Origin of the sequence: Belnapia mucosa (genome assembly GCF_016775475.1) — a bacterium.
In the GTDB taxonomy this organism is placed as follows: Bacteria; Pseudomonadota; Alphaproteobacteria; order Acetobacterales; family Acetobacteraceae; genus Belnapia; species Belnapia mucosa.
Map to the genome: position 1 here is coordinate 1 of NZ_JAEUXJ010000003.1, position 53,512 is coordinate 53,512.

Genomic DNA, 53,512 nt, shown 5'->3' on the forward strand with positions numbered 1-53,512 from the left:
TTGTTCAGGAACACCACCAGGGCGGGCACGCCCACCTGGCGGGCCAGCAGGATGTGCTCGCGCGTCTGCGGCATCGGGCCATCGGCCGCCGAGACCACCAGGATCGCGCCGTCCATCTGCGCCGCGCCGGTGATCATGTTCTTCACGTAGTCGGCGTGGCCAGGGCAGTCCACATGCGCGTAGTGGCGGTTCGCCGTCTCATACTCGACATGCGCGGTCGAGATCGTGATGCCACGAGCCCGCTCCTCCGGCGCCTTGTCGATCTGGTCGTAGGCCGTGAACGTCGCCCCGCCCGTCTCCGCCAGAACCTTGGTGATCGCCGCCGTCAGCGACGTCTTGCCATGGTCGACGTGCCCGATCGTCCCAATGTTGCAGTGCGGCTTGTTCCGCTCAAACTTCGCCTTCGCCATTGCCCGGCTCCGCTATCCCGTACGATCCATTTCGCCTGCCCGAGGCCCGTTCCGGTAGAAGGATGGCGGCGCCTGGCCTTCCCCTGGGGCATACCCGCGAACCGTGCGGGATATAGGCACAAATTGTAGCATTGCCAGCCAGCACCCTTGCCGGCCGGCGCGGCTGGCCCTATCAGGAAGCGTCATCGGGGTCAACGCCGGGAAACCGCCCTGGCAGCGCCCCCTGGGCGGACGTAGCTCAGCTGGTAGAGCGTCAGATTTCCAATCTGAATGTCGCGAGTTCGAACCTCGTCGTCCGCTCCAGCCGCTACCCTCCTCGTCCCAGCCAATACCCGATGGCCACCGCCCCCAGGCAGAGCAGGACCGAGAGCCCGATATTGGCCAGCGCCAGCTCCACCCGCCCCTTCTGGATCAACTCCAGCGTCTGCAGGCTGAAGGAGGAGAAGGTGGTGAAGCCGCCGCAGAGCCCGACCATGACGAAAGCCCGCATCTCCGCCGGGACCGCGATCCGTCCTTCCATCGTCAGCGCCCCGAACCAGCCGATGACGAAGGAGCCAAGGATGTTGATGAGGACGGTCGCCCAGGGGAAGACCGGGCCGAAGAACGGGAAGGTCGCCAGCACCAGCCAGTAGCGGGCCATCCCGCCCAGGGCGCTGCCCAGGGCCACCCAGGCATAGGTCATCGCAAAGCCTCCCGCCGCCGGGGGATTGGCCAGCCCGGGCGGCCGTAATATGGAAGCCCCTTCCCGGAGGAAAGCCTAGATGCCCCAGTATCGGTCCCGCACCACCACCCATGGCCGCAACATGGCCGGCGCCCGGGGCCTCTGGCGCGCGACGGGCATGAAGGACGGCGATTTCGGCAAGCCCATCATCGCGGTCGTCAACAGCTTCACCCAATTCGTCCCCGGCCATGTCCATCTGAAGGATCTCGGCCAGCTCGTCGCGCGGGAGATCGAGGCGGCGGGCGGCGTCGCCAAGGAATTCAACACCATCGCGGTAGATGACGGCATCGCCATGGGGCATGACGGCATGCTCTACAGCCTGCCCTCCCGCGACCTGATCGCCGACAGCGTCGAATACATGGTCAATGCCCACTGCGCCGATGCCATGGTCTGCATCTCGAACTGCGACAAGATCACGCCGGGCATGCTGATGGCGACCATGCGCCTCAACATCCCGACCATCTTCGTCTCCGGCGGGCCGATGGAGGCGGGCAAGGTGGTCCATCGGGGCCAGAAGCGCTCGGTCGACCTGATCGACGCCATGATTGTCGCCGCCGACCCCAATGTGACGGATGAGGAAGTGGCCGTCATCGAGCGCTCGGCCTGCCCGACCTGCGGCTCCTGCTCCGGCATGTTCACCGCCAATTCGATGAACTGCCTGACCGAGGCGCTGGGCCTGGCCCTACCCGGCAACGGCACGATCGTCGCCACCCATGCCGACCGCAAGCGGCTCTTCCTCGAGGCCGGGCGGAAAATCGTCGAGATCACCCGGGCGCATTACGAGACGGAGGATTTCTCCCTCCTGCCGCGCAACATTGCCACCCGCACCGCCTTCGAGAATGCGATGACGCTCGACATCGCCATGGGCGGCTCCACCAACACGGTGCTGCACCTGCTGGCAGCGGCGCATGAAGGCGGCGTCGATTTCACCATGCGGGACATCGACCGGCTGTCGCGCCGGGTGCCGGTGCTCTGCAAGGTCGCGCCCTCGGTCGCCAATGTCCATGTCGAGGATGTCCACCGGGCTGGCGGCATCATGGGCATCCTGGGCGAACTCGACCGGGCCGGGCTGATCGATACCTCCGTCAGCCGGGTCGATGCGCCGAGCCTCGGCGAGGCGCTGGCCCGCTGGGATGTGCAGCGCACGGTGGACGACAAGGTGCGACACTTCTTCCAGGCGGCACCGGGCGGCATCCCGACCACGGTGGCCTTCAGCCAGGACCAGCGCTGGGAGAGCCTCGATACCGACCGTGCGGGCGGCGTGATCCGCGACAAGGCGCATGCCTTCTCGCAGGATGGCGGCCTTGCGGTGCTGCACGGCAACCTCGCCGAGGAGGGCTGCATCGTGAAGACGGCCGGCGTCGATGCCAGCATCCTCGCCTTCGCCGGCCCGGCCCGGGTCTTCGAGAGCCAGGACGCGGCGGTGGAGGGCATCCTCGGCGGCGTGGTGCAGCCGGGCGATGTGGTGCTGGTCCGCCACGAAGGGCCGCGCGGCGGGCCCGGGATGCAGGAGATGCTGTATCCGACCAGCTATCTGAAGTCGAAGGGGCTCGGGAAGGTCTGCGCCCTGGTGACCGATGGGCGCTTCTCGGGAGGCTCCTCCGGCCTCTCCATCGGCCATCTCTCGCCCGAGGCGGCGGAGGGCGGCTTGGTCGGCCTGGTCGAGGATGGCGACCGGATCGAGATCGACATCCCGAACCGCCACATCAACCTCGCCGTGCCGGATGCGGTGCTGGCCGAGCGCCGCGCCGCCATGGAGGCGAAGGGGGCGGCGGCCTGGCAGCCGGCGCAGCCGCGCAAGCGCCAGGTTTCGACCGCCTTGCAGGCCTATGCGGCCATGGTCACCAGCGCCGCCCGCGGCGCGGTGCGCGACCTGAAGGGCATGCGGCGGGGCTAGAGCGGTTTCCGTTCGCCTTGGCTCACGGAAGCCGCTCTAGCTTGTTGTCTGAGCGAGCAAATTACTCCGACTAGGTGATTCCACCTGATCGGAGTTTGCTCTAGGCCCCGCCCCTACTCCGCCGCCCGGGCCTGGCTGCGGGCGGCGGTATAGCGGTTCACATGCGGCTTCAGGCCGAGATTCTCCCGCAGCGTCTTGCCTTCATAGGCGGTGCGGAACAGGCCGCGGCGCTGCAATTCCGGCGTCACATGCTCGACGAAATCCTCGCAGGCGACCGGCAGGTGCGTCGGCAGGATGTTGAAGCCGTCGCAGGCGCCATATTCGAACCATTCCTGCATGCCGTCCGCGATATCCGACGCCGTGCCGATGATGATGAAGCCGCCGGCGACGATGGCGTTGTAGAGCTGGCGGATCGTCATGTTCTCCTGGCGGGCGCGGGCCATGTAGCGGTCCGTGATGCTCTTGACCCGCGGCGTGATCAGCGGCTCCGGCACCGGCCCGTCCACGTCATAGCCGGTCAGGTCGCCGATCATGTTGTAGACGCGCGCCAGCCCGACCAGCGGATCCAGCAGCTCCTGCAACTCGTCCCATTTCGCCTGCGCCTCGGCCCGGCTGCGGCCGACGACGGTGCGCAGGCCGGGCATGATCTTCATGTCCTCCGGCTCGCGGCCGTATTTCGCCATGCGCGACTTGAGGTCGTCGTAATAGGCCTTGGCCGTCTCCTTGCTGTCCTGCGCGGCATAGACGACCTCGGCCGAGGCGGCGGCAATCTCCCGCCCCTGGTCCGAGGCGCCGGCCTGCACCAGGATCGGCCGCCCCTGCGGCATGCTGGCAACATTCAGCGGGCCGAGCACCTTGAAATGCTTGCCCTTGTGATCGAGCACATGCAGGCGGCTCTCGTCGTAGAAGAGGCCGCCCGCCTTGTCGTAGGGAAAGGCATCCCCTTCCCAACTGTCCCAGAGGCCGGTCACCACCTCGACGAATTCGGCGGCGCGCTCGTAGCGCGTGTCATAGTCGAGATGCTCGTCGCGGTTGAAGTTGCGCGCCTCGGCCTCGGACCAGGAGGTCACGATGTTCCAGCCGGCGCGGCCGCCACTGATCAGGTCGAGCGTCGCGAATTTCCGGGCGACGTGATACGGCTCGTTATAGGTGGTGGAGGCGGTGGTGACGAGGCCGATATGCCTGGTCACCGCCGCCAGCGCCGGCAGCAGCGTCATCGGCTCCATCTCGACGATCTCGTAGCCGGAGCGGGCGAGCGAGCCGCGCGGCTCGTCCCGTTCGCGGATGCCGATGCCGTCGGCGAAGAAGATCATGTCGAACAGCCCGCGCTCCGCCGCCTGGGCGTTGCGGACATAATGCTCGAAGCGGAGCGTCCCATCGGCCGGCACGCTCGGATGCCGCCAGGCCGCCGGGTGGTAGCCAAGCCCGCGCATGGACATGCCGAGCTTAATCTGCCGTATCATCGCACGCCTCCCCTCAGTATTTGTACCCGGCCTTTTCCATATACTGCCGTGCGAGATCGAGGTCATAGGCGATCGGCTTCAGCATCTCATGGTCGTATTCGGGTGCGGTGTAGGGCATCGGCACCGTACCCGGCACGCCGTAGCCGCCGGCGATCTCCTTGACGATCTGCTCGCGCGGGATGGCGTGGCTGATCGCCTTGCGGATAAAGGCCGCGGCCTCCGCCGCGCGGGACGGGTCCTGCTTGCCGAGCGGCGTCTCGACGCCGGTGCCGAAGACGGGGTGCTTCAGGTTGTAGCAGATATGCTGCCACTTGAAGCTGTCGAAGGTCTGCACCTTGCCCCAGGAGGGGTCGATGGTGTTGGCGAGCGGGCCGATATCATACATCGGGTCATGCGCATCGATCTCGCCGGCCTTCAGCGCGCTGAGCACGCTGTCGGTGCCCTGGATATTGACGAGGTAATAGGTGGTGACGTTGCCGGTATGCGGCTTCCAGTAATTCGGGTTGCGCGCGTATTTGTAGGCCTTGCGCGAGGGGTCGTAGCCCTGCGGGATCCAGGGACCGGTGCCGACGCCGCCGCGCGCGGTGAAGCTCTTCCCGTCCGAGGTCTTCACCGTGTAGCTGCCGAGCCAGGTGCTGGCGATATGGCCGCGCAGCGCCTCCGGCCGGATATCCTTGTAGGCATGCTCCGGCATGATCGCCATGGCGCCGAGCAGCCAGTCGAGGAAGAGCATGCTCGGCTGCGGCAGGGTCACGCTGATCTCGTATTTGCCGCTGGCCCGGTAGCTCTCCGTCCCGCCCAACACCTGCATCACCCCGGCGCGCAGTTGCGAGCCATAGGCGGCGTTCAGGATGGTGTCCCAGGTGAACTTGACGTCGGCCGCGGTGAATTCCTCGCCGCTATGCCACTTCACGCCCTGGCGCAGGGTGATGACCCAGTTCTTGCCGTCCGAGGAGACGCTGTGGTCGGTGGCGAGGCCGGGGACGAGCTTCTTGGTCTCCCAGCTCTCATACTCATAGAGCCGGTTATAGACCGGGCCGAAGACATTCGATTCGGTATAGCCCGTGCTGTACATCGGGATCAGGGTCGCCGGCTGTGCCCAGGAGGCGAAGGCGGCCGTCGCGTTGCGGCCCGCACCCTCGATCGTCCATTTCTCCGGCTGCGGGAAGAAGACCGGGTTGAAGGTGGTGGCATCGAAGCCCTTCAGCTTCGGGTTCACCGCGATGACATCCTGCGGGTAGAACAGGATCGTCATCGGCTGGATGTCGTACCAGCGCCTCTCGAAGTCGCGGTAGGCAGCCTGACGGGCGGATTCATCGAGCGTGTTGCTGATGACGTCGAGCGCCTTGTCGATCTCCGGGTCATTGACATAATAGTAATTCTCGCCACCCGGCGGCATCAGCCGGCTGTGGTACAGCGTGTTCGGCGTTGGCTTGATGGCGTTGTAGTAGTAGCGCTCGAGGTAGCAGTCCCAGCCGCCATCGACATGCGTCTTGCCCTCGCCACGGGACCGCCGCGGGGCGATGACGGTGAAGGGGACGAGGGAGGAGACGACATCGATCCCGATGCGCTGCATCTGCTGCGCCGCCAGGTTGCCCCAGATCATCCGTGCCGGCTGGTTGTTCGGGATCATTAAATAGAGCTTGAAGAAGGGCGGGGCGGCCCGGGCCGGACCCACTGCGGCGGTGACCGCGGCCGCGGCGGCGGCCCCCATCAGCGCGCGGCGCTTCGTCTCCATCGGCATGTCTCCATCTCCTCAGTTGAAGAAGCGGGCAGGCCGGAATTCGGCCAGTTCCGCGCGATCCTCGCCACGCACCACCTCGGCCGCGACCAGCCGTGCCAGGATGGGCGAGAGCGTCACGCCGCTATGCGTCACCGCGACATAATAGCCTTCGGTGCGCGGGACAGGTCCGATGGCGGAGAGCCCATCCCGCGGCAATGGGCGGACGCCGATGCGCACCGCCTCCGCCTCCAGCCCAGCCAGTGAGGGGATCAGCCGGGAAACCGACTGCATCATCTCCTGCACTTCCGGCAGGCGCGGATCGGGCGGCGTCTCCGCCGAGAAGCCGGCGGCGAAATCGTTCCAGACCAGCATGAGCCGGCCGGCCCCGTCCGGGCGGAGATTGGCCTCCGGCGCATGCAGCACATGGGAGATGCCGGCCGCGACCGGCGGGGTGAAGACGAGGAAGCCGACGGTCGGCGCCAGCGGCACATGCGGCACCGGCCTTAGGCCATCCGACCAGCGGCCGGCGCAATTCACCACGCAATCGGCGGCGAGCCGGGTGCCATCGGCCAGACGGACGCCGGTGACCCGCCCGCCTGCCATCTCCATCCCCGCCACCCTTGCGCCGGTCCGCAGCACGGCGCCGAGGGATTGCGCCGCACGGACCATGGCGCCGGCATAGGGCACGGGGTCGAGCCAACCCTCCTCCGGGAACCAGGCGATCGGCCCATCGCCGATGGCGACGGGGTCGAGGTCCGGCTCCATCGCCAGCAGCCGGGCGCGGTCGATCCATTCCGCCGCATAGCCGCGCGCCTGGAGCGCCGCGACATTGGCCTCCAGCGCCGGCAGCTCCGCCGGCCATGCCCATTTCAACCCGCCGGTCGGGTGGTACCAGGAGGCCCCGCCGAATTCCGCCGCCACCTCGGCATGGGCCTGCATGCTGGCGATGCGCAGCGCATGATAGGCCGGGGGCACGCCGCCGGTGGCGGAGTTGATCCAGGCAAAGCTGGTGCCGCTGGTGCCACCGCCAACGCGCCCGGCTTCCAGCACCGTCACCTGCGCGCCGGCCTGCGCCAGGCGGAAAGCGATGGCGGCCCCGAGCACACCGGCGCCGATGACAATGGTCTGCATGCGGGCCTCCTCTTCTCAGGCAGGATTGTGGCAGGCCAGGCGGTGGCCCGGACCGATGTCGATAAGAGCTGGCTCCTCGCTGCGGCAGACCGGCAGGGCGGCGGCGCAGCGGGGATGGAAGGGGCAGCCGGTGGGGCGGCGCAGCGCGCTCGGCACCTCGCCCTGGAGGTGGATGCGGCTTTGCGCCGCGCCGGGATCGGGCACCGGGATCGCGCTCAGCAGCGCCCGCGTGTAATGGTGCCCTGCCGCGGCGAACAGCGCATCGACCGGGGCCATCTCCACCAGCTTGCCGAGATACATCACCGCCACATGCGTGCTGATGAAGCGCACCGAACTCAGGTCGTGCGAGATGTAGAGATAGGCGAGGCCGAGCCCGTCCTGCAGCTCCGCCAGCAGGTTCAGGATCTGGGCGCGGACGGAGATATCGAGGGAGGAAACCGGCTCATCCAGGATCAGCAGCCGCGGCTCCACCGCCAGGGCCCGGGCAATGCCGACGCGCTGGCGCTGGCCGCCGCTGAACTCATGCGGGTAGCGCCAGGCATGCTGCGGCTCGAGCCCCACCATGCGGAGCAAGGCGTCGATGCGGGTGGGCCACTCAGCCTCGCGCTCCGGCCAATGAATGCGCAGCGGCTCCCGCAGGGTCTCGCCGATGGTCCAGCGCGGGTTGAGCGAGAGATAGGGGTCCTGGAAGACATATTGCAGGCCACGGCGGATGCCGAGCACTTCGCTGCGCTCGCCCTTCCGGAAGACGGGCAGGATGTCCCGTCCCTCGAACCGCACCGCGCCACTGCTGGGCGTGACGAGATTGAGGATGGCGCGCGCCGTCGTCGTCTTGCCGCAGCCGCTCTCGCCGACCAGGCCCAGGGTCTCCCCGGCCTGGAGGCGGAAGGAAACATCGTCCACCGCCCGGATCGCCGCGGTCTGGCGTTGCAGCAGGATACCCCGTCGCAGCACGGGGTAATGCTTGGAGAGGTTCTCCACCTCCAGCAATGCCGCGCTCATGCCGCGATCCCCTGGCTGCCATGGCGGATGCAGCTGACGCTATGGCCGGGCGCCACCACTGTCTCGACCGGCAGGGTGGTGCGGCATTCGGCCATCGCCTCCGGGCAGCGGGCGGCGAAGCGGCAGCCGGCGGGCGGGTTCAGCAGGCCGGGCGGCCGGCCGGCAATGGTCGGCAGGAGTTGGCGCGGGCCGGTATAGCGATGGTCGATGCGCGGCATGCTCTCGAGCAGCGCGCGGGTATAGGGATGCCGCGGGGCGCTGAAGAGGGTGGCGGCGCTCGCCGTCTCGCAGACCCGGCCGGCATACATGACCGTGATGCGGTCGGCCATGCGGGCGACGACGCCCATGTCATGGGTCACCAGCACCATCGCCATGCCGAGTCGCTGCCGCAGATCGGCCAGCAGGTCGAGAATCTGCGCCTGGATGGTGACGTCGAGCGCCGTGGTCGGCTCATCCGCCAGCAGCAGCGCCGGGTTGCAGAGCAGGGCGCGGGCGATGCCGATGCGCTGCTTCATCCCCCCGCTCAGCTCATGCGGATATTGCCGGAGCCGGGTCGCCGGATCGGTGATCCCGACGAGGTCGAGCAGCGACAGGATGCGCGCCTCGGCCGCGGCGCGGTCGAGCTTCTCATGCCAGCGGAGGATTTCGCCGAGCTGGCTGCCGATGGAATAGATCGGGTTCAGCGAGGTTGCCGGGTTCTGGAACACCATGGCGATGCGCCGGCCACGGATGGCGCCGAGCTCGCGCTCCGGCTTCGCCAGCAGGTCCTCGCCCTCGAACATCACCCGCCCGGCGGCGATGCGGGCCGGCGGCGGCACCAGGCGCAGCAGGGCGAGGCTGGAGACGGTCTTGCCGCTGCCGCTCTCGCCGACGATGCCGAGGGTTTCGCCGCGACCGACGCTGTAATCGACCCCGTCCACCGCCCGCACGATGCCGTCGCGGGTATGGAACTGCACTTGCAGCCCCTCGACCGAGAGCAGAGGCGGCGCCATGGCGCTACTGCCGGAGGCGGGGATTGAAGGCATCGGTCAGCCCATCGGCCAGGAGGTTGAAGCCGAGAACGGTGACGAAGATGGCGACGCCCGGCGCGACGGAGCCCCAGGGCGCGACCTTCAGCGACTCGTAGTTGAAATAGAGAAGCTGGCCCCAGGAGACCGCCTTGGGGTCGCCGAAGCCGAGGAAGCTCACCATCGTCTCGGCCAGGATGGCGCCGCCGATGCCGAGCGCGACGAGCACGATGAGCGAAGGCAGCGCATTCGGCAGGATATGGCGTAGCAGAATGTCCCGCCGCGTGGCGCCGATGCAGATGGCGGCCTCGACGAAATCGGCCTGCTTCAGACGGAGGAATTCCGCGCGCGCCATGCGGGCGATGGGCGGCCAACCGAACAGGCCGAGAAGCGCGATGATCGTCATCAGGTTGAGATGCGGCACCCGCTCCAGCGCCGTGCCCACCACCATGATGCCAAACAGGCGCACCACCGCCAGGATCACGATGAAGACCGGGATCACCAGGAAGAACTCGGCGCAGCGCATCAGCACCTCATCGACCATCCCGCCGACATAGCCGGCGATGCCGCCGATGATGGTGCCGAGGATGGAGGCGATGAGCATGGCGCCGAGCCCGACCGCCAGCGCCGTCGGCGCGCCGTACAACACGCGGCTCAGCACGTCATAGCCGTTGCGATCGGTGCCGAGGAGATGCGCCCAGCTCGGCCCCTGGCGGGAGGCACCGCGCAACATCGCCGACTGGTCGTTCGGGTCATAGGGCGCGACGAGGAAGCAGGTGAGCGCCACCAGCACCACCAGCCCGACCAGCACCAGCCCCAGCATGCCGCCGCGGTTGCGCCGGAAGCGGAACCAGCCCTGGCGCCAGATTCCGGGCGGCCGCGGCGGTGCGGCCAGGGCGATGCTGCCTTCCATCAGCCGAGCCTGATCCGCGGGTCGATGGCGACATAGGCGATGTCGGTCAGCAGCGTCGCGCCGACCAGCATGACGGTGATGATCATCGTCTCCCCCATGATGAGCGGATAGTCGAGCTGCTGGATCGCCATAATGTAAAGCGCGCCGAGGCCGGGCCAGGTGAAGACCGTCTCCGTCACCGGCGCGGTGCCGAGCATCAGCCCGAACAGAATGCCGAGATAGGTCAGTACCGGGATCACGGCGTTGCGCAGCGCATGGCCCATCACCACCCGCCGCTCCGGCAGGCCGGAGGCGCGGGCGGCGGTGATGTAGTCCTGCCGCAGCACATCGACGAGGGAGGAGCGCAGCAGCAGGGTCAGCGTCGCCGTGTTGAAGAAGGCGAGCATCCCGACCGGCAGGACCATGTGCCAGAGCCCATCGGCCAGCTCGCTGTCCCAGAGCAGGTTGCGGGTGGAGTAGGCGCCGTAGGAGGGCAGCCAGCCGAGCCAGTAGGAGAAGATCAGGATCAGGATGATGCCGAAGAAGAAGCCCGGCAGCGAATGGCCGAGCATGGCGCCCGAGATGACGCCGAAATCGATCCGGCTGTATTGCCGCGTCGCCGCCAGGACCGAAGCCCCGACCGCCAGCGCCAGGGCGAGGAGGATGCCGGGGATCTGGATCTTCAGCGTCTCCAGCCCGAAGGTCCAGAGCATGTCGCCGACCGGCTGGTTGTAGATGATGCTGGTCCCAAAATCGAGCCGCAGCAGATTGCCCAGCCAGGTGAAGTAGCGATCCGTCACGCTGCCATCGAGGCCGTAATACTGGCTGACGGACTGGATGATCTCCTCGGTCACGCCCGGCCGCTCGGCCAGCAGGATCTCGATCGGATTGCCGATGGCGTTGATGAGGGCGAAGAGGATGACGCTGACGCCGAGCAGCAGGGCCAGCGAGAAGAGCAGGCGGCGTGCGATGTAGTTGAGCATCCCCATCGGCTAACTCTCCCCCCAGGCCAGGACGCGGAGCCGTTCGGCGCTCAACCCCTCGAAGCCGATGGCGGGCAGCAGGTCATTGGCGGCGGCGAGGTCGCGGCCATAGAGCGCCGAGAGCAGCGCGATCCCCGCCTCATGCAGCACTGCCGGCCGGCCGGCGAGGCGGCCGAGCCGGGCGGTCGGCACCAGGCCGAAAGGCACGTCCTCCAGGACATAGCGCGTCTCGAGCGTCGCCGGGGCCATGGTGCGGTCGCCGCGGGCAACCATGGCACGGGCCATCTCGCCGAGCGGCGCTTCCTCGACATGGAAGGAGAGGTGGAAATGCTGCCGCACCGTCCGCACCGTGGCGCCGAAGGCCTCGGCGATGGCCAGGCGCTCGGCATCCAGCGCTTCGATCAGCCGGCCCACTGCATCGGTGATGTTCTCGTTCTGCGACCAGGCCTCGCCGCGCTCCATGCGGGTCAGGTTGCAGAGGGCGATCGCCATGTGGTTCTGCGGGTTGACGTTGCTCAGCGCGATGGCGATCAGGTCCTCGCGCGGCACGAAGCGCTCGCCGAACAGCGCCTCGCACAGGGTCAGCCCACTGCCGATCCCGCCTGCGGGCAGCGTCGCCACATCGACCTTGGCGCGGATGGTGGCGATGCGCAGGCTCTCCGGCGAGAGGCGCCGGCCGGTCGTGACGGTGGTGCCCCAGAGGATGATCGGCAGTCGCAGCCCGCGCTCCGCCAGGCGCTGCGCGAGGTAGAGCCCGGCGAAGGAGAGATGGCCGCTGAGGATGACCGTCTGCCCCTCCGCCAGATGCGGCAGGGCGGCGTCCAGCACTGCCTTATGGCCATAGGCCGGCAGGGCGAGCATCACCACCTCGGCGCCAGCGAGCGCCGCGGCGATCTCCGGCTCGAGCCTCAAGGCATAGCGGCCGGTCAGTGCGCCGCTCGCCTCCTGCACCGGCAGGGGCGTGGCGGAACGCGTCCAGAGCACGGGCTCATGCCCCCGCTCCGTCAGCAGGGCGGCAGCGCCGAGACCGATGGCGCCGGTGCCGAGGATGGCGACGCGCATCATCAACCTGCCGGCTGCAGCAAGGCAGCCCCGTCCGAAGCCACGCCGGCGCCGAAGCGGTCGGGCGCGAAGGGTGCGATGGGCATATTGGTGGCGCCGTCGAGAGCCAGCTGCGCGACGATGCCGCCCATGACCGGCCCCAGCTCGAAGCCATGGCCGCAGAAGCCGAAGGCATGCACCAGCCCCGGCACGGCGCGCGAGAGGCCGATGACTGGAATTTCGTCCGGCAGCATGCCCTCGATCCCGGCCCAGGCATGGACCAGCCGCGCCTCCTTCAGGATAGGGAAGACATCCAGCGCGGTCCTGGCCGAGAAGGCCAGCCGCTCGACATCCAGCGCCACCTCACCGGTATCGAGGTCGCCGATGCCCTTATGGCCGCCGCCGATCATCACATGCCCGCTCGCCGCCTGCTTGAAGGAGAGCGGCCGGCCGGTCAGCCCGACCACCGGCGTGACGAAGGGCGGCAGGGCCGAGGTGTAGATCATCATCAAGGCACTGAAGCCGAGCGGGATCTCCTCCCCCACCGAGCGGGCCAGCCGCGCGCCCCAGGCCCCGGCCGTATTGACCAGCACCGGCGCCGCATGGGCGGAGCCATCGGTGCAGCGCAGCTCCCACTGGCCGCCGCGCCGCTCCAGCCCGACCACGCCGGCACCTTCGCGGATCACCGCGCCGGCTGCCTCGGCGGCGCGGCGGAAGGCCATGGTGGTGCGGTAGGGGCGGGCGAAGCCATTGCGCCGGGCAATCAGCCCGCCCACCGCATGCGGCGCGATGGCGGGGAGGATGCGGCGCAGCTCGGCCTGGTCCACCACCTCCTCATGGTCCCAGCCGGCGGCGCGGAGGGTGGCGGCGCGGGCTTCCAGCTCGGCCAGCTCCCCCGGCGTCTCGGCTACCTTGATATGGCCGGTCTCGTGGAAGTCGCAGTCATCGCCGACCAGATCGGCGATGCGATGCCACAGGGCGAGGGATTCGACCGCGAGCGGCACCTCCGCCAGATGCCGCCCCAGGGTGCGGACGCCGCCCGCGGAATAGGAGGAGGCATGGGCGGCGACCCGGTCCTTCTCCAGCACCAGCACGCGGCGGCCGCGCCGGGCGATATGCAGCGCGGCGGACATGCCATGCAGCCCGCCGCCGATGACGATCACATCCGGGCTCATCCGAGCACCCCTTCATCCGCCTGCGTCCCGCACGGGGCGAGGCTCGCGGGCGCCATGGCGGCCAGGGCAGCGAAGCCGACCGGACGGGCTGGCGCCACCAGGCTGGTGAGGCGGGCGCCGCGAAGCTCGGCCTGGGCCAGGGCGCGGGCGCTGCGATCGGGGCCGGGCTCCTCCTCGAGCAGTTGCGCGACGGCGAGCGGATCGAGCCGCTCCGCCGCCGGCAGCGGGCGCGGCGAGGCGGCGATCCGGCCGTCCGGCGGCAAGCCCGCGAGCGCACGGGCAGCGATGGCGCCCTGGCGGGCCGCCTCCTCGGCATCGGCGGCGCCGAGGATGGCACCGGCGGCGAAGATGCCGGGGCGCGTGGTCTGCCCGGCCTCGTCCACCACCGGCCGCCCGGCCTCGAAGCGGCAGCCGAGCGCCATCAGCAGCAGCGGCTCATCGGCCGCGAGCAGCAGCCGGCTGAATTCCACGGCGGCGACGCCGGCCGCGCCCTCGATCCAGATCCGCCCCGGTTCGGCATGCCAGGCTGTCTCCGCTGGCCGCGTCACCACCCGCGCCTCCGGCAGCAGCGCAGCCGCCGCGCGTCCCGCCGGACCGGCGCCGATGATGACCGCGCGCATCAGCGCGTCGCCGTGTAGCGGTTGACGGGCATCGGCACGCCGAGATTCTCCCGCAGCGTCGTGCCCTCATATTCGGTGCGGAACATGCCGCGCCGGCGCAGCTCCGGCAGCACCAGCTCGACGAAATCATCGAGGCCGACAGGCAGCACCGGCGGGCAGATGTTGAAGCCATCCGCGGCGCCGGCCGAGACCCATTCCTCCATGTCGTCGACGATGCTTTCCGGCGTGCCGACCACGACGCGGCCGCCGAAGCCGGCAGCGATGCGGCTGTAGAGCTGGCGGATCGAGAGGCTCTCCCGCCGCGCCAGCTCCAGCCCCATGCGCGCCATGCTCCGCACCCGCGGGTCCTTCGGCTCCGGGACGGGCCCATCGACCGGATAGCCCGAAAGGTCGCCCATCTGGCTGTAGAGGTAGGAGAGGCCGAGTTCCGGCGCGACGAGGTCGTTGAGCTGGTCGAGCTTGGCCTGCGCCTCGGCCTGGGTGCGGCCGACGAAATAGGTCATGCCGGGCATCACCTTCAGGTCGTCCCAGCCGCGCCCGTATTTGGCCAGCCTTCCCTTGAGGTTGGCGTAGTAGTCCCGCGCCGCCTCAACCGTATGGGAGGCCGAATAGACGACATCGGCGCTGCGCGCGGCGATCTCCAGCCCCTGTTCCGAGGCGCCGGCCTGCACCAGGATCGGCCGTCCCTGCGGGGTGCGGGTGATGGTCAGCGGGCCGCGCACCTTGAAATGCTTGCCCTTGTGGTCGAGCACATGGAGCTTCGACTGGTCGAAGAAGATGCCGCTGTCCTTGTCATGCACCAGCGCATCGCCTTCCCAGCTGTCCCACAACCCCTTCACCACCTCCACGAATTCGGCGGCGCGCTCGTAGCGCAGGTCGTACTCCATGTGCTGGTCGCGGTTGAAATTCCACGCCTCGGCCTCCGACCAGGAGGTGACGACGTTCCAGCCGGCGCGGCCGCCGCTGAGATGATCCAGCGAGGCCCATTTGCGGGCGATGTGGAAGGGCTCGTTATAGGTCGTGGAGGCTGTGGCCACGAGGCCGATGCGGCTGGTCATCCCCGAGAGCGCCGAAAGCAGCGTCAGCGGCTCCAGCTCCGCGGTCTGGTGCGAGCGGCAGAGCGCGCCTGGCGGGTCGTCGCGGGTGCGGAGCCCGATGCCGTCGGCGAGGAACAGCATGTCGAGCTTCGCCGCTTCTGCAGTCTGCGCGATGCGCAGGAAATGGCTGAGCTTGGAGGCGGCGCCCGGATCGGCCTCCGGATGGCGCCAAGCCGCGGCGTGGTAGCCCAGATAGCGCATCGAGAGGCCGAGCTTGATGGGCTTGCGGGTAGTCATACGGATCCTCACACCTCCGGACGGCTCCGGCATACTGCGCCGCGACGCGGCGGGCGCAAGCACCCCGGGCACCGCATTCCAGCATGCCCGGACCGATCCTGCCCGCAATTTCGGCAGGCATTGCAGCCGGACCGCGGTGGGAGGACACTTCCCGGCAAGCGCCCGCCAAGGGCCATCCACAGGAGGAAGCCGAGGATGCGACGCCGCCAATTGCTGGCCGCCCTGCCCACCGGCCTTGCAGGATCCGCCCTCGCGCTGCCGGCGCTCGGCGCCGAACCGCGCGTGCTGATCCATGTGCCCCAGGCCAACCTGACAAGCCTCGATCCGGTCTGGACCACCGCCGTCGTCACCCGCAATTCGGCGCATCTCCTGTTCGAGACGCTCTATGGCCGGGACGAGGCGCTGAACCCGCAGCCGCAGATGGTCGAGGGGCATCGGGCCGAGGACGGCGCCCGCCGCTGGACCATGCGTCTGCGCGATGGCCTACGCTTCCATACCGGGGAGCCGGTGCTGGCGCGGGACTGCGTCGCCTCCTTGCAGCGCTGGATGGTGCGGGACCCGATCGGACAGACCATCGCCGCCCGGCTCGATGCGTTGGAGGCGCCGGACGACCGGACCCTGGTCTGGCGGCTGAAGAAGCCCTTCGCCTCCCTGCCCTATGCCCTGGCCAAGACCCAGCCGAGCCCGGTCATCATGCCGGAACGGGTCGCGCGGACCGATCCCTACAAGCAGATCACCGAGATCGTCGGCAGCGGCCCCTTCCGCTGGGTGGCCGACGAGTATGTCCCCGGCAGCCGCGCCGTCTTTGCCAAATTCGACCGCTATCAGCCGCGGGACGAACCCGCCAGCTACGCCGCCGGCGGCTACCGGGTGATGGTCGATCGGGTCGAGTGGCGGATCATCCCGGATGCCGGGACGGCGGCGAATGCGCTGATGAATGGCGAGGTGGATTGGGTGGACCAGCCCCTGCCCGACCTGCTGCCGCGGCTGAAGCGGGCGCGCGGCGTGACGGTCGGGGCGCTCGACCAGTATGGCACCTTCGGGGCCTTCCGCCCCAACCACCTCCATGGCGCCACCGCCAATCCGGGGGTCCGCCGCGCCATGATGGCGGCGATCGACCAGGTGGAGGTGATGACGGCGGTGATGGGCGAGGACCGCTCGCTCTACCACGCCCCGGTCGGCTATTTCCTGCCCGGCACGCCCTCGGCCAATGAGGTAGGGATGGAGGCGGTGCGGGTGCGCCGCAGCCCGGACCAGATCAAGCGCATGCTGGCCGAGGCGGGCTATGCCGGCGAGCGCATCCTGCTGATGCATCCGACCGACCAGACCTTCTACGACGCCATGTCGAGCGTCGCCGCCGCGGCCTGGCGGGCGGTCGGGCTGAATATCGACGACCAGGCGATGGATTGGGGCACCGTGGTCCAGCGCCGGACCAGCATGGAGCCGCTGGAGCGTGGCGGCTGGTCGGTCTTCCCGGCCGGCTATCCGGCGGCGGAATACCGCGACCCGGTCTTCGCCTCGAATATACGGGGCAATGGCCGCGGCGCCTGGTTCGGCTGGCCCGAGGATGCCGAGATCGAGGCGATGCGCGACCGCTGGATGGAGGGCACGGATGAGGCGGAGCTGCGCCGGCTGGACCAGGCGATCCAGGCCCGCGCCTTCGAGACGGTGCCCTTCATCCCGCTCGGCCAGTATTTGCCACCGGCGGCCTGGCGGAGCAGCCTGAAGGGGCTGCTCAAGGGGCCCGTCCCTGTCTTCTGGAATGTGGAGAAGGCTTAGCCGATGCCGATGAAGCGCATGGTGCTGGAGATCGGCATGGGGACCGATATCCGCGGCACCGACTACACCAAGGCCGCGGTCCGGGCGCTGCGCGACGCGCTCTGGCACCATTCCCTCACCATCACCCATGCCCTCGGGATGGAGGCCGATGCGATGCGGGTGGAGGTGCGGATCGGCGTGCCGAAGCCCGATCAGGTGGACCATGCGGCGGTGCTTGCCGTGCTGCCGCATGGCACCGGCACGGTGACTGTGGTGGAAGGCGGGCTCGAGATTCCGAACGAGGCCGGCACCGGCAGCACCGTCATGGCCCATGCCGCCGCCATCGTCCGGCTGGAGCTGCCGGCATGACGCTCCGCCGCGTGATCCTGGAGATGGGCGCCGGCAACGACCTGCATGGCGGCGACTACACCAAGGCGGCGCTGCGGGCCGTGCAGGACGCGCTGCACCATGCCTCGCTGACCATGCTGCGCTCGCTCGGGGTCGATCCGAAGACCATGCGGGTCGATGTCACCATCGGCGTGCAGCGGCCGGAGGCGGTGGATGCGGAACGGGTCCGCGCCTCCCTGCCCCATGGCATCGTGACGGTGCGGGTGGTGAAGGGTGGGCTCGACGTGCCGGACGAGGATGGGCGGGACGCGGCGGTGATCGCCAGCGCCGCCCTCGCCGTCAGCCTCGAACTGCCCTAGATTGTCTGGAAGCATTTTCCGAGTCGTCCGGCGTATCCGCCGGACCTGAAAATGCTTGAAGCGCCCGCTCCACCCGATCCGCCCAGGCGGCGATCCCGGCTTCATCCGCCAGCAGGTCCTGCCGGACCTCGATCAGGGCCGCCGGCAGGCCGCGGGCGTCGCCATGCACCGGGACGGTGTAGTCGTGCTCGGGCTCGATCCGGTAGGGTTCGTTGTCGCCGATCACCAGGGCCGGGTCGGCGGCCAGCGCCGCGATCAGCCCCTGCCCGAGCGCCACGGCATCGGCATAGAGCAGCCCGGCATGCCAGGGGCGCCGCACCCCCTGGAAGACGGGGGTGAAGCTGTGAATGCCGAGCACGATGGTCGGCCGCCCCCGCCTTGCATCGAGGCAGGCGGCGACCGCGGCGTGGAAGGGCCGGAAGAAGCGGTCCTGCCGCGCCGCCACCTCAGCCTCCGAGAGATCCCGGTTGCCCGGAATCTCGGTATCCTCGCTGCGAAGCGGGATGGAGGTCGGCGCCCCGAGCGGCCGGTTGCAGTCGATCAGCAGCCGCGAATAGCCCGAGAGGAAGAGCGGCGCATCGAGCCGCGCCGAGAGCCGCCGCGCCAGCGCCGCCGCGCCGATATCCCAGGCGATGTGCCGCCCAAGCTCCGCCGGCGGCAGGCCGAGCCCGCCATACGAGGCGGGTATATGGTTCGAGGCATGCTCGCAGAGCAGCACGAAGGGCGAGCCGCCCTCCGGGTTCAGCGTGGTGACGGCCGGCCTCACCCCGGAATCTCGTCCGTCACCACCTGGAAATCGGCCAGCATGCAGGGGCCGAAGGTGGTGGTGATCGCCACATCGGTCGCGTCGCGGCCGCGCGCCATCAGGATGCGGCCGATGCGCGGTTCGTTGTTGCGCGCATCGAAGGTGTGCCACTCGCCGCCGAGATAGACCTCGAACCAGGCGGCGAAATCCATCGGTCCGCCCGGCGGCACGCCGATATCGCCGAGCCAGCCGGTGCAGTAGCGCGCCGGGATGTTCAGGCAGCGGCAGAAGGTGACGGCCAGATGCGCATAGTCGCGGCAGACGCCGCGGCGTTCCATATAGGCATCCCAGGCCGTCCGCTGGGAGCTGGCATGCTCGTAGCCGAAGGTGATGTGGTTGTGGACCCAGTCGCAGATCGCCTGCACCCGGGCCCAGCCCGGCGTCGTATGGGCGAAGAGCGACCAGGCGGTTTCCGACAGCCGGTCCGTCTCGCAATAGCGGCTGCCGAGCAGGAAGACGACAGCCTCATCCGGCAGCTCCTCCAGCGGATGCTGCATCGCCTCCGGCACCTGCCGGTCCCAGCTGCCGGGATCGCGCACCACGAGGTCGGTCGAGATGGTCAGCCGCCCCGCCGGCGCGGTGATGCGGGTGCAGAGATTGCCGAAGCCGTCATTATACTGCCGCACCGGCACCGGCGGATCGAGAGCGACGAAGGGCGATGCCTCGAGATCCGGCATGCGCGAGGGATGCGGGCTGACCATCAGCAGCATCGGGGTCGGCTGGGGGCAGTCATAGACGATCTGGTAGCCGGCGCGGATGCGCATGGGAGTGGTCCTTCGTGGCGGCGGGATCAGGGGCGGGGCGACGCATCCGGCGCCGCCTCCGTGACATTCACTTCGACGGTCATGCCTAGGCTGTCGGCGGGGAAGCCGGTCCAGGTGCCATGTAGCGGCACGGCCTGGCGATGGTCGCGGGCGACGGCGACGCGAATCAGGTCGCGATTGCCGATGATGCCGTTGGTGGGGTCGAGTTCCACCCAGCCGGCGCCGGGGACATAGACGCGCAGCCAGGCATGGGTCGCGCCGCCGCCGATCCGCCCGCCTTCGCGCGGCACATAGAGGTAGCCGGTGACGAAGCGGGCGGCGAAGCCGAGGGCACGCACCGCCTCGATCATCAAGACGGCGAAGTCGCGGCAGCTGCCGCTGCCGAGCCGAAGGGTGCGCAGCGGCTCCTGCACCCCCTTCTCCTCACGCGCGACATAGGTGAAGCGAGCGCGGATCGCATGGGTGATGCCGGCCAGCAGGTCCCGCGTCCGGGTCAGGCCGTCCTTGCGGAGGAATTGGCGCGCCCAGCGGTCCAGCTCGCCATCCGGGTCCGGATATTGGCGCTCCATGGACCGGACGAGATCCGGCATCTCCTCGACGGCATAGGCGAAGGGATAGGTCTCCGCCCCCTCCCCCGCCGGCAGGTCCAGCGCATTGCCCGGGGAATGTTCCAGTCGCACCAAGCTGTCGAAGCGCAACTCCCGCGCCCGTTCGGCGAAGCGGGCAACGGCGACGCTGTTGCCGAAGACATCGTGCAGCCAGCGCAGTTCCACCGGCTCCGGCGTGATGGCCAGCCGCGTTTCCAGCAACCGTTGGTCATGCCCCTCCAGCGGCCGCAGCATCATCCGGTGTTCGCCGAGGGCGACCGGTTGGCGGTAGCGGTAGGTGGTGACGTGCTGGACGGTGAGGACCGGCATCCGGTCAGCCGAGCCGTGGGCGGGGTACGAGGCTGAGTAGGCGCATGAGTCGAATCTCCGATGCCGCCGGAGGGCCGGTCGGTGCGCGGGTACTGCTTTGTTGGGGTTGGTCCGACATAGGGCTCGGCCTCGGGCGATGTCGAGCGCGTACGGTCGGAAACATGGCCTGCGCCGGCGTTTCGCCGATTCGTGATGGATCGGTGCCATGCCGAACCGTCATGCCTCGGCTGCCGGTACGGCCTATACATCCCGGGCCGGTTTGAGTAGAAGGCGCCCATGCCGGCCTATAAACCCGATAATTTCAGCGACCGACTGAGTGCCGCCGCGAAGGCACGCCAAGCTCTGATGGACAAGTTCCGCAATCTGCCAAAGCCGGATGATCCGGCTGTGCAGGAGCGGATCGCCGCGCAGAAGGCGATCGCCGAGGCCCGCGAGGCCCGCATCGCCGAGCGCAAGGCTGCCAAGGAAGCCGAGGCCGTCCGGATCGCCGCCGAGGCCGCGGCCCGCAAGGCCGAGGAAGAGCGCCTCGCCGCCGAGGCCCGCCAGCGCGAGATCGAGGAGGCCGCCCGTCGCGCCGAGGAGGCCCGTGCCCTGGCCCTCGAGAATGCCGACCGCGAGACCCGCGCCAAGATCCTCGACGACGAGAAGCGCCAGCGCGCCCTGGCCCTGGCCGCCGAGCAGAAGGCGGCGCGGGATGCCCGCTACGCCGCCCGCAAGGCCCGCAAGAAGTAGCGGCTATTCCGCCGCCGCGGCCGGCATCGCCCCGGCCGAAAGGCGGAAGCCCTCATAGCCCTTGGCGGCAATTTCGGCACACTTCTCCCGATAGGTGCCGACGCCGCCGATATAGGGCATGAAGACCCGCGGCTTGCCCGGGACATTCGCGCCCATGTACCAGGACGCCGCCTGCGGGTAGAGCGTCCGGTCCGCCACCTCATTCACATGGGCGACCCAGGCCTCCTGCGCCTCCGGCGTCGGCTCGATGGTGGCGAAGCCCCGCGCCCGCATATGGGCGAGGCAGTCGCTCAGCCAATCCACATGCTGCTCGATCGAGACGATCATGTTGGACAGCACTGAAGGGCTGCCCGGGCCGGTGATCATGAAGAGGTTGGGGAAGCCGGCCGCCATCAACCCGAGATAGGTGCGCGGCCCCTCGGCCCAGCTCTCGGCCAGGCCGGCATCGCCACGGCCGCGGATATCGATGCGGGTCAGCGCGCCCGTCATCGCATCGAAGCCGGTGGCGAAGACGATGGCATCCACCTCCACCTCGCCCGCCGCGGTGCGGACGCCGCGCGGGGTGATGGCCTCGATCGGCGCCTCCCGCACATCCACCAGCGTGACATTGGGGCGGTTGAAGGTCTCGAAATACTCGATATCGACGCAGATGCGCTTGGTGCCGATCGGGTAGTCCTTGGGCGCCAGGATCTCCGCCACCTTCGGGTCCTTGACCAAGCCGCGGATCTTGTTGCGGACGAATTCCGCCGCGGTATCGTTCGCTGCACGGTTGGTGATGAGGTCGGCGAAGGCGCCCATGAAGGCGGTGCCGCCCCGGGCCCAGCGCGCCTCGTATTCCGCCTCGCGCTCCTCCGGTGTCACCTCGAGGGCGGATTTGTCGTTCAGCCCATAGAGGATGCCGGTGCGCATCATCCGCGCCTTGGCCCGGTGCGCCTCGTAGTCCGACTTCCACCAGGATTCGTATTCGTCATCCATCGGCGCGTTGCGCGAGGGGATGCTGAAATTGGGCGTCCGCTGGAACACCGTGACATGCGCCGCCTGCCGGGCGATCACCGGGATGGCCTGGATGGCGGAGGAGCCGGTGCCGATGACGGCGACGCGCCGGCCGCTGAAATCGACCCCCTCATGCGGCCAGGCGCCGGTGTGGTAGGTGGCGCCCCCGAAGCTCTCCAGACCGGCGATCTCCGGCAGCTTGGCGGTGGAAAGGCAGCCCGTCGCCATGACGCAATACCGGGCGGTGAAGCAGTCGCCCCGATCGGTCTCGACCGTCCAGCGCCCAGTGGCCTCGTCATAGGCCGCGCGGGTCACCCGCGTCTCGAACCTGATGTCCCGCCGGAGGTCGAGCCGGTCCGCCACATGCGCCGCATAGCGCAGGATCTCCGGCTGGGAGGCGAAGCGCTCGGACCAATGCCAGTCCTGCTGCAGCTCCGGCAGGAAAGAGAAGGAGTACTGCATGCTTTCGACATCGCAGCGGGCGCCCGGATAGCGGTTCCAGTACCAGGTCCCGCCGACATCGGCCCCCTGTTCCAGCACCACGGCCGAGAGGCCGAGGCCGCGCATCCGATGCAGCATGTACAGGCCGGCAAAGCCGGCGCCCACGATCACCGCATCGATCCTGCTCTCGGACATGGTTCCTGCTCTCCGGGCCTTGGTCGGCGCTCTGTATGATCCCTGGGGTTGTCCCCCGGGTGAGCCCGCCACACTCTGCCCCCGGACGTCAATGCCCGCCGCCGGGAGAGGATCGTGATGCAGGAACAACCACGTGCGCCACTGCGGATCTTCTCCACCCTGGCGGTGATGGGCCTGCTGCGGGAGGTGCTGCCGGGGCTGGAGGCAGGGCTCGGCGGGCCTATCGCCCCGGAATTCGCCCCGACCGCCGCCCTGCTCCGCCGCATCGAGGCCGGGGAGACGGCCGATCTCGCCATCCTCACCGCCGAGGCGGTGGAGGCGCTGATGGCCGAGGGCACCCTTCGCCCCGGCAGCCGGCGGGATATCTGCATTTCGGTCATCGGCATGGCGGTGCGGGCCGGGGCGCCGCGGCCGGATATCGCGACGCCGGAGGCCTGCCGCGCGACGCTGCTCGGCGCCCGGTCCATCGCCTATTCCCGCGCCGGGGCCAGCGGCATCTTCTTCGCCGGGCTGATCGAGCGGCTGGGCATCGCCGAGGCAGTGAATGCCAAATCCACCATCATCCCCCAGGGCTTCACCGCGGAACTGGCCGCGCGCGGCGAGGCGGAGATCGCCATCCAGCAGGTCAGCGAGCTGATGGCGGTGCCGGGGGTGGACATCGTCGGGGCGCTGCCGGAGGCGATGAACACAAGGGCGGTGTTCTCGGCTGGCCTCTTCGCCGGAGCGGCGGAGGCAACGCCCGCCCTCCTCGCCCGCCTGGCCGAGGCGGCGACGCCGGAGCGCCTCGCCGCCCAGGGCCTTCGCCCGGCCGCTACTCCAGCGTGATGCCGCGGCTGCGGATCACCTCGCCCCATTTGGCGCTCTCGGCCGCCAGATAGGCGGGGAATTCCTCCGGCCTGCCGAAAGTGGGGAAGATCGACCCCTGGCGCAGCCGCTCCAGCACCTCCGGGTTGCGCATCGTCGCGGCGAGGGCGGCCGAGAGCTGGCGGATGATCGGCTCCGGCGTCCCGGCCGGGGCCAGCAGGGCGAAGTCGCTGGTCGCCTGGAAGCCGAAAAAGCCGCTCTCGGCGATGGTCGGCACGGTCGGCGCCAGCGGGTTGCGCTCCGGCGTGCTGACGCCGATGGCCGAGATCTGCCCGCTCGCCATCAGCGGCAGGGCGGTGACGGCATCGACGAAGGCCAGCTGCACCTCCCCCGTGACCAGCGCCTGCACCGCCGGCGCGCCGCCGCGATAGGTGACGTTCTGCACCTGGATGCCGGCCGCGCGCAGGAACAGCTCGGTCGCCAGATGCGCCGAGGAGCCGGCGCCGGAGGAGGCATAGCTCAGCCGCCCCGGCATGGTCTTCGCCCTGGCGACGAAGCTGGCGATATCCGGCGTGCCGAGCTGCGGGTTCACGCAGAGGAAGATGGGCGAGACGGCGATGCGCCCGATCGGGGCGAAGGCATGGTCGTCGTCATAGCCGCGCTGGGGGAAGAGGTGGCGCGACATGGCATAGGTGGAATTCACCCCGAGCAGCAGCGTGTAGCCATCCGGCCGGGCGCGGGCGACGCTCGCATGCCCGATGGTGCCGGAGGCGCCGGGCCGGTTGTCCACCACCACATTGCCCGGCAGCTCCTTCGAGAGCTGCTGCGCCACCACCCGGCCGACGAAATCGGTGGAGCCGCCAGGCGCCCAGGCGACGACGATGGTGACCGGCCGGGCCGGGTTGGGCCAGGGCTCCCCCTGGGCCCGGGCAGCGCGGGCGCCGAGCGGGATGAGCCCGGCCAGGACGGCGCGGCGATGCAGGGTCATTCCGGTGGGTCCTCCCGCTTTCCTTGACCCGCAGCTACCCGCGAGTACCGTGCCCCGCAAGTGGGAAGGCGGGGGAACGAGCCGTGGCCGAGAGCTGGGACCGGAAGCCCGCCTATCTGGCCGCGCTGATCGGCAGCGATATCGGCGCCTCCCTGACGCCTGCCATGCATGAGCGCGAGGGCGCGGCGCAGGGGCTGCGCGCCATCTATCGCCTGCTGGACTTCACCACGCTCGGCCTCGGCCCCGAGGCACTGGAGGCGCTGCTGGTCGCGGCCGAGCGGATGGGCTGCGCCGGGGTGAACGTCACCCATCCCTGCAAGCAATCCGTCATCCCCCTGCTCGACGAGCTGTCCGAGGATGCGCGGGCGCTCGGCGCGGTGAATGCGGTGGTGCTGCGGGACGGGCGCCGGGTGGGACACAATACCGACTGGTCGGGCTTCGCCGAGGGCTTCCGCCGCGGCCTGCCGGATGCGTCGCGCCGCCAGGTGGTCCAGCTCGGCGCCGGCGGGGCAGGCTCGGCGGTGGCGCATGCGCTGCTGACGCTCGGCACGGAGCGGCTGGTGATCCTCGATACCGATGCCGCTCGCGCCGCCGCGCTCGCCGCCTCGCTGGCCGCCCGCTTCGGCGCCGGCCGGGCGGTGGCGGGCGAGGATCCGGCGAAGGCGATGGCGGCGGCCGATGGGCTGGTCAATTGCACCCCGGTCGGCATGGCGAAACACCCCGGCCTGCCGCTGCCCGCATCGCTGCTGCGGCCCGATCTCTGGGTCGCCGAGATCGTCTATTTCCCGCTGGAGACGGCGCTACTGCGAACGGCCCGGGCGCTCGGCTGCCGCACCCTGGATGGCGGCGGCATGGCGGTGTTCCAGGCCGTCGGCGCCTTCCGCCTCTTCACCGGGATCGAGCCCGATGCGGAGCGGATGCGGCGGCATTTCGCCGCCCTGGTCGCGGCCCAATAACGGAGGAAACACGCATGAGCCAGGACAACCCCTACCCCGCCGACCTCTTCGCCGGGGAGGTCGCGCTGGTGACCGGCGCCGGTTCGGGCATCGGCCGGGGCATCGCCGAATGGCTCGCCCGCTGCGGCGCCATGGTGCTGGCCAGCGACCTGGACCCCGCGCGCGGCGAGGCTGCCGTCGCGGCGCTGCGGGCCGCCGGCGGCCGGGCCGAATTCCTGCAGGCCGATCTGGCGAGCGAGAACGGGCATGCGGCGCTGGCCGAGGCGGCAGCGGCACAGGGACCGGTGGCGATGCTGGTCCACAGTGCCTCCCCGCCGCGGCCGGAGCGGCAGACGGTGGGTGCCGTCACCGCCGCCGAATGGGATGCGATGGCGAATACCAATCTCCGCTCCGGCTTCTTCCTGGCCCGGGCGATCGGCCAGCGGATGGTGCAGGCGGGGCTGCGCGGGCGGATGATCTTCATCGCCTCATTGCATGCCGAGACGCCGCGGAACCTACCCCACTACAGCGCCGCCAAGGCCGGCCAGGTGATGCTGGTGCGGGAGCTGGCGCGGTATTTCGGCCCGGCCGGCATCCGGGTGAATGGGGTGGCACCTGGGGCCATCCCCGGCGGCGGCTTCCAGGGCGACTTCGCGGCGCTGGCGCGGAAGGTGCCGATGGGCCGGGTCGGCAGCGCGGAGGACATCGCCAGGGCCGCCATCCCGCTGCTCTCGGATCGCTGCATGCCCTATGTGACCGGGGCGGTGCTGCCGGTGGATGGCGGTCTGGCGCTGGGCAATTGGATCGACCCCGCCTCGGCGCTGGACGATTAGTAAACTGAGACCGGTCCAGGCCGGGTTCCGGCCTGGTGGATGGGGCCTGGGGAAGGCAAAGCCTTCCCCAGCATCAGTCCATCGGCTGCCTGCCTCGCCCCTTCTTCACATCCGCCCGCTTCGCCTTCCCCTCCAGCCTGCGCTTCTTGGAGGCGAGGGTCGGGCGGGTCGGCCGGCGCGGCGGCGGGGGCGGCACCGCCGCCTCGCGGATCAGCTCGAGCAGCCGTTCCAGCGCATCCTCCCGGTTCCGCTCCCGCGTGCGGAAGCGCTGCGCGGTGATGATGATGACGCCGTCCTGGGTCAGCCGGTGCCCCGCCAGCCGCTCCAGCCGGGCCCGCACCGCATCGGGCAGATTGGGCGAGAGGCGGGCGTTGAAGCGGAGTTGCACCGCCGTCTCGACCTTGTTGACATTCTGCCCCCCGGGGCCGGAGGAGCGGATGAAGTCCTCCGACAGCTCATCCTCGGCGATGGCGATGCGGCGGGTGACCTGGATCACGGCAGCAGGGTCCCGCTCGGCTGCTCGTCCTTCAGCGCCACACCGGTCGCGCCCAGTTGCAGCGCCGCGCCGGTGAGCCAGAGCAGCTTCTCCGCCGCCGCCGCGGGCGAGAGGCCACCGGGACGGATGTTGGAGATGCAATTGCGCTCGGCATCCGTCCGCCCCCGCCGCGGGCCGAGGGTGAGGTAGAGGCCGAGGCTGTCGGTGGCCGAGAGGCCGGGACGCTCGCCGATCAGCACGGCGACCATGGCGGCGCCCATCGCCTCGCCGATCTCGTCGCCGAGGGCGACGCGGGCCTGGCTGGCGAGGACGACCGGGGCGATGGCAAGGCCCGCCCGGCGCAGCAACGGCACCGCGGCGGCGATCAGCGCCGGGGCCCCGCTCTGCACGCCGATGGCAGAGAGCCCGTCGGCCACGACGAAGAGGAAGGCGCCGGGCGCCGGCGGCAGGCGGGCGCGGTCGGCCTCGTGCAGGCGGCGGCCGAGATCGGGGCGCAGCAGGTAGCCGCGGCGATCCGCCGCCTGGCTGGCGACGCGGATGGCAGGGAGGCCGAGCGCCGCCTCCAGCGCATCGAGATCGAGCGTCGAATGGACGGCATCCCGCGCCCGCGCATGGGCCTCCTGGAAATCGAGATGCGCCGCGGTCGGCAGCCCATGCCCCGCCCGACCGAGCGCCACGCGCGCCGCGGTGAAGCGACGCAGTTCCACCCAGGGGGTCGGGACCGTCATTGCAGCCCGATCAGCGCCGGCGCCAGCGGCAACTGCCCGGCACCGCTCGCTGCCTCGATGCCCATCCGCTCCATCCAGGCCTCGAATTCCGGCGCCGGCTTCCGGCCGAGCGCGGCGCGCAGATAGAGGCCGTCATGGAAGGAGGTGGATTGGTAGGCCAGCATCACGTCATCCGCACCCGGCACGCCCATCACATAGGTGACGCCGGCGACGCCAAGCAAGGTGAGCAGGGCATCCATGTCGTCCTGATCGGCTTCGGCATGGTTGGTGTAGCAGACATCCACCCCCATCGGCAGGCCGAGCAGCTTGCCGCAGAAATGGTCCTCCAGCCCGGCGCGGGTGATCTGCTTGCCGTCGAACAGGTATTCCGGCCCGATGAAGCCGACAACGGAGTTCACCAGCAGGGGTGCGAACTCCCGCGCCACCGCATAGGCCCGCGCCTCGATGGTCTGCTGGTCGCAGCCGTGATGCGCCTCGGCCGAGAGGGCGCTGCCCTGGCCGGTCTCGAAATACATGCAGTCGGTGCCAACCGTGCCGCGCCCCAGGGCGAGCGCCGCCTCCTGCGCCTCCCGCAGCAAACTCAGGGTGACGCCGAAGCTGCGGTTCACCCCCTCCGTCCCACCGATCGACTGGAAGACGAGATCGACCGGCGCGCCCCGCTCCATCGCCAGCAGGCTGGTGGTCACATGGGCGAGGACGCAGGACTGGGTCGGAATGGCGTAGCGGTCCCGCACCGCATCCAGCAGCTCCAGCAGGCGGATCGTGGTGTCCAGGTTGTCGGTCGCCGGGTTCACCCCGATCACGGCATCCCCGGAGCCGAGCAGGAGGCCGTCGAGGATGGCCGCCGCCACGCCGCGCGGATCGTCCACCGGGTCGTTCGGCTGGAGGCGGAGCGAGAGCCGGCCGGGCAGGCCGAGCGTGTTGCGGAAGCGGCTGGTGACGCGGCAGCGGGCGGCGACCGCCACCAGATCCTGCAGCCGCATGATCTTGGAGACGCCGGCCGCCATCTCCGGCGTCAGCCCGGGGCGGAGGGCGGCCAGCGCCTCCGGCTCCGCCGCCAGCAGCCAGTCGCGGAAACCGCCGACCGTCAGATGTGCGACGGGGGCGAAGGCCGCCGCATCGTGCCGGTCGAGGATCAGCCTTGTGACCTCGTCGGCCTCATAGGGGATGACGGCCTCGCTCAGGAAATGCCGCAGCGGCAGGTCGGCCAGCGCCCGTTGGGCCGCCACCCGCTCCTGCGCCGTCTCCGCCGCCACCCCGGCCAGCACATCACCCGACCGCAGCGGCGTCGCCCGCGCCAGCAGGGTCCTGAGATCCGGGAAGAGGTAGCGGGTGCCGCCCACGGCATGCGCAAAGCCCATCCCCCGGGTTTAGCAAGGCCGGGGCCAGTCTTGCCAGCCGGCCCCGGCGGCGGGAGGATGCGGCCAAGGACCGAGGGGAAACGCATGCCGGACGCCGCCGAAGACTGGCCGGACCAGATCTATGCCCTGCTCAAGGAGCACGATATCCGCCAGGTGGCGCTGGTGCCGGATGCCGGGCATTCCCGCCTCATCAAGCGCTGCCTCGCCGATAACGACATCAAGGTCGTGACGCTGACCACCGAGGAGGAGGGCATCGGCATGCTCTTCGGCGCCTGGCTCGGCGGCGAGAAGGGCGTGCTGCTGATGCAGAGCTCGGGCGTCGGCAATTGCATCAACATGCTCTCGGTGCCGATCGCCCACCGCACGCCGCTGCCGATGATCGTCACGATGCGGGGCGACTATGGCGAGTTCAACCCCTTCCAGGTGCCGATGGGCAATGCCACGCAGCAGGTGCTCGAGGCGATGGGCACGCTGGTGAAGCGCGCTGATGCGCCGGAGGATGTGGCGCCGACCGTCAACGCCACGCTCAGGATGGCCTTCAACACCTATCGCCCGACCGCGACCCTGATCGGCCAGCGGGTCATCGGCGCCAAGACGTTTGGGAAGTGAGGGGCGGGAAATGACCACCATGCGCACTGGACCCACGGGCAAGCTCCTCCGCCGCGACGTGGTCGCGGAACTGCTGCGGGATCGCGGCGGGCTGCTGGCCATCGGCGGCCTCGGCGCCCCGGCCTGGGACATCACCGCCGCCGGCGACGCGCCGGAGAACCTGCCGCTCTGGGGCGGCATGGGCGGCGCCGCGATGATGGGCCTCGGCCTGGCGCTGGCCCAGCCCTCCCGCCCCGTCGCCGTCATCACCGGCGATGGCGAGATGCTGATGGGCATCGGCAGCCTTGCCACCATCGCCGTGCAGCGGCCGCGCAACCTCGCCATCGTCGTGCTCGACAACGAGCATTACGGCGAGACGGGCATGCAGGAGACGGCGACGCGCCATGGCGTCGATCTCGTCGCCATGGCCCGCGGCGCCGGCATCGGCGAATGCCGGCTGGTGAAGACCGCCGAGGAGGTCACCGCCCTGCGCGATGCGCTGCATGCCGGCGCTGGGCCTTTGTTTGCCACGATCAAGATCGATGAGGCGCCCGTGCCGCTGGTCCTGCCGCCGCGTGAGGCGGCGATCCTCCAGGCGCGGATGCGCGAAGCCATCATGGGCAAGGCTGCCCACCTTCAGTAGAGCGGAACCGCCCGATGCCCCATGTCGTCTGCCTGCGCCCGGTCCATCCGGAAGCCCTCGCCCTGCTCCGCGCCCGCGAGGGCGTGACGGTCGAGGTGCTGGACCCGGTGAATGACGAAACCATCGCCGCCGCCATGCCGAAGGCGGATGCGGTGATCGTCCGCGCCACGCCGATCAACCGCGCCTTCCTCGCCCATGCGAAGAATCTCCGCATCGTCGCCCGCCATGGCGTCGGCTATGACGCGGTGGATGTCCCGGCGCTGACCGAGCGCGGCATCCCGCTCACCGTCACGCCGGATGCGAATGCGCAGAGCGTCGCCGAGCATGCGATGATGCTGCTGCTGAACATCGCCCGGCAGACCCGCTTCTACGATGCGGCGACGCGGGAGCTCCGCTGGAGCAACCCGCCGGTGCCGGCGACCTTCGACCTCGCGGGCCGCACCATCCTGGTGATGGGCTTCGGCCGCATCGGCGGGCGCGTCGCCCGGCTGGCCGCGGCCTTCGGGATGAATGTCCTGGTCCGGGACCCCTTCATCCCGCAGAACACCATCAAGGGCGCCGGTTTCCGGCCGGTGAAGGATCTCGCCGCCGGCCTCGCCGAGGCGGATGTCGTCACCATCCACCTGCCGAGCAACGAGAAGACGCGCGGCACCGTCAATGGCGAGTTCCTCGCCAGCATGAAGCAGGGCGCGGTGCTGGTGAACACGGCGCGCGGCACGCTGGTGGATGAGAAGGCGCTGGCCGGTGCACTGACTAGCGGGCACCTTTCGGCCGCCGGGCTCGATGTCTTCTGGGACGAGCCGGCGCGGGCCGACAATCCGCTGCTGAAGCTGCCCAATGTCGTCCTCACCCCGCATTCCGCGGCCGCGACCGAGCAGGGGCTGCGCCGTATGGCCCTCTCCTGCGCCGAGAGCATCCTGCAGGTCTTCGACGGCAAGCTCGACCCCGATGTGGTCATCAACCAGGAGGTGCTGCGCGGTAACGCGTAGCGTCAGGGCATGGAGAATCCGCTGCTGGTCCTGGCCGATCACGCCGCCTCCTGGCGTGATCGGCCCCTGCCGCCCGAGGTCGCCCATCATGCGCGGCGGGCTCTGATCGACTGGTTCGCGGCCCTCCTGCCCGGCTGTTCCCGCCCGCCCGCCACGTTGCTCGCTGCGGCGCTGGCGCCGGAGCGCGGGCCCGGCCGGTCCATCTGCTATGTCGATGGCAAGGCCGGGCCACTGCGCCATGCCGCACTGCTGAATGCGACCGCCAGCCACACGGTCGAATTCGACGACATCTTCCGCGATGCCGGCTACCATCCCGGCTGCCCGACCATCGCTCCGGCGCTCGCCGCCGTGCAGCAGCAGGGTGCAGGCATGGAAACGCTGCTCCGCGCCATCACCGCCGGCTACGAGATCTCCTGCCGCATCGGCATGGCGGTGCAGCCGAGCCACTACAAGAACTGGCACACCACCGGCACGGTCGGCACCTTCGGCGCGGCGACGGCGACCGCGCTGGTGCTCGGCTGCGATGCCGAACGGACGGCCCATGCCATCGCCACCGCCGCCACCTTCGCCGGCGGGCTGCAACAGGCCTTCCTGTCCGATGGCATGTCGAAGCCGCTGCATCCCGGCCATGCCGCCGATGCCGGGGCGCTGGCCGCCATCGGCGCCGCGGCGGGCGTGACCGGCGCGCTCGATGTACTGCACGGGCCGAAGGGCTTCGCTGCCGCGACCAGCGAGGATACCGGCAAATGGACGGCGGCGCTGGCCGATCTCGGACAGCGCATCTGCATCACCGAGATGACCTTCAAGAACCATGGCTGCTGCGGCCACATCTTCGCCGCGCTGGACGCGGTGGATGACCTGCAGCGCGAGCATGGTTTCGGCGCCGGGGACGTCGCCGCCATCCATGTCGGCGGCTATGGCCCGACCAAGACCGTCTGCGACCGGCCTGAGGCGCGGACTGAGCAGGAATGCCGCTTCTCGACCCAATACTGCATGGGGGCGCTGCTGGTCCTCGGCGGCGTCCGCCTTGCCGCCTTCGCGCCGGAGAACCTCTCGAACCCCGCCATCCGCGCCATCATGCCACGCGTCACGGTGGAGCTGGACCCGGAACTGGCCAATGCCTATCCCGGGCAGCGCGCAGCCCGGGTGCGGGTGACGCTGCGGGACGGGCGGGTGCTGGACCGCTTCCAGCCGACCCGCAAGGGCGATCCGGACGCCCCGCTCTCCGATGCCGATCTTTCGGCCAAGTTCTCGGAACTGGTCGCCCCCGTCCTCGGCGCCGGCCCGGCCTCGGCCCTGCTCGAGGCGCTGTGGCACGGCGATGCCGTACCGGGTGCGCTGCCTATCTGAACAGCGCCGGCAGCCAGAGGCTCAGCGCCGGCACATAGGTCACCAGCAGCAGCACCACGACCATTGCCGCATAGAAGGGCGCCGAGGTTTTCGTCGCATCCCACATTGAGACCTTGCCGACCGCGCAGGCAACGAAGAGCACGGGCCCGACCGGCGGAGTGATAGTGCCGATGCCGAGATTGACGATCAGCACGATGCCGAACTGAACCGGGTCCATGCCGATCGCCTTCACCACCGGCAGGAAGATCGGCGTGCCGATCATGATCAGCGGCGCCATGTCCATGAAGGTGCCGAGCAGCAGCAGGACGATATTGATGATCAGCAGCGTCATCAGCGGGTCGTCGGTGATGCCCTTCATCAGCGCCACCGTCTGCGCCGGCACCTGCAGCAGCGCCATCAGCCAGCCGAAGGCGCTGGCCGTGCCGATGATGAGCATGACCATGCCCGTCGTCCGCACCGCCCCGCCGACCGCATGGATGAAGCCCTGCCAGCTCAAGCTGCGATAGACCAGCAGCACCACCAGCAGCGCGTAGATGACGGCGACGCAGGCGCTCTCGGTCGCGGTGAAGATGCCGCTGCGGACGCCGGCGAAGATGATAACGATCAGCATCAGGCCGGGAATGGCATTGAAGATCAGCCGCGCCAGGATCGCCCAGCCGGGGAAGGTCTCCCGCGGATAGCCGCGCTTCACCGCCACCAGCCAGGCGACGACCATCAGCGAGAGCATCATGACGATACCGGGGACGATGCCGGCGGTGAAGAGGTCCGCCACGCTGATCGCCCCGCCGGCGGCGATGACATAGAGGATCATGTTGTGGCTGGGCGGGATCAGCAGGTCGATCAAGGCCGCATTGGCGGTGATGTTCACGGCATAATCGGGCGCATAGCCGCGCGCCTTCATCTGCGGGATCATCACGCCGCCGACCGCGCTGGCATCGGCGACGGCCGAGCCGGAGACGCCGCCGAACAGCGTCGCCGCGACGATGTTCACCTGCCCGAGCCCGCCGCGCAGATGCCCGACCATGGCGGCGGCCAGCGCTACCAGCCGGTCGGCGATCTGGCCCCGCATCATCAGGTCGCCGGCGAAGATGAAGAAGGGGATCGCCAGCATGGAGAAGACATTCATGCCGGAGGCGAGCTGCTGGAACACCACGATCGGCGGCAGGTCCATGTACAGCACGGTAGCGAAGGCCGCGGCGCCGAGGCAGAAGGCGACCGGCACGCCGATCAGCAGCAGCAGCGTGAAGCTGCCGAGCAGCAGGGTGAGTTCCACGGTGCGTGCCCCTAGCTATCGGTCAGGACGGTATCGGAGGGGATGCCGACCGGGGCCCGGCCGGTCGCCAGCCGCGCCACCAGGCGCTCGATCCCGAAGAGTGCCATCAGCGCGCCGCCGAGGGTGATCGGCAGGTATTCCACGGTCCCCGGCAGGCCGAGGGTCGGCAGGGTCGCATCCCAGACGGTGAGAGCGAGGTCGCTGCCATACCAGGCCATGGCCGCGCCGAAGACGGTGATGACCAGGTCGGAGAGCATGTTGAAGGCCAGGGCAAGGCCGCTGGGCAGCGTGTCGCGCAGCGTCTCGAAGCCCATATGGAAGCCCTCGCGCACCCCGGCCGCGGCGGCGCCCAGGATCACCCAGGCCATCAGCAACAGCGCCGAAGCCTCGGCCCAGGCGGGGGTGTCGTTCAGGACGAAGCGGCCGAAGACACCCCAGGCGACGACGGCGGTCATCGCTACCATGGCAAGGCCGGCGATGAAGATCGCGGCCCGGGCGACGCCTTGCAGCGCCGCCGAGAGACCGCGATGCAGCGATTGCATCCCGGTCACGCCGCTCGGATGCGGTCGACGAGCGCCTTCAGCTTGGCGTCGCGCACGAACTGGTCATAGACCGGCTGAACCAGCTTGGCGAAGGCGGGCTTGTCGGCCGCGACCACCGTCGCGCCGCCGGCCTCGACCTGCTTGCGGGCCTCCTCCTCCATCTTGACCCAGAGGCCGCGCATATGCGGCACGCTCTCCTTCGCGGCCTGGCGGATGATCTCCTGATCCGGCTTGGCGATGCGGTCGAAGCTGCGCTTGCTCATCGCCACGATCTCGGGCGTGAGGCTGTGCTCCGTCATCGCATAGTGCTTCGCCACCTCGAAATGGCGGGCCGTCAGGTAGGAAGGGAAATTGTTCTCGGCCCCGTCCACCACGCCGGTCTGCAGGGCCGAATAGACCTCGCCATAAGGCAGCGGCGTCGCATTGGCGCCGAAGGCCCGCATCATCGCCACCCACATATCGGATTGCTGGACGCGGATCTTGAGGCCCTTCATCTCCTCCGGCGTCCGGGCCGGGCGGCCGCGGGTGTAGAAGCTGCGCGCGCCGGCATCGTAGTAGCCGAGGGTGACGAGGCCATGCGCCATGGTGCCCTTGCCGATATCCTCGCCGATCGACCCGTCCATCACCTGCTGCATATGCGCGGTGTCGCGGAACAGGAAGGGCAGGCCTGCCACCAGCGTCTCCGGCACCAGGTTGTTCAGCGGCGCGGTATTGACGCGGGTGATGTCGATGACACCGAAGCGGGTCTGCTCCAGCGTGTCCTTCTCGTCGCCGAGCTGGCGCGAATGGAACATCTGGATCTTGATGCGGCCGCCGGTCCGCTCCTCGATCAGCTTGCCCATGTATTTCACGCCCTCGATGGTCGGATAGCCATCGGGGTGGATGTCGGCGGCGCGGAGGGTGACGCCCTGGGCGCTGGCCCGGCCGCCAATCCAGGGGGCGGCGAGGGCGGCGCCGAGCATCAGGCGGCGGCGGATGGTGACGCTCTCCATCAGATCATTCCTCCAGCGGGCGATCTCCGCCGCCCGGTCAACTGCAATAGCAGATAGCAGCTTGCGCCCCGCCTGGGCGGGAAGTCAACGGCCCTGGCGCGGGGCGGCGAGGACACCGTTGGTCGTGAGGGAGCGGAGCACGTGATGGCGCATCCGCGCCTCGGCCAACGCCGGGTCGCGCGCCTTGAGCGCAGCGAGGATCGAGACGTGCTCGCGCAGCGCCTTCGGCATGTCCTTCGGCGTGCTGCCGAGGGCGCGCAGCCGGCCGAGATCGTCATAGGCCCGGAGCGCCTCGAGCGACTTCACCAGGAACAGGTTGCCGGTCGCGCCTTGCAGGATGGCATGAAAGCGCTCGTTCAGTTCGGCCAGCGCCTCGGTATCCGCGGCCGCGGTGGCGGTGCGCATCCCCCGCACGATCCTGGCCAACTCGGCCAGATCCTCGCCCGCCATGCGCTCGGCCGCCAGCGCCGCTGCCACCCCCTCCAGCGCGGCGCGGATGCGGCCGAGCTCGGCCAGCCGTTCCGGCCCGATCTCGGCCACCACCGTGCCGCGGCGCGGCAGGGTGACGACCATGCCGTCCTGCTCCAGCCGCCGCAGCGCCTCCCGCACCGGCTGGGCGGAGATGCCCAGCGCATTCGCCATGCTCCGTTCCGAGATGCGGCTGCCGGGGCGCAGGGTGCCCTGCACGATGCCGTCGCGCAGGCGCCGATAGGCCCGCTCCCCGAGCGAGAGGGTTTCCTCCTCGGCAAGCGGCTCGACCGGGATTGCGCGCGCGGACATGGACAACTGCTATAGCAGCTGGCAGGGTGGGCCGGAAGTCATTGCCACCGAGGAAATGCCATGCCCCGCAAGAGGCCCGAAGAGTTGCGCAGCCACCGCTGGTTCGGGGTGGACGATCTCCGCGCCTTCGGCCACCGCTCCCGCCTGTTGCAGACCGGCCTCGCCGAGGCTGATTTCCGCGGCAAGCCGGTGATCGGCATCATCAATACCTGGTCCGACCTCAGCGTCTGTCACGCCCATTTCCGCACGCGGGCCGAGGAGGTGAAGCGCGGCGTCTGGCAGGCGGGCGGCTTCCCGGTGGAGCTGCCGGCGCATCCGATCACCGAGCAGTATCAGAAGCCGACCAGCATGCTCTATCGCAACTTCCTGGCGATGGAGACCGAGGAGCTGGCGCGCAGCCATCCCTGCGACGGCCTCGTGCTGATGGGCGGCTGCGACAAGACGCCGCCCGCCCTCGTCATGGGCGCGCTCTCCGCCAACCTGCCCTGCGTCTTCGTCCCGGCCGGCCCGATGCTCTCGGGCAATTGGCACGGCAAGAAGCTCGGCAGCGGCAGCGATGTCTGGAAATACAATGCCGAGCTGCGCGCCGGGAACATCACCCAGGCGCAGTGGAAGGATATGGAAAGCGGCATCGCCCGCAGCTTCGGCACCTGCATGACGGCCGGCACGGCGGCGACGATGATGCTGGCCGTTGAGGCGATGGGCCTGGCGCTGCCCGGCGCCTCCTCGATCCCCGCGGCCGATTCCGCCCATCCGCGCATGGCGACGGCGGCCGGCCGCCGCATCGTCGATATGGTCTGGGAGGATGCGACGCCGTCCAGCTTCCTCAGCCAGGCCAGCATCGACAATGCGGTGACGGCGACCATGGCCTTCGGCGGCTCGACCAATGCCATCCCACATCTCATTGCGATGGCCCGGCGCGGCGGCTTCCAGCTCGACCTCGACCGGTTCGACGCCATCAGCCGCCGGACACCGCTGATCGCCAACCTCCGGCCCAATGGCGATACCTGGCTGATGGAGGATTTCTACTATGCCGGCGGCGCCCGGGCCTTCCTCGCCCGCCTCGCCCCCTATCTGGACCTCTCGGCCCGCACCGTCACCGGCGCGACGCTCGGCGAGAACCTCGCGGGCGCCGAGTGCTACAATGAGGACATCATCCGCCCGCTGGAGCGACCCTTGCAGCCGGAAGGTGGCGTCGCCGTCCTGCGCGGCTCGCTCGCCCCGCGCGGCGCCGTCATCAAGACCAGCGCGGCCGATCCGAAGCTGCTGACGCATACCGGCCCGGCCGTGGTCTTCGAGGACTACAACGACATGAATGCCCGGCTGGACGATCCGGCGCTGGAGGTCACGGCGGACAGCGTGCTGGTGCTGCGCCAGGCCGGCCCCCAGGGCGGGCCCGGCATGCCGGAATGGGGCATGATGCCGATCCCGAAGAAGCTCCTCCAGCAGGGGGTGCGGGACATGGTGCGCCTCTCGGATGCGCGGATGTCCGGCACCAGCTACGGCACCTGCATCCTGCATGTGGCGCCCGAATCGCATGTCGGCGGGCCGCTGGCCCTGGTCCGCAATGGCGACCTCATCCGGCTCGACGTGCCGAACCGCAGCCTCGACCTGCTGGTGGAGCCGGCGGAGCTGGAGCGGCGCCGCGCCGCCTGGACCCCGCCGCCCCGCCGCTATGCCCGGGGTTGGACCGCGCTGCATCTGGATCATGTCCGCCAGGCCGATGAAGGCTGCGATTTCGACTTCCTGGAGGCCGGCCCCCCAACGCCCGAGCCAGAAATTCACTGAATTTTTCGGCTCTTCACCGAACTGTGCAGCCACCACTTCACGCGCGTCGGGTTAGAAACTCGGCGTAAAGGAACGGAATCGTGGCGGAAGACGAGGGCGAGGTGGAGTTCCAACTGTTGGAAGGCTGGATGCTGGGCGTCCTGCTCTTCCCGCTGGCCATGGAAGAGATCGAGCGGGTCCCACCCGCCAACGATACCGAATAGCCGCCGGCGGGCTTGCCGCGGCCGGTGATCCTGGCCAGCATCCCGCCCATGCAGCACATCGCCGACGCCGCCGCCGCCTTGGCCAGCGGCCGCATCTCTGCCGAAGCCCTGGTCGAGGCCGCGCTCGACCGCATCGCCGCCCCTGAGGGCGAGGGCCGCCGGACTTTCACCGCCGTCCATGCCGCCGCCGCCCGCGCCGAGGCCCGCGCCCTGGACGCGCTGCGCCATGCCGGCCGCGCGCCGAGCCCCTGGGCCGGCATCCCCATCACCGTGAAGGACCTGTTCGACGAGCGCGGCCATCCGACGCCGGCCGGCTCCGTCGTGCTGAAGGACGCGCCCGTCGCGGCGCAGGACGCGCCGGTGGTGGCGCGGCTGCGGCGGATGGGCTTCGTCGTCATCGGCCGGACCAATATGGTCGAATTCGCCTTCTCCGGCCTCGGGGTGAACCCGCATTACGGCACCCCCCGCTCGCCCTGGGACCGGGCGACGGGGCGGCTGCCGGGCGGCTCCTCCTCGGGCGCCGCAGTCGCGGCGGCGGACCATATGGGCTTCGGCGGGCTGGGGACGGATACCGGCGGCTCCTGCCGGGTGCCGGCCGCCCTCTGCGGCGTGGTCGGTTATAAGCCGACGGCGCGGCGGGTGCCGATCACCGGTGTCCTGCCGCTGGCCCCCTCGCTGGATTCGGTCGGGCCGCTGGCCCGCAGCGTGGCCTGCTGCCACCTGCTGGACGCCGTCATCAGCGGCGAGGAGAACCCGCAGCCCCTGCATGCGCGGCCCATCGCCGGCCTCCGGCTCGGCCTCCCGCGGCGGACCTTCCTGACGGATGACATGGACAGCGTGGTGGGCAACGCCTTCCAACGCGCCCTCTCCCGCCTCTCCGCCGCCGGCGCCCGGATCGAGATGCTGGACATCCCCGAACTGGCCGAGCTGCCGGTGGTGAACGCCACCGGCGGCTTCGCGGCCAGCGAGGCCTGGGCCTGGCACCGCGCCCTGATCGCCGAGAAGGCCAGCCAATACGACCCTCGGATCCTGGCCCGCATCCGCCGCGGGGAGCGGATGGGCGCCGCCGACTATATCGACCTGGTCGCCGCCCGCGCCCGTCTCTGCGCGGCCCTCGCCCGCCGCACCGCGGAATTCGATGCCATCGTCACCCCCACCTGCCCGATTATCCCGCCGGCGCTCGCCGAGGTGGAGCAGGAGGCGGAGTACAACCGCATCAACCTGCTGCTGCTGCGGAACACCTCGGTCGGCAATTTCCTCGACCGTTGCAGCATCAGCCTGCCCATCCACCGGCTCGGAGAGGCGCCGGTCGGCCTGATGCTCACCGGCGAGACCATGGCCGATGCCGCGCTGTTCCGCACCGCCGCCGCAGTGGAAGCAGCCCTCAGCGAAACGCCCGCATGATCCGCGCCCAGTCCTCGATCGCCGCCTCCTGGCCGGGGACGATCTGGACGGTGAATTCGGTGTAGCCGGCATCGCGCAGGTCGCCGATGCGGCGCTTCAGCTCGGCCTCGGTCGCGGTGAAGCTGCTGATGCGGACCATCTCCGCGGTGACGAAGGGGCGCTCCTCCGGCTTCACGAACATCAGATGCCCCCGGTGGTTCTGCAGCCAGGGGGCGTCCTTCGGCTCGAAGGTCCGGGCCAGCGCCACATAGCCTTCCACCGCAGCGCGGCAGCTTTCCGGCACCGGGGAGATATTGGGCAGGCCGGACAACACCTCATCCGCCGCCCGGTGCAGCAGCACCGCGGCGCGCGGCCCGGCCTGGGCCACGGCGCGGTCGCTATCGGCCGGCTCGCCCTCCTCCAGCACACAGCCGAGGACGTAGGCTGTCGCCTGCAGATCGCCCGCAGCCTGGCCCGCCGCCGTCCAGGCCTGCTGCATCTCGCCCAGCATGGCGACGGCGGCCGGGACATCGGAGAAGAAATTGATCCAGCCCGCCCCGAGCCGCGCCGTCAGCGCCCGGGCCCGCGGCCCCGCCGCGGCCAGATGCAGGCGCATCGGCGTCCGGGTGTCGATCAGGCCGAGATCGGGGTTCAGCAGCCGGATCTTCCGCCGCTGCCCCTCGAGCTCCGCCTCCACCGTCTGCTCATCGAGGAGGGCGAGCATCACCCGGATATATTCCTCGAACTCCTTCAGCTTCATGGCGCCGAGCCCCATCGCCCGCCGTCCGGTGAAGCCGGTGCCGATGCCCATATCGATCCGCCCCGGCGCCAGCTTGTTCAACGATGCGAAGGCATTGGCCGTGACCGGGGCAATGCGGTTGGACGGGATCAGCACCCCGGTGCCGAGCCGGATGCGGCTGGTCTTCACTGCCGCCGCGCCCATGGCGACGAAGCAGTCCGCACTCAGCATCTGGGTGTCGTAGAACCAGGCGGAGCGGAAGCCGAGCTCCTCGGCCCGCTGCGCCAGCTTCCAGCTCTCGGCGTCCGTCGCCATGGCGATGCCGAATTCCATGACCCGATCCCTTCCCTGTTTGGCCCAGCCAAGCGCGGCGGCGCCCACGGGGCAAGCTTCCCAGGCTAGCCGCTGCCGCTATGGTGGGGGCGTGATCAGCTTCCTTGCCATCTGCCTGCCGATCTTCGCCGTCATCGGGGTGGGATGGCTGGCGGCATGGCGAGGGATGATCCAGCCCGCCATGGTCGATGCGATCGGCAGCTTCTCCTTCCTCTTCGCCCTGCCGGCGCTGCTGCTGCGGCTGATGGCCGCCCAGCCGCTCGGCCGCAGCTTCGAGCCGGGCTTCTTCCTCGGCTATCTCGGCGCCTGCCTCGGCATCTTCGCCCTGGTCATGGCGGCCTCCCTGCCCTTCCGCCGGCGTGCCCAGGCGGCGGCGATCGGCGCCGCGGCGGCCATGGGCAATGTCGGCTATCTCGGCCCGCCGTTGCTGCTGCCGCTGCTGGGGGAACAGGGGGCAGGTCCCATCGCCATGTCCATCATGTCGGAGGTGGCGGTGGTGCTGGCGCTCGGTTCGGTGCTGATGACGCCGGGGGCCGGGTTCCGCACCATGGGCCGGGTGCTCGGCATCCTGGCGCGCAACCCCGTGCTGCTCTCCATTGGCGGCGGGGCGCTGCTCGGCGCGGCCGGCCTGCCCCTGCCCGCCCCGATCGAGCGTTTCCTCGGCTTCCTCGGCGGGGCGGCGGGGCCGACCGCGCTCTTTGCCCTGGGCGGGACGCTGGCGCGCCTGCGGATCGACCGGCGGCTGCTGGCGGCGGCGAGCGGCGCGGTGGCGGCGAAGCTGGTCTTTTATCCGCTGCTGGTCTGGCTGGTGCTCGGCCAGCTCCTCGGCCTCGCCCCGGTCTGGGTGCAATCCGGCGTGCTGCTGGCCGCCATGCCGACCGCCACCAATGCCTTCGTCATGGCCCAGCGCTACCAGGCGGCGGCCGATGAGGTCTCGGCCGTGGTGCTATTCTCGACGCTGATCGCCGCCCTGGCCTTCCCGGCAACGGCCTGGCTTATGGCGCCGCCGGTGCCGCTGCCCTGACTACCGGATGGGCGGCGCGTACATCAGCCCGCCGCGGGTCCAAAGGTCGTTCAGTCCACGCCGGAGCCCGATCGGGCTGCCCATGCCGAGATTGCGCTCGAAGATCTCGCCATAGTTGCCGGCCGCCTTGACCGCCCAATAGGCCCAGCGCCGGTCGAGCCCCATCAGCGGCCCATGGTCGCCGGCGAGGCCGAGCAGCCGCCGCACCTCCGGATTCTCGCTGGTGAGGAAGCTGTCGATATTCGCCTGGGTGATGCCGAATTCCTCCGCGGTCAGCAGGGCGAAGAAGGTCCAGCGCACGATGTCGAACCACTGGTCGTCGCCATGGCGCACGACCGGCGAATGCGGCTCCTTGCTGATGATCTCGGGGAGGATCACATGCTCCTCCGGATTGGGGAAGGAAGCGCGCAGGCCGGCGAGCTGGCTGGCATCCGTGCTGTAGGCATCGCAGCGTCCGGCCAGGTAGCTGCGCCGCGCCTCGTCATTCTGCTCGAAGACGACGGGACGGTAGTCGATCTTGTTCGCCCGCGCCCAGTCGGTGAGGTTCAGCTCATTGGTGCTGCCGGCGACCACGCAGATCGAGGCGCCGCCCAGCTCCATCGCCGATTTCAGCCCGAGCGAGGTGCGCAGCAGGAAGCCCTGGCCATCGAAGAAACTCACCGCGGCGAAATTTAGCCCGTTGGCGGTGTCGCGCGACTGGGTCCAGGTGACGGTGCGGATCAGCACATCGATCTGGCCGGATTGCAGCGCCGGCAGCCGCGCCGTGGTGGTCAGCGGCACCCAGCGGATCTTCGCCGCATCGCCGAGCACCGCCCCGGCCAGTGCCCGGCAGAGATCGTTGTCGATGCCGCGATACTCGCCGCGGCTGTCGGGCAGGGAGAAGCCGGCCGCGCCGGTCGAGGTGCCGCAGACCAGGAGATCCCGCTGCTTGACCGCTGCGAGGGTCGGCCCGGCGCTCTGCGGCTGGGCTTGCGCAGCGGGTGCCAGCAGGCCGAGGCCCGCCAGCAGGATGGCGGCAAGGATGGGCTTCGGCATTGGGCGATCTCCCGGGCTCTCGGAGCCATGATGCGCCAGACCGCTGCCCGGGCCAATCCGGCGGCGGCACAAGCCGGAACGGTCGCAAACGCTACGCATCCGATCGCGTTGCTGCCGAGTATCGTATACGGCCCAGCATGACGCGGGCTCTGTCCCGATGCCTGGAGCCTGCCGTGATCCCGCGCCCCATGCCGGCCGCTGCCTTGGACGCCGCTGGCCCTGCCCGGACCCGCCCGCTTGCGTCCCTCCCCGGCCCCGCCCTTGTCAGGTCCCCGTCACCGCCGATGCAAAGTGCCTGGCCGGCGCCGCTCATCGGCAACCCGCTGCGAAGCCGGGCCGATGTGGCGCGGATGGCGGAGGCCCTGCTCGCCCCGCTGCCGGGCCTGCTCAGCCCGGGCGGGGCGCGGCTCCGGCTCGGCACCGCCGGCGCCGTCTATGACTCGGTCGCGGCGGAGCTGGAGGGCTATGCCCGGCCGCTCTGGGGCCTCGCGCCGCTCGCCGCCGGCGGCGGCCAATTCGCCGCCTGGCCGCGCTGGCGGGCCGGGTTGCTGGCCGGCACCGACCCCGCCCATCCGGAATTCTGGGGCTGGCCCGGGGATTTCGACCAACGCCTGGTGGAGATGGCGCCGATCGGCCTCGCCCTCGCCCTGGTGCCGGAGAGGCTGCTGGGCGATGCCCCGCCGCTCGCCCGCGCCCGCGTCATCGCCTGGCTGCGCCGGGCCGAGACACAGCGGCCGGTGGACAATAACTGGTGGTTCTTCCGCCTCATGGTCGGGCTCGGCCTGAAGCGCCTCGGCGAGCGGCCCGATACGGCGGCCGAGGCCGAGGCGCATGCCCATATTGATGGTTTCCACCTCGGCGATGGCTGGTACCGCGACGGCCCGACCGATCAGCTCGACCACTATGTCGGCTTCGCCTTCCATTACTACGGGCTGGTCCATGCCGCCCTATCGGGCGATGCCGCGACCGGCGCCGCCTTCCGCGCCCGGGCCCGCGCCTTCGCCGGAGAGTTCCGCCATTGGTTCGGTGCCGATGGCGCCGCCCTGCCGATCGGCCGCAGCCTGACCTACCGCTTCGCCCAGGGCGCCTTCTGGGGCGCGCTGGCCTTCGCCGGGGAGGAAGCGTTGCCCTGGGGCGAGATCAAGGGTCTCTATCTCCGCCATCTGCGCTGGTGGGCGGCACGGCCGACCATCCTGACCCGCGAAGGGCTGCTCTCGGTCGGCTATGCCTATGCCAGCGCCCTGCAGGGTGAGGAATACAACACCGCCGCCTCGCCCTATTGGGCGTTGAAGGCCTTCCTGCCCCTCGCCCTCCCCGAGGACCATCCCTTCTGGGCCGCCGATGAGGCGCCAGACCGCCCGTCCTCCGGCATCGTCGCGCAGCCCCGGCCCGGCCTGCTGCTGTATCGTGCCGGCCGGCGGCAGGTGGTGGCGCTGGCCTCCGGCCAGGCCAGCGACCGCCACCGCCAAGCCGCGGCGAAATACGGCAAGATGGCCTACAGCACCGTCTTCGGCTTCAGCGTCGAAAGCGATATCCGCGGGCTGGAGCGCGGCTGCTTCGACAACACCCTCGCCCTCTCCGATGATGGCGGCACGACTTGGCGCCAGCGCGGCGCCTGCGAGGCCGCGGACATTCGGGAGGAAGGCGGTATTCCCATCCTCTGGTCCCGCTGGCGGCCCTGGCCCGATGTGGTGGTGGAAACGCGGCTGGTCCCCGCCGCGCCCTGGCATCTCCGCCTGCACAGCATCCGCAGCCGCCGCGCCCTGCACCTGGCCGAGGGCGGCTTCGCCATCGACCGCCAGGGCGACGACCCGGAGGCCGATGCGGTCCGCGCCGAGGCCGCGCCCGGCCTCGCCATGGTGCGGGCGCCGGCCGGGCTTTCGCTGCTCTGCGACCTCGATGGCGGGCGTTCGGGCCAGGTCGTGCGGGCCCTGCCGAATACCAATCTCATGGCGCCACGCACCCTGATCCCGACCCTGCGCGGCACCTTGTCTCCCGGCCGGATCGTGCTGCGCTGCGCCGTGCTGGCCCTGCCGGAGGGGGAAGCCAACCTGCCGGAGGGGCTGCCGCCGCTCGCCCGCCTCGCCGATGGGCCGCTTCCCTGGCTTCGCCGCTTCGCCCGCCGGATCCTGCGGCGATAGCCCCACCCCACCATCCCGGCTAACCTGCCCCGCATGGAACGCTTCGCCTTCCATTGCCAGGGCTGTGCCGCCGAAGTGCCGGCCGCGCAGGCGATCGGCCTCTGCGGCGCCTGCGGCGGTCCGGTCATGCCGCGCTACCACCTCCGCCCGGGCGAGCTCGGCCGGGCGGAGCTGGACCGCCGCCCGCCCCTGCTGCTCGAGGCCTGGCGGGAGCTGCTGCCTTTTGCCGAGGCGGGCTCCCTGGCCCAGGCCGGCTTCGGGGAGCTGGCGACGCCGCTCCTCCCCGCACCACGGCTCGGGCGGCGGATCGGCCTGCCGCGGCTCAGCCTCAAGCTCGACCTGCTGCTGCCCAGCCTGTCGCACAAGGATCGGCCGCACAGTGCCGTGGTCGCGGCGGCGCTGGAACGCGGCGCGCGGCGCATCGCCCTCGCCTCCTCCGGCAATGGCGGCGCGGCGCTCGCCATGCATGCCAGGCGGGCAGGGCTGGAGGCGGTGGTGGTGCTCGGCCGGCAGGGCGCGCCCTCGGCCGGCAAGCTCGCGCGGTTGCGGACGCTCGGCGCCCGGCTGGAATGGGTCGAGGGCGGGCTCGATGCCGCCAACCGGCATGTGGAGGCGGGCGCCGCCGCCGGCGCCTGGCTGCCCGCCACCACCTGGACCAACCCCTTCGTGGTCGAGGGCGAAAAGACCATCGGCTTCGAGATCGCCCGGCAGACCGGCTGGCGCGGGCCGGATGCGCTGATCCTGCCGCTCGGCGGCGGCGCCGCGACCTTTGCCCCCTGGAAGGGCCTCGCCGAGCTCCAGGCGCTCGGCCTGCTGGAGCGGATGCCCCGCATCCTCGGCGCGCAATTCGCCCAATGCGCCCCGGTCGCCGCCGCCTTCGCCCGGGGCGATGACCGGATCGAGCCCGTCGCGCCGCGGCCCAGCCTGACCAGCGTGCTGATGGTCGGGAATCCCCGCCTCGGTGGCCCGCTTGCCCTGCGCGCCATCCGGGCGACGGGCGGCGCGGCCTTCGCGGTGCCGGATGCGACGGTCGTGCTGGCGCTGCGGCTGCTGGCCGAGGAGGAGGGCATCGCCGCCGAGCCGGCCGGCGCCATCGCCCTGGCCGCCGCCATGCAGGCCGCCGCCGAGGGCGGGCTGCCTTCGGAGGCGGAGGTGGTGGCGCTGATCTGCGGCAGCGCCTCCAACGACCCCGAGGCCGTGGCCGATCTGGTGGCGCCCGCATGAACCGCCGCAGCTTCCTCCTCGCTGCCGCCGCACTCCCCTTCGAGCTGCCGGAGGGCGAGCATCTGCGCCTGCAGGGCCGGGTGCTGGGCTGGACCGTGCTGCGCGACCGCCTGCCGCGGCCCGATGCGCCGGAGACGGGCATGCTGCTGGTCCGCCCGCAGCGCCCGGTGCCGCCGGCGCGGCGCGCGGGCCATCTGGCGGCGACGCTCCGGGCCTTCCGCCCCTTCCATTTCGAGGCGCTGCCCCCGGAGGAGGCGGTGCGCATCGCCGGCCTGCCGGGCACCGCGATCGAGGCGCCGGCCATGGGCATCGGCAGCCGCCAGCGGGTGATGGTCCATGCCGTCTGCCTCTATGGCCCGGCGCGGAGCTTTCTCCTCATCGGTTCGGCGCCCGCAGCGGAATGGGAGGCGCTGCGTCCCGAGCTGCTGCGGGTGATCGACGGCTTCCGGCCTGGCTAGGGCTTACACCGCCTCCGGCTCGAACCAGATGGTCGGCGCCACGAATTCCTCCTGCGCCGCCACCAGCAGCAATTCCTTCGACCCTGCATCCATGGTCCTTCGCAGCAGGCCATGGATGGCGGAGGTCGAGGCCGCCATCGCCCCGGCTGCCTCGCCGCGCAGCCGGTGGAACAGGAACAGCGCCGCGATCGCATCGCCGGCGCCGTTGAAGCCCCGCTCCAGCCGCGGCGTCCGCAGCCGCCAGAACCGTCCCCCCTCCCCAGCCAGCAGGTCGATGGCATCCGCCGGCGTCTCCGCGGTGCGGAGGCTGGTCACCAGCACGCAGCGCGGCCCGCGCGCCTGCAGCGCCTCGATCGCCCGCTTCGCCTCGGCTAGCGTGGCGATCGGCCCGCCGGTCAGCCATTCCAGCTCGAACTGGTTGGGGGTGAGGAGATCGGCCAGCGGCACCGCCGCGTCGCGCAGCATCTCGGCGATGCCGGCGCGGACATAGACGCGGCCCTCATCGCCGATTACCGGGTCGCAGCAATAAAGCGCGGCGGGATTCGCCGCCTTCACCCGGGCCACCGCCTCCAGCACCGCCTCGCCCGTTCCGGCATCACCGATATAGCCCGAGAGCACGGCGTCGCATTGCCCGAGCACGCCGCGCTCCTCGATCCCCTGCACGCAATCGCGGATCAGGCCGGGGGCGAAGACCTGGCCGCGGAAGCCGCCATGGCCGGGATGGTTGGAGAATTGGACGGTATTCACCGCCCAGACCTCCGCCCCCAGTCGCTGCAGGGGAAAGACCGCGGCCGCATTGCCGACATGGCCATAGGCCACCCAGGATTGGATCGAAAGGATGTTCACGCCGCGCAGGCTAGGCCATCCTGCCCGCAACGAAAACCTGCGGGAGGACAACCACCATGCGCCCGATCGCTGCCCTGCTGGCTGCGTTCCTGCTGCTGCCGGCCGCCGAGGCCCCGGCCCAGACCAGGGGCGACCCGGCTGCGCTGCGGGTGAAGCTGTTCGGCGACCTCCGCTCGCTCGACCCCTTCATCAGCCCCGAATACATGGCCCGCAACCATGGCTACATGGTCTACGACACGCTGTTTGCATTGGACTCCAAGCTGCGGCCGCAGCCGCAGATGGTCGCGCGCTGGAGCACCTCGCCCGACGGCCTGACCTGGGACTTCACCCTGCGCGAGGGGCTGCGCTTCCATGACGGCGCGCCGGTCACCAGCGCCGATGTCGTCGCCTCCTTGCGCCGCTGGGCGGTGCGGGACGGGCTCGGCCAGCAACTCATAGGTCTGGCGACGGGGCTGGAGCCGACCTCGCCGGACAGTTTCCGCATCACGCTCAAGGCGCCCTTCGGCCTGATGCTGGAAGCGCTGTCGAAACCCTCCGGTCAGCCGCCCTTCATCATGCCGGCCCGTGTCGCCGAGACACCGGCCGCGACGCCCAACACCGACCCCACCGGCTCCGGCCCATTCACCCTGCGGCGGGAGGATTGGCGAGCCGGCGACCGCGTCACCTATCGCCGCAACCCCGGCTATGTGCCGCGGGCCGAGGCGCCGGACGGGCTGGCAGGGGGCAAGCGCGCCGGGGTGGAGCGCGTCGAATGGGTCTACCTGCCCGATGCGCAGACCGCGCTGAACGCCCTCGTCTCCGGCGAGATCGACATCTTCGAGGAGCTGCCGCCCGACCTCTTTCCCGTGGTGCGGCGCAACCGCAACCTCCGGCTCGGCCCGCAGGACAATGTCGGGGTGCAGCCCATCTTCCGCATGAACCAGGCGGTGCCACCCTTCGACAATCCGCGCCTGCGCCAGGCCATGCTGCGGCTGGTCGATCCGGCGCAGGTCCTGCCAGCCTATCTGAATGATCCGGCGCTCTGGCGCGATTGCCGATCCTTCTATGTCTGCGGCAGCCCCTACCATACCAATGCCGGCTGGGTGGCGCCGGACCTGGCCGAGGCGCGGCGGCTGGTCGCGGCCAGCGGCTATGACGGCACGCCGGTGGTGGTGCTGGACGCGCAGGACAGCACGATCAGCCACACCCTGGCCCTGGTCTCGGCCGACCTGCTGAAGCAGGCTGGGCTGCGGGTGGATGTGCAGGCGATGGACTGGGCGACTCTGGTGCAGCGCCGCCTCTCCCGCACGCCGGGGCCGCAGGGCTGGAACCTCTTCGTCTCGGCACCCTCCGGCCTCGATGCCATGGACCCGGCCGGGCACAATGCCATGCGCTCGGCCTGCGAACGGACCGGCCTGCCCGGCTGGCCCTGCGATGCGGAGATGGAGCGGCTGCGCGACGCCTTCCTCGCGGCGCCGGAGGCTGGGGCCCGCAGTGCGGCCGCGGCGGCCTACCATGCCCGCGCGCTGGAGACGGTGCCCTATGTCCCGCTCGGCCAGTTCAGCCTGGTGCGCGGCTATTCGGCACGGCTCTCTGGCATCCTCGATGCGCCGGTGCCAGTCTACTGGAACATCGCAAAGCTGAGCGAGTAACGACGCGGCCCCTTCCATCCCGGGCGCCGGCCCGGCAGGATGCGGGAAAACCCGGGACCACACCGGGCACTCGAGGAGAGGAACGCCCGCCATGACCGAAGCCGTCACCCGTCGTGCCACCCTGCTCGGCGCCGGCGCCACCGCCGGCAGCCTGCTGTTTGCCGGCAGCGGGGCCCATGCCCAGGGCAAGCCGAGCGAGCTGAAGGTCGGCATCACCACCTTCCTCTCCGGCTCGGCCAGCGTCTTCGGCGTGCCAGCGAAGCAGATGGGCGAGCTGCTGTTCGAGGAGATCAACAAGGCGGGCGGCATCGGCGGCGTGCCGGTGCGCCCCATCTTCGTCGATGAGGCCCCGGGCACCGACCATCTCGTCGGCGAATTCCGCCGGCTGGTGCAGAACGAGGGCGTGCAGCTCATCTTCGCCTCCATCTCCTCCGGCTCCTGCCTCGCCTGCACGCCGCTCTCGGATGAGATGAAGAAGACAACGCTGCTCTGGGATTGCGGCACCCAACGCATCTTCGAGGAAGGCTCGCACCCCTTCGCCTTCCGCACCCAGGGCTATGGCACGCCAGAAGTGCTGGCGCCGCTGCTCTATCTCCTGAAGCACAAGCCGGACTTCCGGACGCTGGCCGTCATCAACCAGGATTACGCCTGGGGCCGCGACAGCTGGGAGCTGTGGAAGGCCGGGATGGATGCGCTGAAGCCCGGCGTCCGGGTGGTGGCGGAGATGTTCCCGCGCTTCGGCGCGACCGATTTCAGCACCGAGGTGACGCGGCTGCTGGCCGCCCGGCCGGATGTCATCCTCTCGACCAGCTGGGGCGGCGACCTCGTCACCCTGCTGCGGCAATCGGCCGAGCGCCGGCTCTTCGAGCGCTCCACCTTCGTGCTGCCGATCGCCGAGGCCTCGATGCAGATTCTCGGCCGCACCATGCCGGCCGGCCATATCATCGGTGCCCGCGGCGACCACTTCAACAACCATCCCTCGCCGAAGGACCCGGCGCGGCTGAAGCGCTTCGTCGACATGTACCGGGCGAAATACAACGAATATCCGATCTATCCCTGCCACCACATGGCGCAGGCCATCTCGGCGATGCAGGCGGGCTATGCCAAGGCGATCGCGGCCAAGGGCGGCGGCTGGCCGAATGACCAGGAATTGGCCAATGCCTTCCGCGGCCTCACCTTCGACAGCCCGACCTCAACCATCACCCTGCGCGAGGACGGCCAGGGGCTGGAGGATCAGATCGTCGGTCTCAGCAGCTTCAACGACAAATATCCCTTCGCCGTGCCGAAGGACATGATCCTCTTCCCCGCCGCCATGGTCTCGACGCCGGTGGGGCAGAAGAGCACCGACTGGCTGAAGACCCTGAAACCCGAGATCCTGGCCCAGGTCCCGGCCCCGATCGCCGGCTGATGGCTGATTGGTTCGCCGAGAACGGTCTCCTCCTCGGCCTCGCGCTGCTGGATGGCCTCGCCTATGCGGCGTTGGTCTTCATGGTGGCGGTGGGGCTGAACCTGGTCTTCGGCGTGCTGCGCATCGTCAATGTGGCGCATGGCAGCCTCTTCGCCATCGGCGCCTATACGGCGGCCTCCATCGGCATCTTCTTCGCCAGCCGCGGCCTGCCGCCCTGGATGAGCTATGTGGCGCTGGTGCTGGCGGCCGTGGCCGTTGGCGCGGTGCTCGGCCCATTGATCGAAAAGCTGCTGCTGCGCCGGATCTACGGGCATGAGGATGTGCTGCAGCTCCTCGTCACCTTCGCGCTCTTCATGATCCTCGAGGATGTGCAGAAGCTGATCTGGGGGGTGCAGCCCATCTCGCAGGACACGCCGCTGAGATTCCTCGGCACGGTCGATGTTCCCTTCGGCGAGGATGTGATCCCCTTCACCGCCTACCAGCTCTTCGTCCTGCCCGGGGTGGCGGTGGCCACCCTGCTCGCCCTCGCCTGGTTCCTGCGTCGGACGCTGACCGGCCGGGTCATCGTCGCCGTGACCACGGACAAGGAAGCCGCGACGGCGATGGGGATCGATGCGGCGCGGATCATGCTGCTGACCTTCACCTTCGGCGCCGGCCTCGCCGCACTCGGCGGCGCGCTCGCCTCGCCGACCACGGCGCTGGTCCCGGGGGTCGGGGCGCAGACCATCGTGCTCTCCTTCGCCGTGGTGGCGACGGCCGGGCTCGGCCAGATCGAGGGCGCGGCGCTGACCTCCCTCCTGATCGGCCTCGGCCGCAGCATCGCGGTCTATTTCGCCCCGGAATTCGAGGTGGTGGTGCCCTATCTCATCATGGTCGCGGTGCTGCTGGTCCGGCCGCAGGGCTTGTTTGGTGTGATCGAGACCCGCCGGGTATGAGGCGGGAATCCCTTCTCGCGGCGCTCGGGGCCATCGGCCTCGTCGCCTGCGCCTGGGCGGTGCCCTGGCTGAAGTTCGTCCTCACCATCGCGCTCGCCAAGGGCATCGCCGTGCTCGGCATCCTGCTGCTGCTGCGCGCGGGGCAGGTGAGCTTCGGCCATTCCATGTTCCTGGCCCTCGGCGCCTATACCGTCGCCTTCCTCGCGCCCTCGGCGCCGGAAGTGCTGCTGCTGCTGCCGCTGGCCGGGCTGCTCGGCGCCGGGCTGGGTTTGGTCCTCGGCCTCTTCCTGGTGCGCTACCGGGACATCTTCTTCGGCATGCTGAACCTCGCCTTCGCCATGGTGATGTATTCGCTGCTGGAGAAGCTCTATGCGCTCACCAAGGGGACGGATGGCATCCGCGTCGCCCGCCTGACCTTCGCGGGGCTGGAGCCCGACCGGCCGACCCAGGAATGGATCATGTTCGGCATCGCCCTCGGCCTTGCCATCGGCTTCGGCCTGCTGGTCCGCTTCTACCTCGCCTCGCCCATGGGCCGGGCGCTCGCGGGGATCAAGACGCGGGAGACGCGGCTGGAATTCATGGGCGTGCCGGCCCGGCGCGTGCTGCTCGCGGCCTATGTGCTCTCGGCGCTGATGGGCGGCGTCGGCGGCGCGCTGATCGGGATGACGACGCGCCATGTCACGCCGCAGCTTGCCTATTGGACCTCCTCCGGCGAGCTGGTCTTCATCGCCATCCTGGGCGGCGCCGGCAGCGCGCTCGGCCCCTTCCTCGGCGCGACGGCCTTCGAACTGGTGCGGGTCTATGCCGCGGCGGCCGTCGCCGATGCCTGGCAGATGATCCTCGGCGGCGTGCTGCTGGTCGTCATCCTCTTCGCCCCGGGCGGCATCTGGGGCATCCTCGCCCGGCGGCGGCAGGCATGAGCGACGCATTGCCGCTGCTCTCGGCCCGCGGCCTTCGCCTCGCCTTCGGCGGGGTCAAGGCGGCGGACGGCATCGACCTCGATGTCCGGCATGGCGAATTCCTCGCCATCATCGGCCCGAACGGGGCGGGCAAGACCACCTTCATCAATATGGCGACCGGCTATCTCCGCCCCCAGGCTGGCCGCATCGAATTCGAGGGCCAGCCGATCCTCGGCCTCTCGCCCCGTGCCATCGTCCGGCGCGGCATCGGCCGCAGCTTCCAGCTGCCCCAGCTCTTCACCGAGCATACGGTGCTGGAGAATGCGGCGCTCGCCATCGCCGCTCGGCGCGGGATCTGGTCGCCCCTCGCCCCCCTGCTCCGCCCCCGCTGGCGGGACGAGGCGATGGAGCTGCTGGACCGCTTCGGCCTCCGCGGTATCGCGGAAAGCCGGGCGGATTCCCTGAACGAGGGCGCCCGCAAGCTGGCCGATATCGCCATGGCCGTCGCCCTGGAACCCAGCCTGCTGCTGATGGACGAACCGACCAGCGGCGTCGCCGCGGCCGAGAAGATGCTGATCGTCGAGACCCTGGTCCGGGTGCTGCGCAGCACCGGCGTCACGGCCGTTTTCGTCGAGCACGACATGGATGTGGTCGCCCGCTTCGCCGACCGCGTCGCGGTCTGGAGCCAGGGCCGCATCGCCGCGCTCGGCCCGCCAGCCGAGGTGCTGGCGGACCCCGTCGTGCAGCGCGACGTCATCGGGATCGCCACCCATGCTTGAGCTGTCGGGCGTCTCGGTGGACATCGCCGGCATCCGGGTCCTGCGCGGCGTCTCGCTGGCGGTGCCGCCCGGCGGACGAGTGGCGCTGATCGGCCGCAACGGCGCCGGCAAGACCACCACCCTGCGCGCCCTGATGGGCCTGCTGCCGGTGCGGGAAGGCCGCGTCGCCCTCGATGGCCAGGACGCCACCACCACCCCGGCACATCACCGCGCCCGGCTCGGCATCGGCTATGCGCCGGAGGAGCGGCGGCTCTTCGGCAGCTTCTCGGTGCGGGAGAACATGCTCCTGCCGGCCGAGGTGCTGCGCCTGCCGAGGCCCGAGACCGCCCGGCGGCTGGAGGCGGTCTTCACCCTGCTGCCGGAGCTGCGCGAGCTCGCCCCGCGCCGCGCCGCCGGCCTTTCGGGCGGCCAGGGGAAGATGGTGGCGCTCGGCCGGGCGCTGATGGTCGGCACCCGCGCGGTGCTGCTGGACGAGCCCTTCCAGGGCCTCGCCCCGGCCCTGGCCATGCGCTACGCCGAAGCCCTGGCGCGCCTGCACCAGGCCCTGCCCGAGGTCGCCATCCTCATCACCGAGAGCAACCCCGAACTCCTGCGCTCATTGGTCGAGGCGACCTATGTGATCGAGCGGGGGGAAATGGCGCCGGCCTGACCGCATCCCCATATGAAGGGCATG

The 53,512-nt window shown here is 70.2% G+C and carries 54 protein-coding genes and 1 tRNA gene (1 of these 55 cut by a window edge); 27 read left to right on the forward strand and 28 right to left on the reverse strand.

All coding sequences use genetic code 11. The annotated features are described in order from the left end of the window. On the reverse strand, positions 1 to 410 hold a 410-nt coding region (locus JMJ55_RS08115; protein ID WP_202825035.1), incomplete at its 3' end, for a GTP-binding protein. A gap of 227 nt (positions 411 to 637) precedes the next feature. Here JMJ55_RS08115 and JMJ55_RS08120 point away from each other — a divergent pair. Continuing rightward, positions 638 to 713 (forward strand) — tRNA-Gly (locus JMJ55_RS08120). Positions 714 to 717: 4 nt separating this feature from the next. On the opposite strand, the gene crcB is transcribed toward JMJ55_RS08120, so the two are convergent. After that, a complete protein-coding gene (gene crcB, locus JMJ55_RS08125; RefSeq protein WP_202825036.1) occupies positions 718 to 1,092 on the reverse strand; it encodes a fluoride efflux transporter CrcB in 375 nt (124 codons plus the stop codon). Between the two features lie 79 nt (positions 1,093 to 1,171). Between crcB and ilvD the strand changes: the two genes are divergently transcribed. Next, positions 1,172 to 3,028, forward strand: a complete 1,857-nt coding sequence (gene ilvD / locus JMJ55_RS08130; RefSeq protein WP_202825037.1) for a dihydroxy-acid dehydratase — start codon at positions 1,172 to 1,174, stop codon at positions 3,026 to 3,028. A gap of 113 nt (positions 3,029 to 3,141) precedes the next feature. Here the strand turns inward: ilvD and JMJ55_RS08135 are convergent, their stop codons facing one another. From JMJ55_RS08135 to JMJ55_RS08185, 11 genes are read right to left on the reverse strand one after another with little or no spacing between them, the layout of a single operon-like run. Continuing rightward, positions 3,142 to 4,491 (reverse strand): LLM class flavin-dependent oxidoreductase, encoded by a 1,350-nt coding sequence (locus JMJ55_RS08135; protein WP_202825038.1) that lies wholly within the window; start codon positions 4,489 to 4,491, stop codon positions 3,142 to 3,144. 13 nt (positions 4,492 to 4,504) lie between these two features. Next, positions 4,505 to 6,235 (reverse strand): ABC transporter substrate-binding protein, encoded by a 1,731-nt coding sequence (locus JMJ55_RS08140; RefSeq protein WP_202825039.1) that lies wholly within the window; start codon positions 6,233 to 6,235, stop codon positions 4,505 to 4,507. 12 nt (positions 6,236 to 6,247) lie between these two features. Next, on the reverse strand, positions 6,248 to 7,345 hold the full coding sequence (locus tag JMJ55_RS08145; protein WP_202825040.1) for an NAD(P)/FAD-dependent oxidoreductase: 1,098 nt from the start codon (positions 7,343 to 7,345) through the stop codon (positions 6,248 to 6,250). Between the two features lie 15 nt (positions 7,346 to 7,360). After that, the gene (locus JMJ55_RS08150; RefSeq protein WP_202825041.1) at positions 7,361 to 8,347 is read right to left on the reverse strand and encodes an ABC transporter ATP-binding protein; all 987 of its coding nucleotides are present in this window, start codon (positions 8,345 to 8,347) and stop codon (positions 7,361 to 7,363) included. Beyond that, the gene (locus tag JMJ55_RS08155) at positions 8,344 to 9,339 is read right to left on the reverse strand and encodes an ABC transporter ATP-binding protein (protein ID WP_202825042.1); all 996 of its coding nucleotides are present in this window, start codon (positions 9,337 to 9,339) and stop codon (positions 8,344 to 8,346) included. The genes JMJ55_RS08150 and JMJ55_RS08155 overlap by 4 nt, the downstream gene beginning before the upstream one ends. Before the next feature lie 4 nt (positions 9,340 to 9,343). Beyond that, positions 9,344 to 10,267: an ABC transporter permease gene (locus tag JMJ55_RS08160; RefSeq protein WP_202825043.1), complete on the reverse strand. Its 924-nt coding sequence runs from the start codon at positions 10,265 to 10,267 to the stop codon at positions 9,344 to 9,346. Next, positions 10,267 to 11,235 carry an ABC transporter permease gene (locus tag JMJ55_RS08165; RefSeq protein WP_202825044.1) on the reverse strand — a complete coding sequence of 323 codons (969 nt, stop codon included), beginning with the start codon at positions 11,233 to 11,235 and terminating at the stop codon, positions 10,267 to 10,269. The genes JMJ55_RS08160 and JMJ55_RS08165 overlap by 1 nt, the downstream gene beginning before the upstream one ends. Positions 11,236 to 11,238: 3 nt before the next feature. Continuing rightward, entirely contained in the window at positions 11,239 to 12,294 is a 1,056-nt protein-coding gene (locus tag JMJ55_RS08170) for an NAD/NADP octopine/nopaline dehydrogenase family protein (RefSeq protein ID WP_202825045.1), read from the reverse strand. Continuing rightward, positions 12,294 to 13,445: an NAD(P)/FAD-dependent oxidoreductase gene (locus JMJ55_RS08175; RefSeq protein ID WP_202825046.1), complete on the reverse strand. Its 1,152-nt coding sequence runs from the start codon at positions 13,443 to 13,445 to the stop codon at positions 12,294 to 12,296. The genes JMJ55_RS08170 and JMJ55_RS08175 overlap by 1 nt, the downstream gene beginning before the upstream one ends. Next, positions 13,442 to 14,065 carry a hypothetical protein gene (locus tag JMJ55_RS08180; protein WP_202825047.1) on the reverse strand — a complete coding sequence of 208 codons (624 nt, stop codon included), beginning with the start codon at positions 14,063 to 14,065 and terminating at the stop codon, positions 13,442 to 13,444. Before JMJ55_RS08180 ends, JMJ55_RS08175 begins: the two co-directional genes overlap by 4 nt. Continuing rightward, the gene (locus tag JMJ55_RS08185) at positions 14,065 to 15,399 is read right to left on the reverse strand and encodes an LLM class flavin-dependent oxidoreductase (RefSeq protein ID WP_202825048.1); all 1,335 of its coding nucleotides are present in this window, start codon (positions 15,397 to 15,399) and stop codon (positions 14,065 to 14,067) included. The genes JMJ55_RS08180 and JMJ55_RS08185 overlap by 1 nt, the downstream gene beginning before the upstream one ends. Before the next feature lie 195 nt (positions 15,400 to 15,594). Here JMJ55_RS08185 and JMJ55_RS08190 point away from each other — a divergent pair, with 195 nt between their 5' ends. From JMJ55_RS08190 to JMJ55_RS08200, 3 genes are read left to right on the forward strand one after another with little or no spacing between them, the layout of a single operon-like run. Continuing rightward, complete coding sequence (locus JMJ55_RS08190) at positions 15,595 to 17,178, forward strand: ABC transporter substrate-binding protein (protein WP_202825049.1); 1,584 nt, start codon at positions 15,595 to 15,597, stop codon at positions 17,176 to 17,178. Between the two features lie 3 nt (positions 17,179 to 17,181). After that, entirely contained in the window at positions 17,182 to 17,526 is a 345-nt protein-coding gene (locus JMJ55_RS08195; protein WP_202825050.1) for a Lin0512 family protein, read from the forward strand. Then, on the forward strand, positions 17,523 to 17,864 hold the full coding sequence (locus JMJ55_RS08200) for a Lin0512 family protein (protein WP_202825051.1): 342 nt from the start codon (positions 17,523 to 17,525) through the stop codon (positions 17,862 to 17,864). The genes JMJ55_RS08195 and JMJ55_RS08200 overlap by 4 nt, the downstream gene beginning before the upstream one ends. Here the strand turns inward: JMJ55_RS08200 and JMJ55_RS08205 are convergent. From JMJ55_RS08205 to JMJ55_RS08215, 3 genes are read right to left on the reverse strand one after another with little or no spacing between them, the layout of a single operon-like run. Then, the gene (locus JMJ55_RS08205) at positions 17,845 to 18,630 is read right to left on the reverse strand and encodes an N-formylglutamate amidohydrolase (RefSeq protein ID WP_202825052.1); all 786 of its coding nucleotides are present in this window, start codon (positions 18,628 to 18,630) and stop codon (positions 17,845 to 17,847) included. The two genes, JMJ55_RS08200 and JMJ55_RS08205, sit on opposite strands and share 20 nt — an antisense overlap. Beyond that, positions 18,627 to 19,433 (reverse strand): transglutaminase-like domain-containing protein, encoded by an 807-nt coding sequence (locus JMJ55_RS08210; protein ID WP_202825053.1) that lies wholly within the window; start codon positions 19,431 to 19,433, stop codon positions 18,627 to 18,629. Before JMJ55_RS08210 ends, JMJ55_RS08205 begins: the two co-directional genes overlap by 4 nt. Positions 19,434 to 19,459: 26 nt before the next feature. Further along, positions 19,460 to 20,350 (reverse strand): transglutaminase family protein, encoded by an 891-nt coding sequence (locus tag JMJ55_RS08215; RefSeq protein ID WP_202825054.1) that lies wholly within the window; start codon positions 20,348 to 20,350, stop codon positions 19,460 to 19,462. Positions 20,351 to 20,626: 276 nt separating this feature from the next. On the opposite strand from JMJ55_RS08215, the gene JMJ55_RS08220 reads away from it, so the two are divergent. Beyond that, positions 20,627 to 21,082 (forward strand): DUF6481 family protein, encoded by a 456-nt coding sequence (locus JMJ55_RS08220; protein WP_202825055.1) that lies wholly within the window; start codon positions 20,627 to 20,629, stop codon positions 21,080 to 21,082. A 3-nt stretch (positions 21,083 to 21,085) separates the two neighbouring features. Here JMJ55_RS08220 and JMJ55_RS08225 read toward each other — a convergent pair whose 3' ends face one another. Beyond that, positions 21,086 to 22,711: a flavin-containing monooxygenase gene (locus JMJ55_RS08225; RefSeq protein WP_202825056.1), complete on the reverse strand. Its 1,626-nt coding sequence runs from the start codon at positions 22,709 to 22,711 to the stop codon at positions 21,086 to 21,088. Positions 22,712 to 22,828: 117 nt separating this feature from the next. Between JMJ55_RS08225 and JMJ55_RS08230 the strand changes: the two genes are divergently transcribed. Next, complete coding sequence (locus JMJ55_RS08230; protein ID WP_202825057.1) at positions 22,829 to 23,536, forward strand: molybdate ABC transporter substrate-binding protein; 708 nt, start codon at positions 22,829 to 22,831, stop codon at positions 23,534 to 23,536. Here the strand turns inward: JMJ55_RS08230 and JMJ55_RS08235 are convergent. Continuing rightward, complete coding sequence (locus JMJ55_RS08235; protein WP_202825058.1) at positions 23,523 to 24,503, reverse strand: Bug family tripartite tricarboxylate transporter substrate binding protein; 981 nt, start codon at positions 24,501 to 24,503, stop codon at positions 23,523 to 23,525. The two genes, JMJ55_RS08230 and JMJ55_RS08235, sit on opposite strands and share 14 nt — an antisense overlap. Before the next feature lie 83 nt (positions 24,504 to 24,586). Between JMJ55_RS08235 and JMJ55_RS08240 the strand changes: the two genes are divergently transcribed. Together JMJ55_RS08240 and JMJ55_RS08245 are read left to right on the forward strand one after the other, a co-directional pair. After that, positions 24,587 to 25,459, forward strand: a complete 873-nt coding sequence (locus tag JMJ55_RS08240) for a shikimate dehydrogenase (protein ID WP_202825059.1) — start codon at positions 24,587 to 24,589, stop codon at positions 25,457 to 25,459. A gap of 14 nt (positions 25,460 to 25,473) precedes the next feature. After that, positions 25,474 to 26,271 carry an SDR family NAD(P)-dependent oxidoreductase gene (locus tag JMJ55_RS08245; protein ID WP_202825060.1) on the forward strand — a complete coding sequence of 266 codons (798 nt, stop codon included), beginning with the start codon at positions 25,474 to 25,476 and terminating at the stop codon, positions 26,269 to 26,271. 73 nt (positions 26,272 to 26,344) lie between these two features. Here the strand turns inward: JMJ55_RS08245 and arfB are convergent, their stop codons facing one another. Genes arfB through JMJ55_RS08260 form a run of 3 tightly spaced genes read right to left on the reverse strand, consistent with a single transcriptional unit; the run spans position 26,345 to position 28,856 of the window. Continuing rightward, positions 26,345 to 26,767: an alternative ribosome rescue aminoacyl-tRNA hydrolase ArfB gene (arfB, locus tag JMJ55_RS08250; RefSeq protein ID WP_202825061.1), complete on the reverse strand. Its 423-nt coding sequence runs from the start codon at positions 26,765 to 26,767 to the stop codon at positions 26,345 to 26,347. Then, positions 26,764 to 27,495, reverse strand: a complete 732-nt coding sequence (eutC, locus tag JMJ55_RS08255; protein ID WP_202825062.1) for an ethanolamine ammonia-lyase subunit EutC — start codon at positions 27,493 to 27,495, stop codon at positions 26,764 to 26,766. Before eutC ends, arfB begins: the two co-directional genes overlap by 4 nt. Further along, positions 27,492 to 28,856, reverse strand: coding sequence for an ethanolamine ammonia-lyase subunit EutB (locus JMJ55_RS08260; RefSeq protein ID WP_202825063.1), 1,365 nt, complete (start codon positions 28,854 to 28,856; stop codon positions 27,492 to 27,494). The genes eutC and JMJ55_RS08260 overlap by 4 nt, the downstream gene beginning before the upstream one ends. 84 nt (positions 28,857 to 28,940) lie before the next feature. On the opposite strand from JMJ55_RS08260, the gene JMJ55_RS08265 reads away from it, so the two are divergent. From JMJ55_RS08265 to JMJ55_RS08280, 4 genes are read left to right on the forward strand one after another with little or no spacing between them, the layout of a single operon-like run. Beyond that, positions 28,941 to 29,465 (forward strand): thiamine pyrophosphate-binding protein, encoded by a 525-nt coding sequence (locus JMJ55_RS08265; protein WP_202825064.1) that lies wholly within the window; start codon positions 28,941 to 28,943, stop codon positions 29,463 to 29,465. Positions 29,466 to 29,484: 19 nt separating this feature from the next. Beyond that, positions 29,485 to 30,087 carry a thiamine pyrophosphate-dependent enzyme gene (locus JMJ55_RS08270; RefSeq protein WP_202825065.1) on the forward strand — a complete coding sequence of 201 codons (603 nt, stop codon included), beginning with the start codon at positions 29,485 to 29,487 and terminating at the stop codon, positions 30,085 to 30,087. A 14-nt stretch (positions 30,088 to 30,101) separates the two neighbouring features. Then, complete coding sequence (locus JMJ55_RS08275; protein WP_202825066.1) at positions 30,102 to 31,076, forward strand: hydroxyacid dehydrogenase; 975 nt, start codon at positions 30,102 to 30,104, stop codon at positions 31,074 to 31,076. 9 nt (positions 31,077 to 31,085) lie between these two features. Further along, complete coding sequence (locus JMJ55_RS08280; protein WP_202825067.1) at positions 31,086 to 32,426, forward strand: MmgE/PrpD family protein; 1,341 nt, start codon at positions 31,086 to 31,088, stop codon at positions 32,424 to 32,426. Here JMJ55_RS08280 and JMJ55_RS08285 read toward each other — a convergent pair. The 4 genes from JMJ55_RS08285 to JMJ55_RS08300 all read right to left on the reverse strand — a co-directional run bounded on the left by JMJ55_RS08285 (position 32,419) and on the right by JMJ55_RS08300 (position 36,013). Next, the gene (locus JMJ55_RS08285; protein ID WP_202825068.1) at positions 32,419 to 33,699 is read right to left on the reverse strand and encodes a TRAP transporter large permease; all 1,281 of its coding nucleotides are present in this window, start codon (positions 33,697 to 33,699) and stop codon (positions 32,419 to 32,421) included. The genes JMJ55_RS08280 and JMJ55_RS08285 overlap by 8 nt on opposite strands. Positions 33,700 to 33,710: 11 nt before the next feature. After that, entirely contained in the window at positions 33,711 to 34,241 is a 531-nt protein-coding gene (locus tag JMJ55_RS08290; RefSeq protein ID WP_236033562.1) for a TRAP transporter small permease, read from the reverse strand. Between the two features lie 5 nt (positions 34,242 to 34,246). Next, complete coding sequence (locus tag JMJ55_RS08295; protein WP_202825070.1) at positions 34,247 to 35,233, reverse strand: TRAP transporter substrate-binding protein; 987 nt, start codon at positions 35,231 to 35,233, stop codon at positions 34,247 to 34,249. A gap of 84 nt (positions 35,234 to 35,317) precedes the next feature. After that, a complete protein-coding gene (locus JMJ55_RS08300) occupies positions 35,318 to 36,013 on the reverse strand; it encodes a GntR family transcriptional regulator (protein ID WP_202825071.1) in 696 nt (231 codons plus the stop codon). A 60-nt stretch (positions 36,014 to 36,073) separates the two neighbouring features. Between JMJ55_RS08300 and araD the strand changes: the two genes are divergently transcribed. From araD to JMJ55_RS08310, 3 genes are all read left to right on the forward strand, one after another. Continuing rightward, on the forward strand, positions 36,074 to 37,801 hold the full coding sequence (gene araD, locus JMJ55_RS08305) for an L-arabinonate dehydratase (RefSeq protein ID WP_202825072.1): 1,728 nt from the start codon (positions 36,074 to 36,076) through the stop codon (positions 37,799 to 37,801). 80 nt (positions 37,802 to 37,881) lie between these two features. Further along, a complete protein-coding gene (locus JMJ55_RS31550; RefSeq protein WP_268885272.1) occupies positions 37,882 to 38,004 on the forward strand; it encodes a hypothetical protein in 123 nt (40 codons plus the stop codon). Positions 38,005 to 38,052: 48 nt separating this feature from the next. Beyond that, a complete protein-coding gene (locus JMJ55_RS08310) occupies positions 38,053 to 39,408 on the forward strand; it encodes an amidase (protein WP_202825073.1) in 1,356 nt (451 codons plus the stop codon). On the opposite strand, the gene JMJ55_RS08315 is transcribed toward JMJ55_RS08310, so the two are convergent. Continuing rightward, on the reverse strand, positions 39,389 to 40,459 hold the full coding sequence (locus tag JMJ55_RS08315) for an LLM class flavin-dependent oxidoreductase (protein WP_202825074.1): 1,071 nt from the start codon (positions 40,457 to 40,459) through the stop codon (positions 39,389 to 39,391). The genes JMJ55_RS08310 and JMJ55_RS08315 overlap by 20 nt on opposite strands. A gap of 91 nt (positions 40,460 to 40,550) precedes the next feature. On the opposite strand from JMJ55_RS08315, the gene JMJ55_RS08320 reads away from it, so the two are divergent. Beyond that, on the forward strand, positions 40,551 to 41,483 hold the full coding sequence (locus tag JMJ55_RS08320; RefSeq protein ID WP_202825075.1) for an AEC family transporter: 933 nt from the start codon (positions 40,551 to 40,553) through the stop codon (positions 41,481 to 41,483). On the opposite strand, the gene JMJ55_RS08325 is transcribed toward JMJ55_RS08320, so the two are convergent. Then, positions 41,484 to 42,518, reverse strand: a complete 1,035-nt coding sequence (locus tag JMJ55_RS08325) for an amino acid ABC transporter substrate-binding protein (RefSeq protein ID WP_202825076.1) — start codon at positions 42,516 to 42,518, stop codon at positions 41,484 to 41,486. It lies immediately after the preceding gene. 284 nt (positions 42,519 to 42,802) lie between these two features. Here JMJ55_RS08325 and JMJ55_RS08330 point away from each other — a divergent pair, with 284 nt between their 5' ends. Genes JMJ55_RS08330 through JMJ55_RS08340 form a run of 3 tightly spaced genes read left to right on the forward strand, consistent with a single transcriptional unit; the run spans position 42,803 to position 46,341 of the window. Beyond that, the gene (locus JMJ55_RS08330; RefSeq protein ID WP_202825077.1) at positions 42,803 to 44,659 is read left to right on the forward strand and encodes a DUF2264 domain-containing protein; all 1,857 of its coding nucleotides are present in this window, start codon (positions 42,803 to 42,805) and stop codon (positions 44,657 to 44,659) included. Positions 44,660 to 44,692: 33 nt separating this feature from the next. Further along, entirely contained in the window at positions 44,693 to 45,883 is a 1,191-nt protein-coding gene (locus tag JMJ55_RS08335) for a threonine synthase (protein ID WP_202825078.1), read from the forward strand. After that, complete coding sequence (locus tag JMJ55_RS08340) at positions 45,880 to 46,341, forward strand: hypothetical protein (RefSeq protein WP_202825079.1); 462 nt, start codon at positions 45,880 to 45,882, stop codon at positions 46,339 to 46,341. Before JMJ55_RS08335 ends, JMJ55_RS08340 begins: the two co-directional genes overlap by 4 nt. Before the next feature lie 3 nt (positions 46,342 to 46,344). On the opposite strand, the gene pdxY is transcribed toward JMJ55_RS08340, so the two are convergent. Next, entirely contained in the window at positions 46,345 to 47,187 is an 843-nt protein-coding gene (gene pdxY / locus JMJ55_RS08345; protein WP_202825080.1) for a pyridoxal kinase PdxY, read from the reverse strand. A gap of 56 nt (positions 47,188 to 47,243) precedes the next feature. On the opposite strand from pdxY, the gene JMJ55_RS08350 reads away from it, so the two are divergent. From JMJ55_RS08350 to JMJ55_RS08380, 7 genes are all read left to right on the forward strand, one after another. Continuing rightward, entirely contained in the window at positions 47,244 to 48,818 is a 1,575-nt protein-coding gene (locus JMJ55_RS08350) for an ABC transporter substrate-binding protein (RefSeq protein WP_202825081.1), read from the forward strand. A gap of 91 nt (positions 48,819 to 48,909) precedes the next feature. Beyond that, positions 48,910 to 50,226, forward strand: a complete 1,317-nt coding sequence (locus tag JMJ55_RS08355; protein WP_236033531.1) for an ABC transporter substrate-binding protein — start codon at positions 48,910 to 48,912, stop codon at positions 50,224 to 50,226. After that, entirely contained in the window at positions 50,226 to 51,161 is a 936-nt protein-coding gene (locus JMJ55_RS08360; RefSeq protein WP_202825082.1) for a branched-chain amino acid ABC transporter permease, read from the forward strand. The genes JMJ55_RS08355 and JMJ55_RS08360 overlap by 1 nt, the downstream gene beginning before the upstream one ends. Next, on the forward strand, positions 51,158 to 52,081 hold the full coding sequence (locus JMJ55_RS08365; protein WP_202825083.1) for a branched-chain amino acid ABC transporter permease: 924 nt from the start codon (positions 51,158 to 51,160) through the stop codon (positions 52,079 to 52,081). The genes JMJ55_RS08360 and JMJ55_RS08365 overlap by 4 nt, the downstream gene beginning before the upstream one ends. Continuing rightward, on the forward strand, positions 52,078 to 52,839 hold the full coding sequence (locus JMJ55_RS08370; RefSeq protein WP_202825084.1) for an ABC transporter ATP-binding protein: 762 nt from the start codon (positions 52,078 to 52,080) through the stop codon (positions 52,837 to 52,839). Before JMJ55_RS08365 ends, JMJ55_RS08370 begins: the two co-directional genes overlap by 4 nt. After that, positions 52,832 to 53,488 (forward strand): ABC transporter ATP-binding protein, encoded by a 657-nt coding sequence (locus JMJ55_RS08375; RefSeq protein WP_202825085.1) that lies wholly within the window; start codon positions 52,832 to 52,834, stop codon positions 53,486 to 53,488. The genes JMJ55_RS08370 and JMJ55_RS08375 overlap by 8 nt, the downstream gene beginning before the upstream one ends. 21 nt (positions 53,489 to 53,509) lie before the next feature. Then, on the forward strand, positions 53,510 to 53,512 hold the 5' end (the start) of the coding sequence (locus tag JMJ55_RS08380; RefSeq protein ID WP_202825086.1) for a hypothetical protein. It continues 423 nt past the right edge of the window; only the first 3 of its 426 coding nucleotides appear in the window; its start codon is at positions 53,510 to 53,512; its stop codon lies beyond the right edge, outside the window.

Bases quoted from the DNA above. Each gene is read 5' to 3' on its own strand.
- JMJ55_RS08270 (WP_202825065.1), top strand. From the start codon at position 29,485: ATGCGCACTGGACCCACGGGCAAGCTCCTCCGCCGCGACGTGGTCGCG.
- JMJ55_RS08315 (WP_202825074.1), bottom strand. From the start codon at position 40,459: ATGGAATTCGGCATCGCCATGGCGACGGACGCCGAGAGCTGGAAGCTG.
- JMJ55_RS08280 (WP_202825067.1), top strand. From the start codon at position 31,086: ATGGAGAATCCGCTGCTGGTCCTGGCCGATCACGCCGCCTCCTGGCGT.
- JMJ55_RS08195 (WP_202825050.1), top strand. From the start codon at position 17,182: ATGCCGATGAAGCGCATGGTGCTGGAGATCGGCATGGGGACCGATATC.
- JMJ55_RS08210 (WP_202825053.1), bottom strand. From the start codon at position 19,433: ATGCGCATCCGCGCCGGCTACCAGATCGTCTATGACTGCCCCCAGCCG.
- eutC (WP_202825062.1), bottom strand. From the start codon at position 27,495: ATGACGGTCCCGACCCCCTGGGTGGAACTGCGTCGCTTCACCGCGGCG.
- JMJ55_RS08360 (WP_202825082.1), top strand. From the start codon at position 50,226: ATGGCTGATTGGTTCGCCGAGAACGGTCTCCTCCTCGGCCTCGCGCTG.
- JMJ55_RS08365 (WP_202825083.1), top strand. From the start codon at position 51,158: ATGAGGCGGGAATCCCTTCTCGCGGCGCTCGGGGCCATCGGCCTCGTC.
- JMJ55_RS08165 (WP_202825044.1), bottom strand. From the start codon at position 11,235: ATGGGGATGCTCAACTACATCGCACGCCGCCTGCTCTTCTCGCTGGCC.
- JMJ55_RS08160 (WP_202825043.1), bottom strand. From the start codon at position 10,267: ATGGAAGGCAGCATCGCCCTGGCCGCACCGCCGCGGCCGCCCGGAATC.
- JMJ55_RS08260 (WP_202825063.1), bottom strand. From the start codon at position 28,856: ATGGGCTTTGCGCATGCCGTGGGCGGCACCCGCTACCTCTTCCCGGAT.
- JMJ55_RS08135 (WP_202825038.1), bottom strand. From the start codon at position 4,491: ATGATACGGCAGATTAAGCTCGGCATGTCCATGCGCGGGCTTGGCTAC.
- araD (WP_202825072.1), top strand. From the start codon at position 36,074: ATGCCCCGCAAGAGGCCCGAAGAGTTGCGCAGCCACCGCTGGTTCGGG.
- JMJ55_RS08200 (WP_202825051.1), top strand. From the start codon at position 17,523: ATGACGCTCCGCCGCGTGATCCTGGAGATGGGCGCCGGCAACGACCTG.
- JMJ55_RS08340 (WP_202825079.1), top strand. From the start codon at position 45,880: ATGAACCGCCGCAGCTTCCTCCTCGCTGCCGCCGCACTCCCCTTCGAG.
- JMJ55_RS08220 (WP_202825055.1), top strand. From the start codon at position 20,627: ATGCCGGCCTATAAACCCGATAATTTCAGCGACCGACTGAGTGCCGCC.
- JMJ55_RS08375 (WP_202825085.1), top strand. From the start codon at position 52,832: ATGCTTGAGCTGTCGGGCGTCTCGGTGGACATCGCCGGCATCCGGGTC.
- crcB (WP_202825036.1), bottom strand. From the start codon at position 1,092: ATGACCTATGCCTGGGTGGCCCTGGGCAGCGCCCTGGGCGGGATGGCC.
- JMJ55_RS08225 (WP_202825056.1), bottom strand. From the start codon at position 22,711: ATGTCCGAGAGCAGGATCGATGCGGTGATCGTGGGCGCCGGCTTTGCC.
- JMJ55_RS08230 (WP_202825057.1), top strand. From the start codon at position 22,829: ATGCAGGAACAACCACGTGCGCCACTGCGGATCTTCTCCACCCTGGCG.
- JMJ55_RS08265 (WP_202825064.1), top strand. From the start codon at position 28,941: ATGCCGGACGCCGCCGAAGACTGGCCGGACCAGATCTATGCCCTGCTC.
- JMJ55_RS08330 (WP_202825077.1), top strand. From the start codon at position 42,803: ATGCAAAGTGCCTGGCCGGCGCCGCTCATCGGCAACCCGCTGCGAAGC.
- JMJ55_RS08170 (WP_202825045.1), bottom strand. From the start codon at position 12,294: ATGATGCGCGTCGCCATCCTCGGCACCGGCGCCATCGGTCTCGGCGCT.
- JMJ55_RS08325 (WP_202825076.1), bottom strand. From the start codon at position 42,518: ATGCCGAAGCCCATCCTTGCCGCCATCCTGCTGGCGGGCCTCGGCCTG.
- JMJ55_RS08175 (WP_202825046.1), bottom strand. From the start codon at position 13,445: ATGAGCCCGGATGTGATCGTCATCGGCGGCGGGCTGCATGGCATGTCC.
- JMJ55_RS08145 (WP_202825040.1), bottom strand. From the start codon at position 7,345: ATGCAGACCATTGTCATCGGCGCCGGTGTGCTCGGGGCCGCCATCGCT.
- ilvD (WP_202825037.1), top strand. From the start codon at position 1,172: ATGCCCCAGTATCGGTCCCGCACCACCACCCATGGCCGCAACATGGCC.
- JMJ55_RS08335 (WP_202825078.1), top strand. From the start codon at position 44,693: ATGGAACGCTTCGCCTTCCATTGCCAGGGCTGTGCCGCCGAAGTGCCG.
- JMJ55_RS08155 (WP_202825042.1), bottom strand. From the start codon at position 9,339: ATGGCGCCGCCTCTGCTCTCGGTCGAGGGGCTGCAAGTGCAGTTCCAT.
- JMJ55_RS08180 (WP_202825047.1), bottom strand. From the start codon at position 14,065: ATGCGCGCGGTCATCATCGGCGCCGGTCCGGCGGGACGCGCGGCGGCT.
- JMJ55_RS08185 (WP_202825048.1), bottom strand. From the start codon at position 15,399: ATGACTACCCGCAAGCCCATCAAGCTCGGCCTCTCGATGCGCTATCTG.
- JMJ55_RS08350 (WP_202825081.1), top strand. From the start codon at position 47,244: ATGCGCCCGATCGCTGCCCTGCTGGCTGCGTTCCTGCTGCTGCCGGCC.
- JMJ55_RS08300 (WP_202825071.1), bottom strand. From the start codon at position 36,013: ATGTCCGCGCGCGCAATCCCGGTCGAGCCGCTTGCCGAGGAGGAAACC.
- JMJ55_RS08190 (WP_202825049.1), top strand. From the start codon at position 15,595: ATGCGACGCCGCCAATTGCTGGCCGCCCTGCCCACCGGCCTTGCAGGA.
- JMJ55_RS08275 (WP_202825066.1), top strand. From the start codon at position 30,102: ATGCCCCATGTCGTCTGCCTGCGCCCGGTCCATCCGGAAGCCCTCGCC.
- JMJ55_RS08245 (WP_202825060.1), top strand. From the start codon at position 25,474: ATGAGCCAGGACAACCCCTACCCCGCCGACCTCTTCGCCGGGGAGGTC.
- JMJ55_RS08215 (WP_202825054.1), bottom strand. From the start codon at position 20,350: ATGCCGGTCCTCACCGTCCAGCACGTCACCACCTACCGCTACCGCCAA.
- JMJ55_RS08290 (WP_236033562.1), bottom strand. From the start codon at position 34,241: ATGCAATCGCTGCATCGCGGTCTCTCGGCGGCGCTGCAAGGCGTCGCC.
- JMJ55_RS08310 (WP_202825073.1), top strand. From the start codon at position 38,053: ATGCAGCACATCGCCGACGCCGCCGCCGCCTTGGCCAGCGGCCGCATC.
- JMJ55_RS08355 (WP_236033531.1), top strand. From the start codon at position 48,910: ATGACCGAAGCCGTCACCCGTCGTGCCACCCTGCTCGGCGCCGGCGCC.
- JMJ55_RS08140 (WP_202825039.1), bottom strand. From the start codon at position 6,235: ATGCCGATGGAGACGAAGCGCCGCGCGCTGATGGGGGCCGCCGCCGCG.
- JMJ55_RS08235 (WP_202825058.1), bottom strand. From the start codon at position 24,503: ATGACCCTGCATCGCCGCGCCGTCCTGGCCGGGCTCATCCCGCTCGGC.
- JMJ55_RS08150 (WP_202825041.1), bottom strand. From the start codon at position 8,347: ATGAGCGCGGCATTGCTGGAGGTGGAGAACCTCTCCAAGCATTACCCC.
- JMJ55_RS08295 (WP_202825070.1), bottom strand. From the start codon at position 35,233: ATGGAGAGCGTCACCATCCGCCGCCGCCTGATGCTCGGCGCCGCCCTC.
- JMJ55_RS08370 (WP_202825084.1), top strand. From the start codon at position 52,078: ATGAGCGACGCATTGCCGCTGCTCTCGGCCCGCGGCCTTCGCCTCGCC.